The 54,640-nt window shown below is 72.2% G+C and carries 54 protein-coding genes and 1 pseudogene; 21 read left to right on the forward strand and 34 right to left on the reverse strand.

The features are described 5' to 3' along the window. The 5 genes from rsfS to lpxK form a co-directional block, all read left to right on the forward strand. A partial coding sequence (gene rsfS, locus ACVMLK_RS05395; RefSeq protein WP_457485826.1) for a ribosome silencing factor occupies positions 1-769 on the forward strand: 769 nt, incomplete at its 5' end. An 11-nt stretch (positions 770-780) separates the two neighbouring features. Then, a complete protein-coding gene (locus tag ACVMLK_RS05400) occupies positions 781-1,233 on the forward strand; it encodes a 23S rRNA (pseudouridine(1915)-N(3))-methyltransferase RlmH (RefSeq protein ID WP_457485848.1) in 453 nt (150 codons plus the stop codon). Between the two features lie 81 nt (positions 1,234-1,314). Further along, positions 1,315-2,031 carry a lysophospholipid acyltransferase family protein gene (locus tag ACVMLK_RS05405; RefSeq protein ID WP_198365762.1) on the forward strand — a complete coding sequence of 239 codons (717 nt, stop codon included), beginning with the start codon at positions 1,315-1,317 and terminating at the stop codon, positions 2,029-2,031. Between the two features lie 10 nt (positions 2,032-2,041). Further along, positions 2,042-3,364 carry a 3-deoxy-D-manno-octulosonic acid transferase gene (locus ACVMLK_RS05410; RefSeq protein WP_457485827.1) on the forward strand — a complete coding sequence of 441 codons (1,323 nt, stop codon included), beginning with the start codon at positions 2,042-2,044 and terminating at the stop codon, positions 3,362-3,364. 142 nt (positions 3,365-3,506) lie between these two features. Further along, positions 3,507-4,496 (forward strand): tetraacyldisaccharide 4'-kinase, encoded by a 990-nt coding sequence (gene lpxK / locus ACVMLK_RS05415; RefSeq protein WP_457485828.1) that lies wholly within the window; start codon positions 3,507-3,509, stop codon positions 4,494-4,496. A 118-nt stretch (positions 4,497-4,614) separates the two neighbouring features. Here lpxK and ACVMLK_RS05420 read toward each other — a convergent pair whose 3' ends face one another. From ACVMLK_RS05420 to ACVMLK_RS05480, 13 genes are all read right to left on the reverse strand, one after another. After that, positions 4,615-6,042, reverse strand: a complete 1,428-nt coding sequence (locus ACVMLK_RS05420; protein WP_457485829.1) for a M20 family metallopeptidase — start codon at positions 6,040-6,042, stop codon at positions 4,615-4,617. Between the two features lie 149 nt (positions 6,043-6,191). Continuing rightward, positions 6,192-7,322: a THUMP domain-containing class I SAM-dependent RNA methyltransferase gene (locus ACVMLK_RS05425; protein WP_457485830.1), complete on the reverse strand. Its 1,131-nt coding sequence runs from the start codon at positions 7,320-7,322 to the stop codon at positions 6,192-6,194. Between the two features lie 22 nt (positions 7,323-7,344). Further along, positions 7,345-8,832, reverse strand: a complete 1,488-nt coding sequence (locus tag ACVMLK_RS05430; RefSeq protein ID WP_457485831.1) for a carboxypeptidase M32 — start codon at positions 8,830-8,832, stop codon at positions 7,345-7,347. Then, positions 8,829-9,497: an SURF1 family protein gene (locus ACVMLK_RS05435; protein ID WP_457485832.1), complete on the reverse strand. Its 669-nt coding sequence runs from the start codon at positions 9,495-9,497 to the stop codon at positions 8,829-8,831. Before ACVMLK_RS05435 ends, ACVMLK_RS05430 begins: the two co-directional genes overlap by 4 nt. Positions 9,498-9,708: 211 nt before the next feature. Next, positions 9,709-10,560 (reverse strand): cytochrome c oxidase subunit 3, encoded by an 852-nt coding sequence (locus ACVMLK_RS05440; RefSeq protein WP_198365756.1) that lies wholly within the window; start codon positions 10,558-10,560, stop codon positions 9,709-9,711. Between the two features lie 117 nt (positions 10,561-10,677). Then, positions 10,678-11,307: a cytochrome c oxidase assembly protein gene (locus tag ACVMLK_RS05445; RefSeq protein ID WP_457485833.1), complete on the reverse strand. Its 630-nt coding sequence runs from the start codon at positions 11,305-11,307 to the stop codon at positions 10,678-10,680. Between the two features lie 13 nt (positions 11,308-11,320). Then, complete coding sequence (locus ACVMLK_RS05450; RefSeq protein ID WP_198366206.1) at positions 11,321-11,494, reverse strand: hypothetical protein; 174 nt, start codon at positions 11,492-11,494, stop codon at positions 11,321-11,323. Then, positions 11,491-12,426, reverse strand: coding sequence for a heme o synthase (locus ACVMLK_RS05455; protein WP_457485849.1), 936 nt, complete (start codon positions 12,424-12,426; stop codon positions 11,491-11,493). The genes ACVMLK_RS05450 and ACVMLK_RS05455 overlap by 4 nt, the downstream gene beginning before the upstream one ends. Before the next feature lie 48 nt (positions 12,427-12,474). Then, a complete protein-coding gene (gene ctaD / locus ACVMLK_RS05460) occupies positions 12,475-14,085 on the reverse strand; it encodes a cytochrome c oxidase subunit I (protein ID WP_198365753.1) in 1,611 nt (536 codons plus the stop codon). A 42-nt stretch (positions 14,086-14,127) separates the two neighbouring features. After that, positions 14,128-14,901 carry a cytochrome c oxidase subunit II gene (gene coxB, locus ACVMLK_RS05465; protein WP_457485834.1) on the reverse strand — a complete coding sequence of 258 codons (774 nt, stop codon included), beginning with the start codon at positions 14,899-14,901 and terminating at the stop codon, positions 14,128-14,130. 442 nt (positions 14,902-15,343) lie between these two features. Then, positions 15,344-16,093 (reverse strand): class I SAM-dependent methyltransferase, encoded by a 750-nt coding sequence (locus tag ACVMLK_RS05470; protein WP_198365751.1) that lies wholly within the window; start codon positions 16,091-16,093, stop codon positions 15,344-15,346. Positions 16,094-16,241: 148 nt separating this feature from the next. Beyond that, entirely contained in the window at positions 16,242-17,108 is an 867-nt protein-coding gene (locus ACVMLK_RS05475) for a DMT family transporter (protein WP_198365750.1), read from the reverse strand. Between the two features lie 60 nt (positions 17,109-17,168). Continuing rightward, positions 17,169-17,924, reverse strand: a complete 756-nt coding sequence (locus tag ACVMLK_RS05480) for an SIMPL domain-containing protein (protein ID WP_457485835.1) — start codon at positions 17,922-17,924, stop codon at positions 17,169-17,171. Positions 17,925-18,100: 176 nt separating this feature from the next. On the opposite strand from ACVMLK_RS05480, the gene ACVMLK_RS05485 reads away from it, so the two are divergent. Then, complete coding sequence (locus ACVMLK_RS05485; protein ID WP_198365748.1) at positions 18,101-19,015, forward strand: LysR family transcriptional regulator; 915 nt, start codon at positions 18,101-18,103, stop codon at positions 19,013-19,015. Positions 19,016-19,061: 46 nt separating this feature from the next. Then, the gene (locus ACVMLK_RS05490; RefSeq protein ID WP_198365747.1) at positions 19,062-19,973 is read left to right on the forward strand and encodes an EamA family transporter; all 912 of its coding nucleotides are present in this window, start codon (positions 19,062-19,064) and stop codon (positions 19,971-19,973) included. A 10-nt stretch (positions 19,974-19,983) separates the two neighbouring features. Here the strand turns inward: ACVMLK_RS05490 and ACVMLK_RS05495 are convergent, their stop codons facing one another. Both ACVMLK_RS05495 and ACVMLK_RS05500 read right to left on the reverse strand, forming a co-directional pair. After that, entirely contained in the window at positions 19,984-20,412 is a 429-nt protein-coding gene (locus ACVMLK_RS05495; protein WP_457485836.1) for a hypothetical protein, read from the reverse strand. 308 nt (positions 20,413-20,720) lie between these two features. Continuing rightward, the gene (locus tag ACVMLK_RS05500; RefSeq protein WP_457485837.1) at positions 20,721-21,272 is read right to left on the reverse strand and encodes a MerR family transcriptional regulator; all 552 of its coding nucleotides are present in this window, start codon (positions 21,270-21,272) and stop codon (positions 20,721-20,723) included. 106 nt (positions 21,273-21,378) lie between these two features. Between ACVMLK_RS05500 and ACVMLK_RS05505 the strand changes: the two genes are divergently transcribed. The 6 genes and pseudogenes from ACVMLK_RS05505 to phnE (ACVMLK_RS05530) all read left to right on the forward strand — a co-directional run. Further along, on the forward strand, positions 21,379-23,601 hold the full coding sequence (locus ACVMLK_RS05505; protein ID WP_457485838.1) for a heavy metal translocating P-type ATPase: 2,223 nt from the start codon (positions 21,379-21,381) through the stop codon (positions 23,599-23,601). Between the two features lie 157 nt (positions 23,602-23,758). After that, on the forward strand, positions 23,759-24,595 hold the full coding sequence (phnC, locus tag ACVMLK_RS05510; protein WP_198365744.1) for a phosphonate ABC transporter ATP-binding protein: 837 nt from the start codon (positions 23,759-23,761) through the stop codon (positions 24,593-24,595). A 55-nt stretch (positions 24,596-24,650) separates the two neighbouring features. Beyond that, positions 24,651-25,619: a phosphate/phosphite/phosphonate ABC transporter substrate-binding protein gene (phnD, locus tag ACVMLK_RS05515; RefSeq protein WP_457485839.1), complete on the forward strand. Its 969-nt coding sequence runs from the start codon at positions 24,651-24,653 to the stop codon at positions 25,617-25,619. A gap of 159 nt (positions 25,620-25,778) precedes the next feature. Next, entirely contained in the window at positions 25,779-26,765 is a 987-nt protein-coding gene (gene phnD / locus ACVMLK_RS05520) for a phosphate/phosphite/phosphonate ABC transporter substrate-binding protein (RefSeq protein WP_198365742.1), read from the forward strand. Position 26,766: 1 nt separating this feature from the next. Continuing rightward, positions 26,767-27,663 (forward strand): phosphonate ABC transporter, permease protein PhnE, encoded by an 897-nt coding sequence (gene phnE / locus ACVMLK_RS05525; RefSeq protein ID WP_457485840.1) that lies wholly within the window; start codon positions 26,767-26,769, stop codon positions 27,661-27,663. Between the two features lie 61 nt (positions 27,664-27,724). Then, positions 27,725-28,468, forward strand: a pseudogene (gene phnE, locus ACVMLK_RS05530) (phosphonate ABC transporter, permease protein PhnE); the annotation flags it as partial. Between the two features lie 195 nt (positions 28,469-28,663). Here the strand turns inward: phnE (ACVMLK_RS05530) and ACVMLK_RS05535 are convergent. The 8 genes from ACVMLK_RS05535 to ACVMLK_RS05570 form a co-directional block, all read right to left on the reverse strand. Then, positions 28,664-29,230 (reverse strand): GcrA family cell cycle regulator, encoded by a 567-nt coding sequence (locus ACVMLK_RS05535; protein WP_457485850.1) that lies wholly within the window; start codon positions 29,228-29,230, stop codon positions 28,664-28,666. 167 nt (positions 29,231-29,397) lie between these two features. Continuing rightward, positions 29,398-30,399 (reverse strand): acetamidase/formamidase family protein, encoded by a 1,002-nt coding sequence (locus ACVMLK_RS05540; RefSeq protein ID WP_198365738.1) that lies wholly within the window; start codon positions 30,397-30,399, stop codon positions 29,398-29,400. A gap of 74 nt (positions 30,400-30,473) precedes the next feature. Continuing rightward, positions 30,474-32,339, reverse strand: coding sequence for an ABC transporter ATP-binding protein (locus ACVMLK_RS05545; protein ID WP_198365737.1), 1,866 nt, complete (start codon positions 32,337-32,339; stop codon positions 30,474-30,476). A gap of 68 nt (positions 32,340-32,407) precedes the next feature. Further along, the gene (locus ACVMLK_RS05550) at positions 32,408-33,397 is read right to left on the reverse strand and encodes a magnesium transporter CorA family protein (RefSeq protein ID WP_198365736.1); all 990 of its coding nucleotides are present in this window, start codon (positions 33,395-33,397) and stop codon (positions 32,408-32,410) included. Between the two features lie 43 nt (positions 33,398-33,440). Continuing rightward, positions 33,441-34,178 (reverse strand): acireductone synthase, encoded by a 738-nt coding sequence (gene mtnC, locus ACVMLK_RS05555; RefSeq protein ID WP_422921879.1) that lies wholly within the window; start codon positions 34,176-34,178, stop codon positions 33,441-33,443. Between the two features lie 2 nt (positions 34,179-34,180). Beyond that, positions 34,181-34,720 (reverse strand): 1,2-dihydroxy-3-keto-5-methylthiopentene dioxygenase, encoded by a 540-nt coding sequence (locus tag ACVMLK_RS05560; protein ID WP_457485841.1) that lies wholly within the window; start codon positions 34,718-34,720, stop codon positions 34,181-34,183. Then, on the reverse strand, positions 34,717-35,349 hold the full coding sequence (locus ACVMLK_RS05565; RefSeq protein ID WP_457485842.1) for a methylthioribulose 1-phosphate dehydratase: 633 nt from the start codon (positions 35,347-35,349) through the stop codon (positions 34,717-34,719). Before ACVMLK_RS05565 ends, ACVMLK_RS05560 begins: the two co-directional genes overlap by 4 nt. A gap of 231 nt (positions 35,350-35,580) precedes the next feature. Then, positions 35,581-35,853 (reverse strand): twin-arginine translocase TatA/TatE family subunit, encoded by a 273-nt coding sequence (locus ACVMLK_RS05570; protein ID WP_198366172.1) that lies wholly within the window; start codon positions 35,851-35,853, stop codon positions 35,581-35,583. A gap of 355 nt (positions 35,854-36,208) precedes the next feature. Here ACVMLK_RS05570 and ACVMLK_RS05575 point away from each other — a divergent pair, with 355 nt between their 5' ends. After that, positions 36,209-37,198 carry a TerC family protein gene (locus ACVMLK_RS05575; RefSeq protein ID WP_198365732.1) on the forward strand — a complete coding sequence of 330 codons (990 nt, stop codon included), beginning with the start codon at positions 36,209-36,211 and terminating at the stop codon, positions 37,196-37,198. Positions 37,199-37,262: 64 nt separating this feature from the next. Here ACVMLK_RS05575 and ACVMLK_RS05580 read toward each other — a convergent pair whose 3' ends face one another. The 4 genes from ACVMLK_RS05580 to ACVMLK_RS05595 form a co-directional block, all read right to left on the reverse strand. Further along, positions 37,263-38,249, reverse strand: coding sequence for a Bug family tripartite tricarboxylate transporter substrate binding protein (locus tag ACVMLK_RS05580; RefSeq protein WP_232477008.1), 987 nt, complete (start codon positions 38,247-38,249; stop codon positions 37,263-37,265). Between the two features lie 131 nt (positions 38,250-38,380). Then, positions 38,381-38,899, reverse strand: a complete 519-nt coding sequence (locus ACVMLK_RS05585) for a CHAP domain-containing protein (RefSeq protein ID WP_198365731.1) — start codon at positions 38,897-38,899, stop codon at positions 38,381-38,383. A 47-nt stretch (positions 38,900-38,946) separates the two neighbouring features. Further along, the gene (locus tag ACVMLK_RS05590; protein ID WP_198365730.1) at positions 38,947-39,846 is read right to left on the reverse strand and encodes a hydroxymethylglutaryl-CoA lyase; all 900 of its coding nucleotides are present in this window, start codon (positions 39,844-39,846) and stop codon (positions 38,947-38,949) included. Next, on the reverse strand, positions 39,843-41,063 hold the full coding sequence (locus ACVMLK_RS05595; RefSeq protein WP_457485843.1) for a CaiB/BaiF CoA transferase family protein: 1,221 nt from the start codon (positions 41,061-41,063) through the stop codon (positions 39,843-39,845). The genes ACVMLK_RS05590 and ACVMLK_RS05595 overlap by 4 nt, the downstream gene beginning before the upstream one ends. A 408-nt stretch (positions 41,064-41,471) precedes the next feature. On the opposite strand from ACVMLK_RS05595, the gene ACVMLK_RS05600 reads away from it, so the two are divergent. Both ACVMLK_RS05600 and ACVMLK_RS05605 read left to right on the forward strand, forming a co-directional pair. Further along, positions 41,472-41,831, forward strand: coding sequence for a CidA/LrgA family protein (locus ACVMLK_RS05600; protein WP_370591957.1), 360 nt, complete (start codon positions 41,472-41,474; stop codon positions 41,829-41,831). After that, positions 41,831-42,550, forward strand: a complete 720-nt coding sequence (locus tag ACVMLK_RS05605; protein ID WP_198365727.1) for an LrgB family protein — start codon at positions 41,831-41,833, stop codon at positions 42,548-42,550. The genes ACVMLK_RS05600 and ACVMLK_RS05605 overlap by 1 nt, the downstream gene beginning before the upstream one ends. Positions 42,551-42,616: 66 nt before the next feature. Here ACVMLK_RS05605 and ACVMLK_RS05610 read toward each other — a convergent pair whose 3' ends face one another. Beyond that, positions 42,617-43,375 carry a superoxide dismutase gene (locus tag ACVMLK_RS05610; RefSeq protein ID WP_198365726.1) on the reverse strand — a complete coding sequence of 253 codons (759 nt, stop codon included), beginning with the start codon at positions 43,373-43,375 and terminating at the stop codon, positions 42,617-42,619. A gap of 104 nt (positions 43,376-43,479) precedes the next feature. Between ACVMLK_RS05610 and ACVMLK_RS05615 the strand changes: the two genes are divergently transcribed. Beyond that, positions 43,480-43,809, forward strand: a complete 330-nt coding sequence (locus tag ACVMLK_RS05615; RefSeq protein ID WP_198365725.1) for a DMT family transporter — start codon at positions 43,480-43,482, stop codon at positions 43,807-43,809. Positions 43,810-43,815: 6 nt separating this feature from the next. On the opposite strand, the gene ACVMLK_RS05620 is transcribed toward ACVMLK_RS05615, so the two are convergent. From ACVMLK_RS05620 to ACVMLK_RS05630, 3 genes are read right to left on the reverse strand one after another with little or no spacing between them, the layout of a single operon-like run. Next, positions 43,816-44,592, reverse strand: a complete 777-nt coding sequence (locus ACVMLK_RS05620) for an ABC transporter permease (protein WP_422921886.1) — start codon at positions 44,590-44,592, stop codon at positions 43,816-43,818. Then, positions 44,589-45,782, reverse strand: a complete 1,194-nt coding sequence (locus ACVMLK_RS05625) for an ABC transporter permease (RefSeq protein WP_422921887.1) — start codon at positions 45,780-45,782, stop codon at positions 44,589-44,591. The genes ACVMLK_RS05620 and ACVMLK_RS05625 overlap by 4 nt, the downstream gene beginning before the upstream one ends. 2 nt (positions 45,783-45,784) lie before the next feature. Next, the gene (locus ACVMLK_RS05630; protein WP_198365723.1) at positions 45,785-46,849 is read right to left on the reverse strand and encodes an ABC transporter substrate-binding protein; all 1,065 of its coding nucleotides are present in this window, start codon (positions 46,847-46,849) and stop codon (positions 45,785-45,787) included. Between the two features lie 295 nt (positions 46,850-47,144). Between ACVMLK_RS05630 and ACVMLK_RS05635 the strand changes: the two genes are divergently transcribed. The 4 genes from ACVMLK_RS05635 to ACVMLK_RS05650 all read left to right on the forward strand — a co-directional run bounded on the left by ACVMLK_RS05635 (position 47,145) and on the right by ACVMLK_RS05650 (position 51,485). Further along, on the forward strand, positions 47,145-48,134 hold the full coding sequence (locus ACVMLK_RS05635) for a TRAP transporter substrate-binding protein (RefSeq protein WP_198365722.1): 990 nt from the start codon (positions 47,145-47,147) through the stop codon (positions 48,132-48,134). 10 nt (positions 48,135-48,144) lie between these two features. After that, complete coding sequence (locus tag ACVMLK_RS05640; RefSeq protein ID WP_422921888.1) at positions 48,145-48,681, forward strand: TRAP transporter small permease; 537 nt, start codon at positions 48,145-48,147, stop codon at positions 48,679-48,681. A 9-nt stretch (positions 48,682-48,690) separates the two neighbouring features. Next, entirely contained in the window at positions 48,691-49,992 is a 1,302-nt protein-coding gene (locus ACVMLK_RS05645; RefSeq protein WP_422921889.1) for a TRAP transporter large permease, read from the forward strand. Positions 49,993-50,081: 89 nt separating this feature from the next. Then, positions 50,082-51,485 carry an aspartate aminotransferase family protein gene (locus ACVMLK_RS05650; protein WP_457485844.1) on the forward strand — a complete coding sequence of 468 codons (1,404 nt, stop codon included), beginning with the start codon at positions 50,082-50,084 and terminating at the stop codon, positions 51,483-51,485. A 44-nt stretch (positions 51,486-51,529) separates the two neighbouring features. Here ACVMLK_RS05650 and ACVMLK_RS05655 read toward each other — a convergent pair whose 3' ends face one another. The 3 genes from ACVMLK_RS05655 to ACVMLK_RS05665 all read right to left on the reverse strand — a co-directional run bounded on the left by ACVMLK_RS05655 (position 51,530) and on the right by ACVMLK_RS05665 (position 54,566). Continuing rightward, on the reverse strand, positions 51,530-52,477 hold the full coding sequence (locus ACVMLK_RS05655) for an alpha/beta hydrolase family protein (RefSeq protein ID WP_457485845.1): 948 nt from the start codon (positions 52,475-52,477) through the stop codon (positions 51,530-51,532). Further along, positions 52,468-53,229 carry a dienelactone hydrolase family protein gene (locus tag ACVMLK_RS05660; RefSeq protein WP_457485846.1) on the reverse strand — a complete coding sequence of 254 codons (762 nt, stop codon included), beginning with the start codon at positions 53,227-53,229 and terminating at the stop codon, positions 52,468-52,470. The genes ACVMLK_RS05655 and ACVMLK_RS05660 overlap by 10 nt, the downstream gene beginning before the upstream one ends. Before the next feature lie 242 nt (positions 53,230-53,471). Further along, positions 53,472-54,566, reverse strand: a complete 1,095-nt coding sequence (locus ACVMLK_RS05665) for an ABC transporter ATP-binding protein (RefSeq protein ID WP_198365717.1) — start codon at positions 54,564-54,566, stop codon at positions 53,472-53,474. Positions 54,567-54,640: the final 74 nt, after the last annotated feature.

Consider the following 54,640-nt stretch of genomic DNA (forward strand, 5'->3'; position numbering starts at 1 on the left):
CCCCAGCGCCGGAGGCAGCCCGGGCAAGGCCACCGCCCGGACGGCCCCGAAGGCGGCGCGCGGCACCGCCGCCAAGTCCGTGGCGGCGAAGACGCCGGCGCGCGCGACGGCCGTGACGGCGAAGCCCAAGGCCGCCACGGCGACCAAGGCCAAGCCTGCCGCGCCGGCCCGCAGGCCGAGCCGGCCCAAGGTGCCGCATCTCGACGTGATCGTGCAGAGCGCCGTGCGCAGCCTGGAGGATGACAAGGCCGAGGATGTGGTGGTGCTGGACGTGGCCAGCCGCGCCGCTTTCGCCGACCGGATCATCGTCGCCACCGGCCTCGCCGACCGGCAGATCCAGGCGATGGCCGCGCATCTGGAGAAGGCCCTGGCCGAGCACGGCATCCGCCGCATCCGCACCGAGACCTCGGCCGACTGGGTGCTGCTCGATGCCGGCGACCTCATCGTGCATCTCTTCAAGCCGGAGGCCCGCGCCAACTACCGGCTGGAGAAGATGTGGGGCCCGGACAGCCCGCCGCCCGACGACCTGGTGATGCCGGCCGGTGATGTCCCGCCGGAGCCGCCGCCCGCGGAGGACGACTTCATCCCCTCGCTCGAGGCCTTCGAGGATGAGGAGGACGAGGACGACGACGAGGATGACGAGGACGACGCCGACAGCCTCAACGGCCCCGGGGACCCGGTGGACGAGCCGGACGACGACGAGGACGATGAGGACGACGACGAGGAGGAGGACGAGTCCCCCGACGCCCCGGAGGAGGAGCCGCGCTGAGCCGCGCGCCGCTGCTCATCGCCGTCGGGCGGTTGCGGTCCGGGCCGGAGGCGGCGCTGTTCGAGCAGCACAACGCCCGCCTCCGGCCACCGCTGGCGGTGCGCGAGATCCCGGAGGCGCGCGGCTCGGCCGCCGAGGTGCGCCGCCGGGAGGGCGCCGCCCTGCTCGCCGCCCTGCCCGAGGGGGCGCTGGCGGTCGCGCTCGACCTCGGCGGGCCGGCGCCCGACAGCGAGGGGCTGGCGGCCTTGATCCAACGCTGGGAGGAGAGCGGCCGGGGCCTGGCCTTCCTCATCGGCGGGGCCGAGGGGCTGGACCCCGCCGTGCTGTCGCGGGCGGACCACCGGCTTTCCCTCGGTCCCCTGACCTGGCCGCATTTCCTGGTGCGCGGGCTGCTGGCCGAGCAGCTCTACCGCGCCCAGGCCATCCGCGCCGGCCACCCCTACCACCGCGCCTGGCGGCCCTGAGGCGGGGCCGGCCCGACGGGGCGGGGTTTCCGCATCCGCCGGAGCTATGCTAGGGGCGCATCCCGTGACCGGGCGCATTCCATGTTTCGCAGGCTGATCCGCCACCCCCGCACGCAGTCGGCCCTGGCCTGGCTGCTCAGCAGCTACCTCGCCCTGTGCTACCGCACGACGCGATGGAGCCTGATCGGCCATGCGGAGATCGCAAGGCATGCCGGTGAGGGCAGGCCGGTCATCATCACCTTCTGGCATGAACGCCTGCCGATGATGCCCATGCTCTGGACCGTCACGCATCGCCTCTTCCCCCAGGCGGAACACTGGCGGCCGCATGTGCTGGTGTCCCAGCACCGCGATGGCCGCTTCATCGGCGAGGTGGTGTCGCGCTTCGACCTCCGAATGGTGCATGGCTCGACCTCGCGCGGCGGGGCCGGGGGGCTGCGTGTCCTGCTGCGGGTGCTGCGCGAGGGCAGCCCGGTGGCCATCACGCCCGATGGCCCGCGCGGACCACGCCGCAAGGCGGCCGAGGGCGTGGCGCAGCTGGCCAGTCTCTCGGACGCGCCGGTGCTGCCCACCGCCGCCGCCGCCCGGCGCCATCGCCTGCTGCCGAGCTGGGACCGCATGATGCTGCCCCTGCCCTTCACCCGCGCGGTGCTGGTCTGCGGCCCCGCCATCCCGGTGGCGCGGGGCGAGGAGGCCGCGGCGCTGACGACGATCGAGGCGGCGCTGGATGACGCCTGCGACACCGCGGACCTCTGGGCCGCGGGGCGGCTGCCCCCCCACCTGGCGGCGATGCCGCTGTGACCGGCCGCCCATGAGCCTGGCCGGCCGCATCAGCCATGCCGTGGGCACCGGCCTCGCGCCGCTCCTGCCCTTCTGGCTGGAGCTGCGTGCCCGGCGTGGCAAGGAGATGCCGGAGCGGCTGGCGGAACGGCGGGGCGAGGCCGCGTCGCGCCCCGCCGGGCCGCTGCTGTGGCTCCATGCCGCCAGTGTCGGCGAATCGCTCTCCCTGCTGCCGCTGATGGACGCCCTGGTCGAGCGGCGGCCGGACCTCCACCTTCTCGTCACCACCGGCACCGTCACCGCCGCCACCCTGCTGATGCAGCGCCTGCCGCCCCTGCTGGCCGACCGGGTGCATCACCGCTTCGTGCCGCTCGATGTCCCGCGCTGGGTGGAGACCTTTCTCGACGGCTGGCGGCCGGACGGCGCCATCTTCGTCGAAAGCGAACTCTGGCCCAACCTGACCGCCGCCCTGGCGCGCCGCGGCATCCCCCTGGCGCTGGTGAATGCCCGCATCTCCGCCCGCTCCGCCCGCCTCTGGCACTGGGCGCCCGGGCTGATGCGCGACATGCTCGGGCGCTTCAGCCTGGTGGTGGCGCAGAGCGAAGGCGATGCCGAGCGGCTGCGGCGGCTGGGCGCGCCGGGCGCGGTCTACTGGGGCCAGCTCAAGGCCGCCGCCGAACCGCTGCCCGCCGATCCGGCCGAGCTGGCCCGGCTGCGTGCCATGACCGGCGACCGCCCGATCTTCCTCGCGGCCAGCACCCATGCGGGAGAGGAGGAGATCGTCTGCGCGGCGCACGCGGCCCTGCTTCCGCGCTTCCCCGACCTGCTGACCATCATCGTGCCGCGTCACACCGAGCGCGGGGCGGCCATCGCCGCCCTGGCCGCCGCCGCGGCCGCGCCACGCGGCGTCACCCGGCGCGCCGAGGGCGGCGACCCGGTGCCGGAGGCCGGCATCCATGTCGCCGATACGCTGGGCGAGCTGGGCCTGTTCTACCGCCTGGCCGATGTCGCCCTGGTCGGCGCCACGCTGGTCCCGAAGGGCGGCCACAACCCGCTGGAGCCGGCGCGGCTCGGCTGCCCGATCCTGCTCGGCCCGCACACGGAGAACGCCCTGGAGGCCGCCGAGGCGCTGCTGGACCGTGGCGGGGCGCTGCCGGTGGCCTCGGCGGCGGCGCTGGCACAAGCGGTTACAGACGTGCTATCCGATCCGGCGCGGGGTCACGCCATGGCCACCGCCGCCGCCGCCGTCGCCGCCCGGTCGGCCGGGCTTCCCGGCAGGCTCGCCACGGCGGTCCTCGGAATCATGCCCGCCCTGCGGGACGGCGTGGCGCGGCAGCGCGGGTATTGTTCTTGAGCGGGGCCGCGCCCTGCGGGCATCCTTGTCCGGAAGGCTGGGGCCCGGGAGGCTGGTTCCGCGAAGGCGTTCACGAGCATCGCACCGGCTGGCCAATCCTGGCCTCGCCGGATCTGCTCTAGAGAGGACAGGTCAGAGCCGGATGCGTGCCCCCGACTTCTGGAGCGGGGGCGGCTGGGGAATCGCGCCCCTGCTGCTCTCGCCGATCGCCGCGATCTACGCGACCGCCACCGCCCGCCGGGTCGCGCGGCGGGGCTGGAAGGCGCCGGTGCCGGTGATCTGCTGCGGCAATGCCACAGCGGGTGGCGCGGGCAAGACCACCGTGGCCCTGGATATCGGCCAGCGCCTGTCCAACCGTGGCGTGGCGACGCATTTCCTGACCCGCGGCTATGGCGGCCGGCTCAAGGGGCCGGTCCTGGTCGACACCAAGCAGCACGACAGCAAGGCCGTGGGCGACGAGGCCCTGCTGCTGGCGGCCACCCGCCCGACCTGGGTGGCGAGCGACCGCGAGGCCGGGGGCCGCGCCGCCGTCGATGCCGGGGCCCAGGCCATCATCATGGATGACGGGTTGCAGAATCCGGGGCTGGAGAAGGATCTCTCGCTTCTGGTCATCGACGGCCCCTACGGCTTCGGCAATGGCCGCATCATCCCCGCCGGGCCGCTGCGCGAGCCGGTCGCCGAGGCCGCCGGGCGCTGCCGCGCCGCGGTGCTGATCGGCGAGGACGAATCCGGCGCCCTGGCGCAGCTCCCGCCGGGCCTTCCGGTGCTGCGCGCCCGCCTGGTGCCCGGGCCGGAGGCGGAACTGCTGAAGGGCCAGCCGGTCTTCGCCTTCTGCGGCATCGCCAATCCACGCAAGTTCTTCACCTCGCTGCAGGAGGCGGGGGCGGTGATGGCGGGGCGCGTCTCCTATGCCGACCACTACCCCTTCGACGCCGGCGACCTGCGCGAGCTGCTCGGGCAGGCGGAGGCGCTGCGCGCCATTCCGGTGACCACGCGCAAGGACTACGTGCGCATCCCCCCCGCCTTCCGCAGCCGCGTCACGGTGCTCTCCGTGCGTCTGGACTGGGAGGACCCGCTGGGGATCGAGGCCCTGCTGGAACCCCTGGCGCAGCGGGTGCCCGTGCCCGCCTGAGGCCGGGATCCGCTCCAGAGCATTTTCCGTTCGCCCTGGCTCACGGCAAACGCTCTGGCCATTTGTTTTTGCGAGCATCTTCACCCGATCAGCTGCTTCCACCCGATCGGGATCCGCTCTAGCCGCCAGCGGCCATGTCGAAGGGCGGCGGCACCTCCTTCGGAATCGGGAAGACCTCGGGCATGCCGGCGGTGCGGGCGGCGTGGTCGGCCCTGGCGCGGGCCAGCAGGGCAGGATCGCTCAGCGCGTCCGCCGCGGTGCCGGCCATCACCTTGGCGACATGCTCCAGCCCCTTGTGCGCGGCGGGCGTCTTGCCCTGGGCGACGATCTGCCAGGAATGGCCCGGCGTGCCGATGGCATGGGTGGCGCCGCGCGCCTGCACCGTCGGCACCTTCCAGGACACCGTGCCGACATCGGTCGAGCCGACGCCGCTCGGCGCGGGGGCCGAGAGCGGCACCAGCCGCTCGGCCAGCACCTCGCCCGGAATCGGCGCCAGGCCAACGCGGCGATAGGCGCTGTCGATCTCGGCCGGGGTCAGCGTCGCCTGGATCGCGTGGGCGAAGGCCTTGTCCGCCGCATCGAAGCGCGGCGGCCCGAGGCGGAGGAAGTTCTCCTCCATCGCCTGCTCCAGCGGATCGTTGCCGACCAGCTCGGCATCGGCGCTGAGCACGCGGTCGGTGACGGAGGTCTCGGTCATCAGCGCGGCACCCTGCGCCACCTTGCGCACCCGCTCCTGCAGCGCCAGCACCTCGGCCATGGTGAGCGAGCGGATCAGGTAGCGCACCCGCGCCCTGCCCTGCACCACATTGGGCGCGATGCCACCGGCATCCTGCAGGGCATAGTGGATGCGCGCATGGCTCGGCATGTGCTCGCGCATGTAGTTGACGCCGACATTCATCAGCTCGACGGCATCAAGCGCGCTGCGGCCCAGATGCGGCGCGGCGGCGGCGTGGCTGGAGCGGCCGGTGAAGCTGAAGTCCATCTCCAGGCAGGCCAGCGAATGCGGCTTGTTGACGCCGGAGAAGGCCGCCGGGTGCCAGCAGATGGCGATGTCGACGTCGTCGAAGGCGCCGTCGCGCACCATGAAGCCCTTGGCCGAGCCGCCCTCCTCGGCCGGGCAGCCGTAGTAGCGCACGCGGCCCTGGATGCCCCTGGCGGCCAGCCAGTCCTTCACCGCGGCGGCGGCCAGCAGGGAGGCCGAGCCCAGCAGGTTGTGGCCGCAGCCATGGCCATGCCCGTTGGGCTCGACCGGCCGGTGCTCGGCCACGCCGGCCTCCTGGCTGAGGCCGGGCAGCGCATCGTACTCGCCCAGGATGGCGACCACCGGCCCGCCCTCCCCGGCCTCGCCCATCACGGCGGTGGGAATGCCGGCGACGCCCCGCGTCACGCGGAAGCCCTCGGCCTCCAGCGCCTCGGCATGGGCAGCGGCGGAGCGGTGCTCGGCGTAGTTCAGCTCCGGCATGCCCCAGACGCGGTCGCTGAGCTCGAAGAAGCGCTCGCGCTTCTCCTCCACCCGGCGCCAGATCTCCTCGCTGTTGCTGCGCATGACCGCCTGCTCCATCGGACTGTCCTGCTGGGGGCTCAGCGCATCCTCGCCCGCCGTGCAAGGCCGGAAGGCGTGAATTCCCAGCCTGCCCGGCGATTCGGGCCCTGGCCCGCTTCGGGAGGGCGGCCGCCATCACCCCGGAGCGGTTTTCAGGGCAGCGCCGCAGTCCGGTAGAGGGTGACGCGCAGCCCGCCATGCGGCACCGGCGGATCCGTCGGCAGGAAGGGCAGGCCGGTGGCATGGGCCAGCCGTGGCTCGGCGGCGACCAGGCCGACGCGCCAGCCGGAGAAGTGGGCCGCCAGCACCTGACCGAGCGCGCGATAGAGCGGCAGGAGCTTCTCCCGCTCGCCGAGACGGGTGCCGTAGGGCGGGTTCACGATGACCAGGCCGGACATTCCCTGGGGCGTCCCCTCGGGTGGCCGGACCTCGCTGATCGTCGCCTGCCGGAACACCGTCCGCGCCGCCAGGCCGGCGCGCTCGGCATTGGCCCGGCTCATGGCGATGGCGCCCGCGTCCCGGTCGCTGCCATGGCAGAGCACCGCCTGCGGGCGCTCGCTCCGCACCACCGCGCGCATGCGGGCCCAGGCCTCCGCATCGAAGGTGGCGAGCTTCTCGAAGGCGAAGGCACGGTTCCGGCCGGGGTTGAGCCGGGCCACGATCTCCGCGGCTTCGAGGACGAAGGTGCCGGAGCCGCACATCGGGTCGAGCAGCGGCTCGGTGCCGTCATAGCCGCAGCGGCGCAGGAACAGCGAGGCCATGGTCTCGCGGATCGGCGCCGCGTTCACGGCTTCCTTGTAGCCGCGCTTGTGCAGCGGCGCGCCGGAGGTGTCGACGCTGAGGGTGCAGGTGTCGTTCTCCAGCCGCGCCCGGACCAGGATCTCCGCCTCGGGCGATTCCGGCGCGCCCAGGGTCTCGCGGATGGCGGTGGCGATGCGCTCCGCCGCCGCGCCGCTGTGATAGATGCGCGAGCCGGCGCAGCTCGCCTCCACCCGGAACGGCACGTCCGGCCGCAGGATATCGGCCCAGGGCACGCGGCGCGCCCGGTCATCGAGCTGGGCGAGGTGCACGGCGCGGAAGGCGGCGATGCGGGCCAGGACGCGCCCGGCGCCGCGGAGCCAGAGATTGGCGCGCCAGACCTCCGGCCAGCCGCCCTGGAACACGACCCCGCCGGGGACCGGCCGGGGGCGGCGGAAGCCCTTGCCGCGCACCTCGTCGCACAGCACGTCCTCCAGGCCTGGCGGCGCGGCCAGGAAGATCTCGAAACCGGTGTCTGTGGTCATCGCGCGCGCAGGCCAGCCTTCCTCAAAGATACCGCTCGGTCAGATGCGCCGTGAAGTCCGAAGGGTCCAGCGGCTTGCCCGTCGCCGCCCGCAGCAGGTCCTGGAAGCCGAGCCGGGACCCCTGGGCATGCACCCTCTCCCGCAGCCAGCCGGTCAGCGGCGACAGGTCGCCCTCCGCCAGGGCGGCATCCAGATCGGGCAGGCCAGCGCGCGCGGCGCGCATCAGCTGGGCCGCCGCCATGGCGCCCAGCGTGTAGGAAGGGAAGTAGCCGAAGGCCCCGTCATGCCAGTGGATGTCCTGCAGGCAGCCACGCGCGTCGTCCGGCGGGGTCAGGCCGAGCAGGGCGGCGAAGCCGTCGTTCCAGGCGCCGGGCAGATCGGCCACGGCGAGATCGCCGCCGATCAGCGCCCGCTCCAGCCGGAAGCGCAGGATGACATGGGCGGGATAGGTCAGCTCGTCGGCATCGACGCGGATGAAGCCGCGCTCCACCCGGCGCCAGAGGCCGGACAGGTTCTCCGCGGCATAGGGCGCCGCCGGGCCGCCGAAGGCCGCCTGCAGCCGGGGGCCGATGAAGCGGAGGAAGGCGTCCGAGCGGCAGGCCTGCATCTCGATGATCAGGCTCTGCGATTCATGCGCCGCCATCCCCGCCGCCTCGCCCACGGGCTGCCGCGCCCAGGCCGGCGGCAGGCCGCGCTCGTAGAGCGCATGGCCGGTCTCGTGCAGCACGCCAAGCAGGGCGCTAGCGAAATTCGCCTCGTCATAGCGGGTGGTGATGCGGACATCGGTGGGCGTGCCGCCGCAGAAGGGATGCAGGCTGCGGTCGAGCCGGGCATGCGCGAAGTCGAGCCCGGCGCGCCCGGCCATCTCGCGGCAGAGGGCCTCCTGCGCCGCCGCGGGGAACGGGCCCTCGGGCCGCAGGGCCGCGGGCCGGCGCGCCTGCCGCTCCTCGGCGCGCGGCAGGGCCTCGGCGAGGAAGCCCTCATAGGCGGCAAAGACCGGCTCCACATCGGCCGCCGTGATGCCGCGCTGGTAGCCCTCCATCAGCGCGTCATAGGGCGCGAGGCCGGTGACGGCGGCCAGCGCCGCCGCCGTCTCCCGCTGCAGCCGCACCACCTCCTCCAGGAAGGGCCGGACGCGGGCGAAATCCGAGGCGGCCCGGGCCTCGCGCCAGACCGTCTCGCAGGCGGCATTGGCGCGGCTGCTGGCCTCCACCAGGGCGGTCGGCAGGGCGGTGGCGCGGGACTGGGCCTGGCGCATCAGGGCCAGGTTGGCGGCGTCCCACTCGCCCTCCGCCTCTGCCTGGGCCAGATCATCGGCCAGGGCCGGCGCCGTCAGCAGCTCGTGCGCCAGCCCGGCCAGGGTGGCGAGCTGCTCGCCCCGCGCGGCGGCGCCCCCGGGCGGCATCACCGCGGCCGCGTCCCAGTGCAGCATGGCCTGCGCCTCGCCGATCAGGGCGATGCGGGCGAAGCGGTCCTTCAGCCCGGCGTAGGCGGTGGTGGCATGGCTCATGCGACGGGTTCCTTCAGGCGGGCGCGGGCCCAGGCGATGAACACGCCCACCAGGGCCAGCGCCAGCCCGTACCAGGTGACGACATAGCCGAGATGGTTGTTCGGCGGCTGCGGGAGGTGCCGCGCCGGCTGCGGCAGAGCGCGCGAGGGCGGGCCCGACGGTGCGAGGGCGACCAGGGCGAAAGGCGGCATCTCCGGCAGGCCCAGGGCGGGACCGATGACCGAGAGGTCGAGCGTGTAGAAGCGCCGCGCCGCCGGATCGTCGGTGGCGCTCAGCGCGCCGCGCGGCTCGCTGGGGCGCAGATAGCCCTCGATCCGCACCTCGCCCCCGGGGCGGTCGACCGGCCGGTCGCGCTCGAGCGGCACCCAGCCGCGATTGACCAGCACCGGAGGTCCCTCGGCGCGCAGCAGGGGGGTCAGCAACTGCGCACCCAGCACGGCGTCCCGCACCTCCAGCCCCAGCAAGGCCTCGCGCTCATGCAGGAAGCGGCCGGTGACATGGAACCGGGCCCAGGGCTCGGGGTCGGCGGTCAGCGGCCGCGCCGGGCCGGCCTGGGCAGCGGCGAAGCGGGCCAGCAGTTCGGTCTTCCAGTACATCCGCTGCACCTGCCAGGTGCCGAGGCCGATCAGCAGGGCCAGGACCGGCAGGGTGACAAGGATGGGCACCACAAGGCGGCGCCAGCGCCCGCCGCTCATCGGGCGCCCCCGGACAGGGCCCCGGGCGAGGCCCCCGGGCGAGGCCGGGCGGGATCATGCGAAGAACAGGCCATGGCATCCATGAAAAAGGCCGGGCCGCGACTGGCGCGCCCGGCCGGAAGGGCCCCACCCGGCCGCCCCGCCCGGAGGCTCCGGAGCGCGGCGGCGGGCCGATGGCGGATCAGTGCTGGGCGATGACGCCGGCGCCCGCCACGTAGATGCAGACGAAGAGGAACAGCCAGACCACGTCCACGAAGTGCCAGTACCAGGCAGCCGCCTCGAAGCCGAAATGGCGCTGCGGCGAGAAATGGCCCTTCCAGGCGCGGAACCAGCAGACCGCCAGGAAGATGGTGCCGACGATGACATGGAAGCCATGGAAGCCGGTGGCCAGGAAGAAGACCGAGGGATAGATGCCGCCGCCATGGAAGGCGAAGGGCGCCTCGGCATATTCCACCGCCTGGAAGAAGCTGAAGGAGATGCCCAGCAGCACGGTCAGGCCCAGGCCCTGCAACAGGCCCTTGCGGTCGTTCTCCAGCAGGGCGTGGTGCGCCCAGGTGACGGTGCAGCCGGAGAGCAGCAGGATCAGCGTGTTCAGCAGCGGCAGGCCGAAGGGATCGAAGGTGTGGATGCCCTCGGGCGGCCAGATCGCCTTGGCGGCCCCGGAGACATGCTCCGGATAGAGCGCGAAGTGGAACCAGGCCCAGAAGAAGGCGACGAAGAACATCACCTCGGAGGCGATGAACAGCATCATGCCGTAGCGCATGCCGAGCCGCACGACGGGCGTGTGGATGCCCGGCGTGCGGGCCTCCCGCACCACGTCGCGGAACCAGAAGAACATCGAGGTCAGGGTGCCGAGCAGCCCCAGGAAGAAGGCCCAGCGCACGCCATGCTGCGCCCAGAGGATGATGCCGAAGAGCAGCAGCCCGGCGGAGAAGGAGGAGACCAGCGGCCAGGGGCTGGGATCGACCAGGTGGTAGGGATGCTTGTTGGGAGGCGGGACTTCCGCGTCCAGGGTCGTGTTGCTGCTGGCCATGGTGCTTCCTGGGACTCGACTCAGGGGATTCGCGGAACGCCGCCCGCCGGGAGGGGCTGGCGGCGCCCGGTCAAACTCGTCGCATCAATCCTCAAAACGGCTTGCGGATCAAGTGCGTCACCGGGTCAGCGTGGGGCGCGCGGGGTCTGCCTCGCTCCATTTCCCGGCATGGGGCCCCGCCTTGGCCAGGGCGCCGGCGCGCTCCGCATCGGCCAGGGTGCGGAAGAAGGTGTAGCTGAGGGTGATCGTGCCGATGTCCCGCGTGTTGGGGTCCTCGGCGATCTTCGGATCGACCCAGAAGGAGATCGGCATCTCCACCTGCTGTCCGCCCTGCAGGGTCTGCTCGTCGAAGCAGAAGCAGTGGACCTTGTGGAAGTACGGCCCCGCCACCTCGGGGGTGACGTTGTAGGTCGAGATGCCGGTGCTCGGGCCCGCGGCCTGGCTGCGGGCGGTGTAGAAGGCGATGCCCTCCTCGCCCGGCCGCACGCGCATCGCGGTCTGGCCGGGCTGGAACTGCCACGGCAGGCCCGGATGGGTGGTGGCGTTGAAGCGGACGGTGATGCTCCGCCCGTCCGCGGCCCCCGGCGCCGCCGCGCTGTTGATGACCGGCGTGCCGCCATAGCCGGTGACGGCGCAGAACAGGGTGTAGAGCGGCACGGCGGCGAAGGAGAGGCCCAGCATGCCGCCGACGATGGCGGCGGCGCCAAGCGCGACCCGGCGGTTGCGGCGGGCGAGATCGGGGGTCATGCGCGCCCTTCCCTCATTCGGTGATCGACATGCGGGCCATGGCGATGAAATAGAACAACGCCACCAGCCCCAGCAACACGGCCAGAATCGCCCAGTTGCGCCCGCGCCGGCGGCGGATGAAGGCCTGCTTCTCCTCCTCCGTCATGCCGGCCGGGCCGCCCCGCGAGGCCTTCGGGGGAGCGCTCACGGGCCGAAGACCAGCTTGTCCGCCGCCAGGGCGGCGAAGAGCATGAACAGGTAGATGATGGAGAAGCGGAAGGCGGCGCGCGCCGGGGCGTCGTTGGTCAGGCTGCGGCCGGCCTCGTCCTGCGCGTCGCGCCGCACCCGCCACATCGCCTCCAGGAAGAAGGCGCCCAGCACCAGCGCGGCGGCGCCATAGGCCAGGCCGGCCATGCCGAGCAGCGTGGGCAGCAGGCCGAGGGGCGCCAGCGCCAGGGAGTAGAGCCAGATCTGCCGCCGCGTCTCCCGTGCCCCGGCCACCACCGGCAGCATCGGCACGCCGGCGCGCTGGTAGTCGCCACTGGCATAGAGCGAGAGGGCCCAGAAATGCGGCGGGGTCCAGACGAAGATGATCGCGAACATCACCAGCGCCTCGAGCGAGACCTGGCCGGTCACGGCGGCCCAGCCGATCACCGGCGGGAAGGCGCCCGCGGCGCCACCGATGACGATGTTCTGCGGCGTCCGCCGCTTCAGCCACATGGTGTAGACGAAGACGTAGAAGCCGATCGAGCCGGCCAGCACGGCGCCGGCGGTGAGGTTCACCGCCAGCCCCATCAGCAGCACCGAGGCGAGCGCCAGGACGATGCCGAAGGTCAGCGCCGCCTCGGGCCGGATGCGGCCGGCGGGGATCGGCCGGCGCGCCGTGCGCCGCATCACGGCGTCGATGTCGCGGTCGAACCACATGTTGATGGCGCCGGCGGCGCCGGCCGCGACGGCGATGCAGAGGATGGCGGTGGCGGCCAGCACGGGATGGAGCCCGCCCGGCGCCACGATGATGCCGACCAGCCCGGTGAAGACCACCAGCGACATGACGCGCGGCTTGAGCAGCGCCAGCCAGTCGCCGACCTCGCTCAGGTCAAGCTCGGCGGATGCGCCGAGGGGGGCCGAAGCCCCCCCCATACGGATCTCGGAATCGATCGCAGTCTCACTCATCAGCCGTATCGAACCTCAGCGGATGCGGGGCAGTTCATCGAAGGTGTGGAAGGGCGGCGGGGAGGAGACCTGCCATTCCAGCGTCGTGGCGCCCTCGCCCCAGGGATTGGCGGCGGCCACTTCCTTGCTGGTGAAGGTGCGCCAGCAGACATAGATGAAGACCAGGAAGGATGCCACCGAGATATAGGAGCCGAGGCTGGCGATCAGGTTCCAGCCGGCGAAGGCGTCCGGATAATCCGGGTAGCGGCGCGGCATGCCCTGGGCGCCCAGGAAGTGCATCGGGAAGAAGGTCAGGTTCACGCCGATGAAGGTCAGCCAGAAATGGATCTGGCCCCACTTCTCCGGGTACTGCTTCCCGCTCATCTTGCCGATCCAGTAGTAGAAGCCGGCATAGATGCCGAAGACGGCGCCGAGCGACAGCACGTAGTGGAAGTGCGCGATCACGTAGTAGGTGTTGTGCAGGATCGTGTCCACGCCGGCATTGGCCAGCTTCACGCCGGTCACGCCACCCATGGTGAACAGGAAGATGAAGCCGATGGCGAAGAGCATCGGCGTCTTGAAGGAGATGGAACCGCCCCACATGGTGGCGATCCAGGAGAAGATCTTGATGCCCGTGGGCACGGCGATGACCATGGTCGCGGCCATGAAATAGGCCCGCGTGTCCACCGAGATGCCGGAGGTGAACATGTGGTGCGCCCAGACCACGAAGCCGACCACGCCGATCGCCACCATGGCATAGGCCATGCCGAGATAGCCGAAGATCGGCTTGCGGCTGAAGGTGGAGAGCACGTGGGAGATGATGCCGAAGGCCGGCAGGATCATGATGTAGACTTCGGGATGGCCGAAGAACCAGAACAGGTGCTGGAACAGCACCGGGTCGCCGCCGCCGGCGGGGTCGAAGAAGGCCGTGCCGAAGTTGCGGTCCGTGATCAGCATGGTGATGGCGCCGCCCAGCACCGGCACCGAGAGCAGCAGCAGGAAGGCGGTGACCAGCATCGACCAGACGAAGAGCGGCATCTTGTGCAGCGTCATGCCCGGGGCGCGCATGTTGAACACGGTGGTGATGAAGTTCGCCGCGCCCAGGATCGAGCTGGCGCCCGCCAGGTGCAGGCCGAACAGCGCCATGTCCGGGCCCATGCCGGCCTGGTAGGTGCTGTTGGACAGCGGCGGATAGAGCGTCCAGCCCGTGCCGGCGCCGCCGACGAAGAGGCTGCCCACCGTCAGCAGCAGGGCCGGGACCAGCAGCCAGAAGGAGATGTTGTTCAGCCGCGGGAAGGCCATGTCCGGCGCGCCGATCATGATCGGCAGGAAGTAGTTGCCGAAGCCTCCGATCAGCGCGGGCATGACGACATAGAACACCATCACCACGCCATGCGCGGTGACGGCGACGTTCCAGGCCTGGCCGCTGGCGAAGATCTGCATGCCCGGGGATTGCAGCTCGATCCGCATCAGCAGCGACAGGCCGATGCCGACAAAGGCCGCAGCCACCGCGAAGATCAGGTAGAGGATCCCGATGTCCTTGTGGTTGGTGCTGAAGAACCAGCGCGCCACGAAGCCGGGCGTGTGGTCGTGGTGGCCGTGATCCCCGTGGCCATGGGTGTCGTGCGTGTGTGACGCGGTCGCCATCTCTTGTCCGTCCCGCTCTCGAACCGTCTCGTGAACGCCGCCTTAGCGGCGCAGCTCCGCAACCAGGGCCTGGCCATCCGCCGGCGCGCCCGCATCGGCCGCGAAGCGCTGCTTGGCGCCGGCGACCCAGGCATCGAACTCCGCCTGCGGCACCGCCTTCACCACGATCGGCATGAACCAGTGGTTCTCGCCGCAGATCTGGTTGCACTGGCCATAGAAGGTGCCGACCTTGTCGGCCCGCATCCAGGTTTCCATGGTGCGGCCCGGGATCGTGTACTTCTGCACGCCGAGGCTCGGCACGAAGAAGCTGTGGATCACGTCCTGGCCGCTGGTGAGGATGCGGATGTTCTTGCCCACCGGCACGACCAGAGGCTCGTCCACCTCCAGCAGGCGCCGCTGGCCCGGCTTCAGGTCGGCCGTCTGCACCGGATAGCTGTCATAGGCGAAGTTGTCGTGGTCCGGGTAGGCGTAGTGCCAGTACCACTGCCGGCCGGTCACGCTGATGGTCAGCTCGGCGTCCCGCGTCCGGTCCTGGTAGTAGATCAGCCGGAAGGACGGAATGGCGATGACGATCAGGATCAGCACCGGCACGACCGTCCAGGCCACCTCCAGCAGGGTATGGTGGCTGGTGCGGGAGGGCACCGGGTTGGCCGAGGCGCGGAAGCGCCAGACCACGTAGGCCAGCAGCGCGCCCACGAAGATCGTGATGGCGACGATGATCCAGAGCACCAGCACGTTGAAGTCGTGGATGGCGTCCTTTAGCGGCCCACCGGCGCGCTGCAGGTCGATGCCCCAGGGCACCGGGGCCCCGATCATCGTATCCGGCGCCACAGTCGCCCCGGGCGCGGTGGCAGCCGGTGCCTGGGCCAGGGCAGGCGCCCCCTGCAGCAAGGAGACAGCCGCCACCCCGAAGGTGGCGGCGAAGCCCGCGAAGCGCGAAACGATCGACCGCCGCATTCCCTATCCCGTCCGCTCTCATCCCTATGCGCCCGCTCTCGTCGGACGCCGGCGCGCAGCGCGCCGAATCGAAGCCGGACCGCACCGCACGGTCCACCCTCCCCTTACCCCACAACCGCAGGGCAGGCATACCGCCGGACCATAGTCGCGCCTCCCCACCATGCACAAGGGAGGGCGGGGCGATGAGCCGGCCAGCGCCGCCGTCGCGGCCCCGTGCCGCGCCTTGAATCCGCCATCTGGAAAAGAGGGAAGCCCGGACCTGCCGCCCGGCCGCGCCCGGGAGCGGGGGGGGCGCCGCCGCTCAGGCCGCGGCGAGCTTGGCGGGATCGGTCAGCGTCGCCGTGGCCGGCTCGGCGTTGCGCAGATGCACCAAGGTGAACAGGCCCGCCGGCGGGCAGGGCTGAATCGCCTCGACCTGGACCGCGTCGCGGTCGAACAGGTCACTGAAGGCGAAGTCGGGGTGCCAGCCAAGCACACGGGAGAGCGGCGCCATGGTGCGCTCGACCCACCAGCGGGGCCCGCCCTCGGCGGCGAAATGGTTGACGAAAAGCAGGTGGCCGCCCGGCCGCACCACACGCTGCATCTCCGCGAAGAGGCGCTTCGCGTCCGGCACGACGCTGGCGGTGAACATGGCCACGGCGATATCGAAGGCCCCGTTCTCGAAGGCCATCGACTCGGCATCCATCTCGAGCAGCCCCTCGACATGCGAGAGGCCCTCCTGCGCGACGCGCTCGCGGGCCTTCAGCAGCATGTCGCGCGAGAGGTCGATGCCCACCACGCGCTTCTCGGGCTTGTAGCGCGGCAGGGCGAGGCCGGTGCCGACACCCACCTCCAGCACGCGCGTGCCGGGAAGGCGGTTGACGGCGGCGACGGCCCTGCGGCGGCCATAGGAGGAGACACCGCCGAACACCGCGTCATAGACCCCCGCCCAGCGGCGATAGGCCTCCCTGACGGAGTTGGCGTCCAGCGCCGCCCGGGGATGATCCCGCAGAACTGCGTCATTCGAGGCGTGAACCGCTGGGTTTCGCGGTGATTCAAGTGTCGTGGCCATTCCCTGTCCTCGCGCCCGACCTCCGCTAGCCCCTCATGACTGCCGGCGCAAGCGCAAGAGTTTCCCCAGACCAGCAACGCCAGGTCACGCCGGGCGGTTGCGCCGCCCCCCATGTCCACTCGTGGGATCCACTCGCGGGCGGCGGATCCTAGCGCCGGCTTTGCGGCAGCGCCACCAATAGCCCGCCCAGCGTGATCACGGCGGCGCCCAGCAGGGTGAAGCGGTCGGGATGGTCGCCGAAGACCAGCATCGAGGCCAGCACGGCCCAGATCAGCTGGGTATAGGTCATCGGGGCCAGCAGGCTGGCCGGGGCGCGGGCGAAGGCGAGCACCAGCAGGGCATGCCCGGCGGCGCCGAAGACGCCCAGGGCCGCGAGGCCGAGCCAGCCCCAGCCCCCCGCCGGCCAGTGCCAGACGAAGGGCTGCGCCAGGGCGCTGGCCAGCGCGGCGGCGATGCCGGTATGCAGGATGGTGGTGCGCGGATCGTCGATGCTGGCCAGCTTGCGGGTCAGGATCTGGTAGACGGCGTAGAGCGCCGCCGTGCCGAGGGGCAGCAGGATCGCCCAGTGCGGCAGCGGCCCGCCGGTCAGGAAGGGCGGCCGCAGCGCCACCGCCACGCCCAGCAGGCCGATGCCGACACCGAGCCAGCGCCGCCGGCCGACCGTCTCCCCCAGCCACAGCGCGGCCAGCGCCACGGTCAGCAGGGGCGAGGCGAAGTTCACCGCCGTGGCATCGGCCAGCGACACCCGCGCCAGGGCCAGCGAGAAGAGGAAGTTGGCCGAGGCCAGGCAGAGGCTCCGCAGCGCCTGCAGCCCCGGTGCCCGCGAGCGCCAGGGCAGCGGCCCGCCGAACAGCCGCATGGCCAGGGCCACGAAGACGAGATGAAAGGCGAAACGCGCGAAAATGAGCTGCGGCACGGCGAAATGCGCGGTCATCAACTTGATGGTCGTGTCCAGCGCCACGAAGAAGGCGATGGCCACGATCTGCAGCGCGAGTCCCGTCAGGATGGGTGACATTCCCGGCCATCATGGCATCGGGAGACGGTCCTGTCAGTCCGGCGCCGTCCGGCACCGGCTTCAGGGACGCAGGATGAATTCGGCGACCGCGGTGGAGGAGACGATCACATCTTCCGGCGCCGTCACCGGGGCCGGCGCGCCCTGGCCGCGCGCCGCCATGGCCATGGCCATCGGGCGCGGCACCGGCGAATCCGGCGCGTCGAGCCGCAGGTTGCGGATGCCGGCGACGCGCAGGCCGAGCTGCGCCGCCACCGCCTCGGCCCGCTGGCGCAGCGCCTCGATCGCCCTCCGGCCGGCCTCCTGCCGCGCCGCGGTCTGCTGCGCGCGGGAGAGTTGCCAGCCCAGCTGGGACATCGCCAGGCCCTGCCCCTGCAGCACCCCGGCCAGTTCCAGCAGGGCGGGGGCATCGCCGCCGCGCAGGTTCAGGGCCTGGGAGGCGGTCCAGTTGCGGTTCTCCTCGTTGCGGCTGGTCCAGTAGCCGCCGGTGGTGGCGCGCACGCCGGCCACCGTCCGCGACTGCGCCAGCGCCTTCTCCATCAGCGTGTTGACCTGCGCCTGCACGGCGGCGGCGCTGGCGCCGCGCGCCTCGGCCCGCAGCGTCGCCCGCACCTCGTCCGGCGCGCGGCCGAGCTCGGCGGTCTCGGAGAGGACCAGCACCGTCTCCGCCGCGCCGGCGCTCTCCGCGCCAGGGTTAGGGCCGGGGCTGGAGCCGGAGCCGGGCGGCGGCACCGTGGCGCCCCCCTGCGCCAGGGCGGGGCCGGCGGCCAGCAGGCCGCACAGCAGCAGGAGGCCGGGACGAAAAATCGGGCGGGTCATGCTGGCGTCTCCCTGGTCATGCGCAAGCCGCCGGTATCGCTTTGGCGGGCGCCCCTGGAAAGCCCCTCTTCCCCCTGGCCCGGCGAAGCTCTGGTCAAGCCCGCGTGTCTGCTCTAGCCCCTGCCCCGGGACGAACATCACGACAGGACGGGCCGCGCCGGCCCCGGAGACGCCCGATGAACCCCGCCGACCGCCTGCCGGACCTGAACCTGCTGCGTCTTTTCGTGGCGCTGGTGGAGGAGCGGCATGTCACCCGCGCCGGGGAGCGGCTCTTCCTCTCGCAGCCGGCCGCCTCGGGCGGGCTGAAGCGGCTGCGCGAGATCTTCCAGGACCCGCTGCTGGTGCGGGAGGGGCAGGAGCTGCGCCTGACCAGCCGCGCCCAGGACCTTCACGCCGTGATCGCGCCGCGGCTCGCCGCCCTGACGGCCGGCATCGCCGCGGCCACGCCCTTCGAGCCCTCGCGCGATGCCCGCAGCTTCCGCATCGGCTGCTCCGACGCCGTGGGCTTCGCCATCCTCCCGCCGCTGATGGCCCGGCTGCGGCAGGAGGCGCCTTTCTGCGGGCTGGCGATCCGCATCGGCGACTTCCGCACCCTGCCCGGCTGGCTCGCGCATGGCGAGATCGACCTGGCCCTCGGCTATCTGGGCGACGAGTTGCCGGCCAATGCGCGCATCCGCGTGCTGCGCCATTCCGGCTGGCTCATCCTGCGCGATCCCGCCACCCCCTCCGTCGCCGGGATCGACGCCTACTGCGCCCGCCCGCACGTGCTGGTCACGCCACGCGGCGACATGAGCGGCTTCGTCGACGCGGTGCTGCGCCAGCAGGGCCGCAGCCGGCGCGTGGTGCTGAGCATCAGCTCCTTCGGCCTCCTCTCCGCCGCCCTGCCCGGCACCGACCTGGTGACCACGGTGCCGGACTTCGTCGGCCAGCGGCTGGCGGCGCGCGCCGGCCTGGCCACGGAAGTGCCGCCCGTGGCGCCCGACATCATCGCCAATTCCATCGCCTGGAGCGATTCGCAGGACCGCGACCCGGCCGAACGCTGGTTCCGCCAGCTGGTCATCGAGACCTTCGAGGGCACCTTCCCCCGCTGATCCCGCTCTCGGCCGGTCCCGCGCCGGCCCCTTCCTGGAACGCCGCATGCCGCTCTGGATCGCCGTCACCCTCTCCGCCGCCCTTCTGCAGACCTGGCGCACCGCGCTCCAGCAGAAGCTGCGCGGCCAGCTTTCCGTGAACGGCGCGGGCGTGGTCCGCTACCTCTACGGCGTGCCGGTCGGGCTGCTCCTGCTGCTGGCCTATGCGGCGGCGACCGGCGCGCTCGGTGCCCTGCCGGCGCCGACCCTGACCTTCCTGGCCTTCGCGGCGCTGGGCGGGCTGACGCAGATCCTCGGCACCAACCTGCTGATCCTCTCCTTCGGCGCGCGCGGCTTCGCCGTCGGCACCGCCTATGCCAAGACCGAGGCGGTGCAGGGCGCGATCCTGGCCCTGGTGCTGCTCGGCGAGCACCTCTCCGCCCTGTCCTGGCTCGGCATCGCCATCGGCGTGGGGGGCGTGCTCTATCTCTCCCTCGCGGGTCGGGAGATGTCGCCGCGCGGGCTGCTGCAGGCGACGCTGCAGCCGGCGGCGCTCTACGGGCTGGGCGCCGGCACCGGCTTCGCCCTCACCGCCGTGCTGATCAAGGCCGCCAATCAGGAGCTGGCGCATCCCGACCCGATCCTGCGCGCGCTGGTCACGCTGGTGGTGGCCAACATCCTGCAGACCGTCATGCAGGGCGGCTGGCTGGCGCTGAAGGAGCCGGAGCAGTTCCGCGCCGTCTTCCGCACCTGGCGCGACAGCCTGCCGGTCGGCGCGCTCTCGGCCTGCGGCTCGGCCTGCTGGTTCGCCGGCTTCGCCCTCGCTCCCGTGGCCATGGTGCGTGCCCTGGGCCAGACCGAGATCCTCTTCACCCTGCTGTTCAGCCGCTTCTATCTGAAGGAGACGCTGAAGCGCGCCGAGGTGATCGGCGCGATGACGGTGGTGGCCGGGGTGGTGCTGGTGCTGCTGGGGCGGTGAGGCCGCCGCCTCAGAAGGGCAGCGGCCGCCGGTCCGGCGCCACCCAGCCGCGCCGCGCGGCGACCGAGAACAGCCGCTCCCGCGTCCAGTAGGCCAGCGGCCAGTCCCTGTCGCCGAGCTCCGAGGCCAGCAGCGCGCGCAGCAGGGCGGCGAGCGGCAGGCCCGGCCGGGCGGCGCGGAAGGCCAGGGCGGCGCGCAGCGAGGCCTGGGTGATGGTCTCGTGGTATCCACCACTGTCACCGTTCGCCACGCCGCAGGCCAGGTTGTAGGCCCGGATCAGCTCCGGCATGTCGCGCGCCGGGCAACGCTCGAGGATCCAGAGGGCGGCGGCGAAGTGCGCCGCGTGGGTCCACTCCGCCCGGGGCAGGCTGCGGTCCAGCAGGCCGCGGCCGATCCGGTCGATCGCGGCCTCGCCGAGCTCAGGATGGCGGAGGGTCATGGCGGGCTCCTGGAAGGTCAGGGGCCGGCGGGGGCGCCGGGCGGCGCATGGGGAAACCCCGCCGGTGCGTGGCGGGGCTGAACGGCGCGGGAGGCCGGGATGGAAGGCGGAGGCTCAGGCCCCCGCCAGCGCTCCTCCGGCATTCCACGCGCGCGCCAGGGCCGCCGGAGAGCGGCCCTGTCGTTGCGCGAGGAGGAGGAAGCGGGACAGCATGGCTGAAGCCTAGCCAGTCCTCGCGCCGTGCCGCAACGATATTCCCCCCTCACCCGCCACGGATGACATCACGGCGAAGGCGGATCGCCGCCCCGCTAGGCCGGCCTCTCCCCTCTCCCATCCGCCGGGTCGGCGGCCTCCCTCCCATGCGCCGGGTCGGCGGCCTCCCTCCCATGCGCCGGGTCGGCGGCCTCCCTCCCATGCGCCGGGTCGGCGCAATGCCCATGCTCGAAGTCGGCCAGCGTCTCGAGGATGCGGCAGTCGGCGGCCGGGCCGCCGGCGCAGGAGGCCGCCATCTGCGTCAGCTCCGCCCGCAGCGCGGCGAGGCGTCGCAGCCGCGAGTCGATCTCCTCGATCTGCGCCAGGGCCAGCGCATGCGCCTCCCTGCAGGCGTCGCGCGGCCGCCCCGCCAGGCCCAGCAGGCCGCGGACGGCCGGCATGCCGAAGCCCAGTTCCCGCGCGTGGCGGATGAAGCCCAGGCGGCGCAGATGATCGTCGCCATAGACGCGATGCCCGCCCTCGCTGCGCGCCGGCGCCGGCAGGAGGCCCTCCTGCTCGTACCAGCGGATGGTGGTCGCCTTCACCCCGGTCCGCCGCGCCAGATCGCCGATGGACCAGCGTGGCGCCGCCCGCCGCACCTCCTGCATGCTCCGCCTCTCCTCAGGCCCGGACCGATCCTCCGGCCGCGGGGGTCTTGAACCTCCAGTCGCTGGAGGTCCCACATCTGGGCAGGGCCTTCTGGAAGGACAAGCGATGGCATCGACGGGCAGGGCCGCGTGGCGGGTGGAGGGGATGGATTGCGCCGGCTGCGTCGCCAAGGTGAAGCGGGCGGTGGAACGCCTGCCCGGGGTCTCGGCGGTCGAGGTCAACCTGATGACCGAGCGGCTCTCCGCCGAGCTGGAGCCGCGGGCCAGCCCCGAGGGCGTGCGGCGGCAGGTCGAGGCGCTCGGCTATCGCGTCTCGCCCCTGCCCGGCGATGCCGCGCCACCGGCGGCGCATCCCGAACATGACCACGGCCATGACCACGCCGGCCATCACCACGGGCATGACCACGCCGGACATGACCATGGGCATGGACACCATCACGACGATCCCGCCGATGCCAACCGCCCCTGGTACGCCACCGGCAAGGCCCGGCTGGTCTTCCTGCTCGGCGCGCTGGTGGCCGGCGCCTGGATCGCCGCGCATCTCCTGCCCGGACTGGCCGGCCCGCTCTATCTCGCCGCCACCCTCGTCGCGCTGATCCCCTTCGGCCGCCGCGCCCTGGCGCTCGCCCGCGCCGGCAGCCCCTTCAGCATCGAGACGCTGATGGTCACCGCCGCCCTCGGGGCCAGCGTGATCGGCGCGGCGGCGGAGGCGGCGATGGTGGTCTTCCTCTTCGCCCTGGGCGAGCTGCTGGAGGGTGTCGCCGCCGGCCGCGCCCGCGCCGGCATCCAGGCGCTGGTCGCGCTGATGCCGCGCGAGGCCCGGCGCGAGGCGGCCGGCGGCGCCGTCGCCACCGTCCCCGCCGCCGGCCTCGCCCCGGGTGACATCGTCCTGGTGCGCCCCGGCGAGCGCATTCCCTGCGACGCCACCATCCTCGAGGGCCGGGCGGCGCTGGACGAAAGCCCGGTGACCGGCGAATCCATCCCCGTGACGCGCGGCCCGGGCGACGCGGTGGTGGCCGGCGCCATCAGCACCGACGGCGCGCTGCGCCTCCGCGTCACCCACGCGGCCGGCGAGAGCACCCTGTCCCGCATCGCCGCCATGGTGGCCGAGGCCAGCGCCAGCCGGGGCCGCACCCAGCGCTTCATCGAGCGCTTCAGCGCCTGGTGGACGCCCGGCGCCATGGCGGTCTCGGCCCTCGTCATCCTGGCGCCGCCGCTGCTGGCCGGCGGCGACTGGGCCACCTGGCTCTACCGGGGCCTCGCCCTGCTGCTGGTGGCCTGTCCCTGCGCCCTGGTCATCTCGGTGCCCGCCGCCATGGCCTCCGGCCTCTCCGCCGGGGCACGGCGCGGGCTGCTGGTCAAGGGCGGCGAGGCGCTGGAGGCGATCGGCGGCGCCCGCACCGTCGCCTTCGACAAGACCGGGACGCTGACCGAGGGGCAGCCGCGCGTCACTGCCCTGCGGCCGGCGGAGGGGGTGGCGGAGGCGGAGCTGCTGCGCCTCGCGGCGGCGGTGGAGAGCGGCTCGGCGCATCCGCTGGCCCGCGCCGTCCTGGCCGAGGCCGCGGCGCGCGGCCTGGTCCCGTCGCCGGCGCGCGAGGCCCGGGCGATCCCCGGCCAGGCCGTGACCGCCGTGGTCGAGGGCCGGCGCCTCGGCCTTGGCAGCCCGGCCTGGGCCGGAGCCGCCATCCTCTCCGCCACTTCCTCCCCCTGGGCCGAGGCCACGCTCCGGCTGGAGGAGGAGGGCCAGACGGTGACGGTGCTGATGGAGGAGGCGCGCGTGCTCGGCCTGATCGCGCTGCGCGACGAGCCGCGGCCGGATGCCGCGGAGGGCCTCGCCGCGCTGCGCCGCCAGGGCCTCGAGGCGGTGATGCTGACGGGCGACAATCCGCGCATCGGCGCCGCCATCGGCGCGGCGCTCGGCGTGGCCGTGCGGGCCGGGCTGCGGCCGGAGGACAAGCTGCGCGAGATCGCCACGCGGCGCGCGGCCGGGCCGGTGCTGATGGTGGGGGACGGCATCAACGACGCCCCGGCGCTCGCCGCCGCCACCGTGGGCATCGCCATGGGCGGCGGCACCGACGTGGCGCTGGAGGCCGCCGATGCGGCGCTGCTGCGCGGCCGCGTCTCGGGCGTCGCCGAGCTGGTGGCGCTGTCCCGCGCGACGCTGGCCAATGTGCGGCAGAACGTGGCGCTCGCGGTGGGCCTGAAGCTGGTCTTCCTGCTGACCACCGTGACCGGCGCGACCGGGCTCTGGGCGGCGATCCTGGCGGATACCGGCGCCACCGTCCTGGTGACGCTCAACGCCCTGCGGCTGCTGCGCTGGCGGCCCTAGAGCATTTGTTTTCGCGGGCATCTTCACCCGATCCGGCGATTCCGCCCGATCGGGATCTGCCCTGGCCGCGGGGGATTCGACATGCGGATGTCATTCCCTTGTCATTCCGCTGTCACGGGTGCCCTCTATACGCCGCCGCATTGCGATAGGGCGACGGATGCTTCAGCTGGAAAACCTCTCGCGCCGCTTCGGCGCCACGGCGGCGGTGCAGGATGTGAGCCTGACGATTCCGGCTGGTCAGATGGTCGGCGTCATCGGCCGCTCGGGCGCCGGCAAGTCCACCCTGCTGCGCATGATCAACCGGCTGACCGAACCCTCCAGCGGCCGCATCCTGCATGACGGCGCCGATGTCACGGCGTTGCGCGGCCAGGCGCTGCGCGACTGGCGCACCCGCTGCGGCATGATCTTCCAGCAGTTCAACCTCGTGCAGCGGCTCGACGTGCTGACCAACGTCCTGGTGGGCCGGCTCAACCACCATCCCGGCCTGCTCGGCACGCTGACCACCCTGTTCAAGCATTTCCCGGCCGAGGAGCGCGCCATGGCGCTCGCCGCGCTGGATCGCTTCGATCTGGCTGACCAGGCGCTGCAGCGCGCCGACACCCTCTCGGGCGGCCAGCAGCAGCGCGTCGCCATCGCGCGCGTGCTGATGCAGGAGCCGCGCCTGATCCTGGCCGACGAGCCGGTGGCCAGCCTGGATCCGCGCAATTCCCGCACCGTCATGGAGGCCCTGCGCGACGTGAACCGGCGCGACGGCATCACCGTGCTCTGCAACCTGCACCACCTCGAGATTGCCCGCGACTATTGCGACCGGATCATCGCCATGCAGGCCGGCCGGGTGATGTTCGACGGGCCGCCCGCCGGCCTCACCGCCGCGAAGCTGCGGGAGATCTACGGCGTGTCCGAGGCCGAGTTCGATGAGCAGAGCCTGATGGAGCCGGCACGCAGGCCGGCGCACGGGCCTGAAACCAGCCAGGCGGCCGCCTTCACCGCCTGAGAGATCCGCGCCGCCTTCCCGCCGGGAAGGCCGGACGCCCCCAAGGAGACCGATGATGATCACGCGTCGCACGCTGGCCGGCCTCGTGGCCGGCACTGCCCTGCTGCCCGCTGCCCTGCGCGCCCAGCAGGCGCCCGTCGCCATGCCCGCCACCGGCGAGCGCCCCTGGGCGAAGGAGGTCCCGCAGATCCGCATCGGCCTGCTCGGCGGCGAGAACGAATCCGACCGCCTGGGCCGCTTCGATGCCTATCGCAAGCTGATCGAGGACACCTTCAAGGTGCCGACCCGCCTCTTCCCGGCGGCCGATTATGCCGGCGTGATGCAGGCCTTCTCGGCCGGGCAGATCGAGGCCTCCTCCATGGGCGCCTCCGGCTATGCCGGCGTCTGGCTCGACACCAATGGCGCGGTGGAGCCGCTGGTGGTGCCGCTGGAGAGCGACGGCTCCTCCTCCTACATCTCGGTGATGGTGACGCGGAAGGATTCCGGCATCACCTCGCTCGAACAGATGAAGGGCCGGTCGCTGGCCTGGGCCGATCCGAACTCGACCTCCGGCTACCTCATCCCGCGGTCGGAGTTGCGCAACGGCGGCATCGACATCAACAGCTTCTTCTCCCGCACCGGCTTCGCCGGCGGGCATGAGCAGGGTGTCGTCGCGGTGCTGCAGAAGCAGTACGACGCCTGCTGCACCTGGGCCTCGGGCATCGGCGACCAGAGCAAGGGCTTCTCCCGCGGCAACCTCCAGGCGATGGTGGAGAAGGGCATGCTGAACATGGCCGACCTCAACCTGATCTGGAAGTCGCGCCCGATCCCGAACGGCCCGCTGGTGGTGCGCAAGGCCCTGCCGGCCGCCTTCAGGGAGGACTTCACCAACTTCCACCTGGCGCTGCCCGACAGCCACCCGAAGATCTACGCCGACATCGAGCGCGGCGGCGGCAAGGGCTATGTCCGCGTCACGCACGAGATGTTCGCGCCGATCGTCCAGCTGCGCCGCGACGAGGCCGCCGAGCGCCGCCGCCGGAGCTGATCCCGCGCGGGGCCGCCGGCCCCTCGCCTCCCCGCGGGGGGCGGGGGGGCCGCGCGGTCCGCGCGCGCCCGCCCGGACGCCATCTGACCTACAACCATCCGCTCGGGCGCCCTTCCGATCCTTCCTCCATCCTCCGGGGCGCCGCAGCGGAGCCGAGACATGCAGCCCAGCCGACGCCACCTCACCGCCCTCGCCGCCGCCGCGCTGCTGGCCTCGCCCCGCTCCGCGCGGGCGCAGCGGAGGAGCGCGGATGGCGATGTCGCCTTCCCCGCCCCCGGCCGCCGGCCCTGGGCCGGGCAGGTGCCACGCCTCGGCATCGCGCTGATGGGCGGCGAGAACGAGGTGGACCGCCTGGCGCGCTTCGACGGCTACCGCGCGCTGATGGAGGCGACCTTCGGCGTGCCGGTGCGGGTCTATCCCTCGGGCGACTATGCCGGTGTCATGCAGGCCTTCGCGGCGGGACAGGTGGAGATCGCCTCGCTCGGCGCCTCCGCCTATGCCGGCGCCTGGCTCGACACGAAGGGCGGCGTCGAGCCGCTGGTGGTGCCGGAGCAGGAGGACGGCTCCATTGGCTATCTCGCCGTGATGGTGGCGCGGGCCGATGCCGGCATCCAGGACCTCGCCGGCATGCGGGGCCGCTCGCTCGCCTGGGCCGATCCGAATTCCGCCAGCGGCTACCTGCTGCCGCGCGCCGCGCTGCGCCGCCAGGGCATCGATATCGACCGCTATTTCTCCCGCACCGGCTTCGCCGGCGGGCACGAGCAGGCCGTCGTCGCCGTGCTGCAGAAGCAGTATGACGCCTGCTGCACCTGGGCCTCGGGCCAGGGCGACGCGGCGCGCGGCTTCACCCGCGGCAATCTCCGCGCCATGGTGGACAAGGGCATGCTCGACATGCGCGACGTCCGCCTCATCTGGCGCTCCGAGCCGATCGCCACCGGGCCGATCACCGTCCGCGCCGACCTGCCGGACGCGCTGAAGCGCGACCTGCTGCAATTCTTCCTCGCCCTGCCCCGCGCGCATCCCGAGATCTACCGCCAGATCAGCCGTGGCGAGGGCACCGGCTACCGCGAGGCGCGGCACGCCGACTACCAGCTCTTCATCGACCTCAGACAGGAGGAGGCGGCGGCCCGGCGCCGCCGCGGATAGCATGCACGCCATCGCCGCTCATCTGCCGGCGGTGCGACGCGGGGAGGAGGCCTATCGTGACCTCCGCCGCCAGCGCCGCGTCCGGACCGCCCTCGGCCTCGCCCTTCTCCTCGCCGGCCTGCTGGCGGCGGGCTGGATGAGCGAGTTCCATCCCGCCACCCTGCTCGCCGGCCTGCCGCGCATCGGCGAGTATTTCGGCCGCATCCTGCCCACGCTGCGCTGGGACGCGCTGTTCTCCGGCGTGGAGACGGAGGGCAGCCTGGCCTTCTGGTTCTACCGCCTCGACACCTGGGCGCTGCTGCTGCTGCAGACGGCGCAGATGGCGGCCCTGGCGACGCTCTCCGGCGCCGCGGTGGCGCTGCTGCTGGCCTTCCCGGCGGCGCGCAACATCGCGCCCAACGCCTGGGCGCACCAGATCACCCGGCGCGGGCTGGAGGCGACGCGCACCATCCCCGAGATCGTCTACGCGTTGATCTTCGTCTGGGCCTTCGGCGTCGGGCCCCTGGCCGGCATCCTGGCGATCGCCATCCACACCGCCGGCGCACTGGGCAAGCTGTTCTCGGAGGTGATCGAGAACACCGAGATGCAGGCCTGGGACGGGCTGCGCGCCTCCGGCGCCAACTGGGCCCAGGCCTGCCGCTACGCCGTGCTGCCGCAGGTCGCGCCGAACCTCGTCAGCTACGCGCTGCTGCGCTTCGAGATCAATGTGCGCGGCGCCAGCGTCATCGGCTTCGTCGGCGCCGGCGGCATCGGGCAGGAGCTCTATCAGGTGATCGCCTTCAACTACTACGAGGAGATCAGCGCCATCGTGCTGCTCATCGTCCTCACCGTCATGCTGATCGACCTGGTCTCCGAGCGGCTCCGCCACCACCTCATCGATACCGCGGGAGAGCGCTGAGATGTCCGCCTCGATCGCCGACTGGAAACGCAGCCACCCCCGCGCCTTCGGGCCGACGCCGATGGGCCGGACGCTGCGCTGGGCGGGCGGCGCCGCCTTCCTGGCCTGGCTCGCCTGGAGCCTCTGGCTGTTCGACATCACGCCCGCGCGGCTGTGGAACGGCCTGTCCGGCCTCTTCACCATCCTGCGGCTGATGGTGCCGCCGAGCCCCGGCGAGCTCTGGCTCGACATCCTGAAGGGCATGGCGGAAAGCGTCGCCATGGCCTTCCTCGGCACCGTCCTGGCCGCGCTGGTCGCCGTGCCGCTCGGCTTCCTCGGCGCGCGCAACGTCATCACCGTGACCCTGCTGCGCTTCTCGCTGCGCCGTGTCTTCGACGGCATCCGCGGCGTCGATCAGCTGATCTGGGCGCTGGCCTATGTGCGCGCCGTGGGCCTCGGCCCGCTGGCCGGCGTGCTGGCCATCTTCACCAGCGACCTCGCCGTGCTGGCCAAGCTCTACGCCGAGGCGATCGAGAATGCCGAGAAGCGGCAGAGCGAGGGCGTCATCGCCGCCGGCGGCGGGCGGCTGCATGCCCTGCGCTATGGCGTGCTGCCGCAGGTGCTGCCGGTGATGCTGGCGCAGGCGCTCTACTTCTTCGAGAGCAACACCCGCTCGGCGGCCATCCTCGGCGTGGTCGGCGCCGGCGGCATCGGCCTGCAGATCGCCGAGCGCATTAAGGTGCGGCACTGGGACGAGGTGGCCTTCATCATCATCCTGATGGTGCTGACCGTCGCCGCCATCGATGCGCTCTCCGGCATGGTGCGGCGCCGGCTGATCGGCCGGCGCGGGGCGGGCGGGGGGGGGGCCCCCCCAGCGAGGCGCCCCCCGGCTGGGGGCGGCGCGGGCGGCGCGCCCGGCGCGAGGCGGCGGTGGGCTGAGCCCGCCCGCCCCGGAACGGCGAAGGGCCCGGGAGGACGGCTCCCGGGCCCTTCGCGCATCCTCTCCCAGGGTGGGCTCGCGTCAGGCGGCATCCTCACGGCGGTCGCGCGCCTTCACATAGGCGACGGCGGCATGCTCGGGGCAATAGGGCTTCCCGGGGATGGCCTCGGCCGTGCAGAAGCGGAACTCCGGCGTGCCCGGCTCGCCGATGGGCCAGCAGCAGCTGCGGCCGCCGCTGCGCTGGAAGGGCCGCACGACCGCGGTGGCGGGAGCCGGCACCGCGCGGCGCGGCGGGGCGGCACGGGGCACCGCCAGTTCCGGTGCGGCCACCAGCGGGCGGGTGGCCGGGGCCAGGGTGGTCGTCGCCATGAGAGGCGTGGGAGCGGGGGGCGGCGCGGGCGGCGGCGGCGCGGGCCTTTCGGCCACGGCCGGCTGCACCGGCGCGGCCGCGACAACCTGGGAGCGCGCCGGGGAGGCTTCCGTCGCCTCGCGGCGGATCGGGCTCGGGCGCGCCGGCAGGTTCAGGCGATGCGCCTTGCCGACCACGGCATTCTTGGAGATCCCCATCCGCCGGCCGATCTCGGCCGTCGAATGGCCCTCCGCCCAAAGGGCGCGCAAGGCATCGATCGCTTCCGCTGTCCAGTCCATTACCGGCCTCCTACTACCAGATACGGTAGTGAAACCCAGGGGGGCGGCACAAGATGCGGATTGGCGAACGACTCCGAAAACTTGTGGAAAACCACGCGCGCAAGTGAAAAGGCGCCAATCCCGACGATGTTATCCCGTCGCCGGCGCCAGAAATCGCGCCCGCACGATCAGAACAGGAGGCCTTTGCGCAGAAGTCCATGCACGCCTTTCTCCCCATTTACTGTCTGAGTGACGTGAAAATCGACAGCCAGGGAGCAAAATTGATACGCATCGGCCGCACTTAGGCGACTGCGGGAGGTAATGAAGGCGATCATCTCGCGCAAGGCCTGCTTCATCGCCAGATCCAGATCCTCATGGATGCCCATGCTGATGAAATGCGTCGGCGTCTCGGCGCGCGGGAAGCCCAGGACCGGGGCCCGCTGCCCGCCCCCCTTCAGCAGGGAGAGCCGGAAATGCCCCGTCAGGCACATCTCCAGGGCCGTCACGCAGACCTCGCCATCGCCCTGCACGCCGTGGCCGTCACCGGCGCTGAACAGCGCGCCCGGGCGGTGCACCGGCAGGTAGAGGGTGCTGCCCGCCACCAGTTCCTTGTTGTCCAGGTTGCCGCCATGCGCGCGCGGCTCCTTGGTCGAGATCTGCCCCCATTCGCCCGGCGGCGCCACGCCCATGACGCCGAAGAAGGGCGAGAGCGGCAGGGTCAGGCCGCCCTGCCCCGCGGCATCCGGCTCGGGCCCGAAGGGAAGGCGGCAGGTCATCGCGGCGCGGTCCACCGGGATGTGCACCAGGCGGCGATAGGGGAAGTCCTCCGGCAGGGTGCCGACCAGCGGCCGGAAGTGGTTGTAGCCCCAGTCCGCGCCCAGCTCGATCGCCTCGATGTCGATACGCAGGCAATCGCCCGGCTCGGCGCCCTCCACCGCCACCGGCCCGGTGACGAGGTGCGGACCGAGGCGCGGCAGGCGGCCCTCCGCCACCGCCGCGTGGATCGCCCGCAGCGCCGGCGGGATCTCCAGGCCGCTCCGCGCGGGCGGCATCACCTCGGCCGGGCCGGAGACGCATTGCATGACGACCAGATCGCCCGAGGCGACGGTCAGCACCGGCGCGAAGGCGGCATCGAAGGCGCCGAAGCGGACCGTCTCCGGACTGGCGTCGAGATGATGGGTGGCGGGCATGGCGGGGCTCCTCTGCGGCACCGCAGCTTCCGGGCGGGCCGCCTCGCGGTCAACCGGCCTCGGGCCCGTAAAGACTACCCCTCCAGGAAGCCGCCCGACTGGCGCTTCCACAGCCGGGCATAGGCACCGTCCCGGGCCAGCAGTTCGTCGTGGCTGCCCTGCTCGACCACGCGCCCCTCCTCCAGCACCACCAGCCTGTCCATGCTGGCCAGCGTGGACAGGCGATGGGCGATGGCGATCACCGTCTTGCCCGCCATGAGCCGCGCCAGCTGGCCCTGGATCGCCGCCTCCACCTCGGAATCGAGGGCGCTGGTGGCCTCGTCCAGCACCAGGATCGGCGCATCCTTGAGCAGCACGCGGGCGATGGCCACGCGCTGCCGCTGCCCGCCCGAGAGCTTCACGCCGCGCTCGCCGGCATGCGCGTCGTAGCCGCTGCGGCCCCGCCAGTCGCGCAGGTCGCGGATGAAGCCGTCCGCCTCGGCCAGGCGCGCCGCGGCCTCCACCTCGGCCTGGCTGGCGCGCGGCCGGCCGTAGCGGATGTTGTCGCGGATCGAGCGGTGCAGCAGGGCGGTGTCCTGCGTCACCACGCCGATGGCGCCGCGCAGGCTCTCCTGCGTGACGCCGGCGATGTCCTGCCCGTCGATCAGGATGCGCCCGCCCTCGGGCGCGAAGAAGCGCAGCAGCAGATTGATCGCCGTCGTCTTGCCGGCGCCGGAATGCCCGACCAGCCCGACCCGCTCGCCGGCCCGCACCGTCAGATCGAAGTCGCGCAGCACGCCGCGCGTGCCGCCATAGGCGAAGCGCACATGCTCGAAGCGGATCTCGCCCCGCGCCACCACGAGCGGCCGCGCATCGGGCGCGTCGGCGGCGGTGGGCGGCACCGCGATGCTGCCGCTCGCCTCCTGCACCACGCCCAGGTTCTCGAAGATGCCGGCGACGTTGAAGGCGACCCAGCCGGAGATATTGGCGATCTGCCAGGCCATGGGCAGCGCCGCCGCCACCAGCCCCACGGTGATGACGCCGCGGTCCCACAGCGTCAGCGCGATCGCCGCCATGGCCACCAGCATGGCGGCGTTCAGGCTGGAGAGCAGCAGGCCGTTCAGGGTGATCAGCCGCATCTGGCGCTGGAAGGCGGCGTTCAGCCCGAGCACGCCCTCGCGCACGAAGGCGTCCTCGTCCTCGGCGCGGGCGAAGAGCTTCAGGGTCAGGATATTGGTGTAGCTGTCGACGATGCGGCCGGTGAGCAGGCTGCGCTGCTCGGAGGCCGCCCTGGCGCGGTCGCGCAGGCGCGGCACGATGAAGCGCAGCAGGGCGCAATAGGCGGCGAACCAGACCAGGATCGGCAGCGCCAGCCAGAGGTCGGCGGTGGCCAGGTAGATCACCGCGCCGGTCCCGTAGACCAGGATGTACCAGACCGCGTTGACCGACTGCACCACGCTCTCCCGCAGCGCCGGCCCGGCCTGCATGACGCGGTTGGCGATGCGGCCGGCGAAATCCTCCTGGAAGAAGGCCCAGCCCTGGCGCACCACGTGCCAGTGGCTCTGCCAGCGGATCATGCTGGTGACGCCGGCATTGATCGCCATCTGCCCGACCAGGTTCTGCGCCAGGATGGCCAGCGGCCGGCCGATCAGCAGCACGGCCGCCATGCCGAGCAGCGCGGGCCAGCTTTCCGCGAAGAGCCGCCCCGGCTCGTGCTCCGCCAGAAGGCCCACGACGCGGCCGATGAAGACCGGGATCAGCGCGTCGAGCAGCGCCACCGCCAGGCCGGCCCCGAAGAGAAGGGCGAAGAGCAGACGCGCCTGGCGGACGAAGTACCAGTAGAAGCCGAGCAGCCCGGGCGGCGGCGGCGCCTCCGGCACCGGCGTGCCGAGCCAGCGGCTGGCGGGCGCCCCGGGAGGCGCCACGGGGTCGATGAAGCGCTCGAAGGGATTCGCGACCATGCAGCGAGGCAGGACCGGGCCGCCCCTCCTGTCAAGCCGGCGGAGGATGACGCTTCGGCGACGCCGCGTCAGAGCCAGCCCTTGCGCTTGAAGTAGAACACCGGCAGCAGCGCGCTGATGATCATGATCAGCAGGGCCAGCGGATAGCCGAAGGCCAGCTTCAGCTCGGGCATCTCGGCGAAGTTCATGCCGTAGATGCTGGCGACCAGCGTCGGCGGCATCAGCGCCACGCTGGCCACGGTGAAGGTCTTGATGATGCCGTTCTGGTCGATGTTGATGATGCCGAGCACCGCATCGAGCAGGAAGTTGGCCTTGTTGTTCTGGAAGCCGGCGTGCTCGATCAGCGAGCGGACGTCGCGCATCAGCGTCTTGATGCCGACCCGGTTCTCCTTGCGCACGGCCGAGGATTTCTCGGCGCCGACGAAGGTCAGGATGCGCGAGAGGCCGAGCAGGGTCTCGTTGGCGCGGCTGGTGACCTCGCCCACCTGGCCGAGCGCGATCAGCACGTCCTTCAGCACCGCGTCGCGCGCCTTGACCTTCACGCGCTGCGCGCTGTTGGCATTGCGGAAGGCGGCCTTGCTGGCCCGGTCCATGTCGGCGCCGATCCGCTCCAGCACATCGGCCAGGCGGTCGACCACCTGCTCGAACAGATGGATCATCACGCTGTCCGGGCTGGCCAGCAGCGCCGGCGCGCGCAGCACCCGGTTGGCGAACAAGGTGAAGGCCTTGGGCGTGGCATAGCGCACGGTGACCAGATTGCTCTCCGCCAGCACGAAGCTGATGGCGGTCGAGCCATATTCCCCCTCGTCCACGCCATAGAGGAAGTTGGCGGTGAGGAAGAGGGCCTCCCCCTCCTTGTAGAGGCGCGAGGAGCTCTCGATCTCCTGCATCTCCTCACGCGTCGGGATCTCGAGGTCGAGGGCGGCCTGCACGGCCTGCTCCTCCTCCGGCGTCGGCGAGAGCAGGTCGATCCAGACCGCGGCGCGCAACGCCGCCGGCTCCGGAATGCCCTCGCGCCGCACGGCGCGTCCCTCCAGCACGGTGTAGATGGTCATCATGCCGGGGAAGGCTCCCGCCCGAGGGCTTGCTGAAGGGCTGCGGTCAGGCGGCTTCGCCGGTCAGGTGGCGCGGCACCGGCAGGCCGAAAAGGCCGGCGACGCCGGGGAAGTCGGGCGCCTCGGCGTGGCGGCCGCTGGGCCGGGTGCCGTCCCGCGGCCGCACCAGCTGGCAGGTGGCGAAACCCGCCGTCGCCGCCGCGTCCAGTTCCTCGGCCACATCCGAGAGGAACAGGATCTCGCCCGGCGGCATCTGCAACCGCTGGGCGATGGCGGCGTAGCTCGCGGCCTCCCGCTTGCCCCCCACGGCGGTGTCGAACAGGCCGTTGAGCAGCGGCATCAGATCGCCGGCGACGGAATGGGCGAAGAGCAGCTTCTGCGCCGCCACCGATCCGGAGGAATAGACGTTGAGCAGGATGCCCGCCCGCGCCCAGGCCCGCAGGCAGGGCGCCACATCCGGCCAGAGATGGCCCTGGATCTCGCCGTCCAGGTAGCCTTGCCGCCAGATCATCCCCTGCAGCGTCTTGAGCGGGGCGACCTTGGCGTCCTCGGCCATCCAGCGGCGCAGCGCGGCGCGCACCGGCTCGCCCGGCGCGGCGGCCCGGGCGGCGGCGGCGAGCGCGGCCGCCACCTCCGGCTCGCCCTCCTGCGCGTCCAGGAAGGCGTCGAGCCGGGCCTCGGCATAGGGGAACAGCGTCTCCTTGACGAAGGCGATGGCGCTGGTGGTGCCCTCGATATCGGTCAGGACGGCCGAGACCGGGCCATGTGGCAGGACGGCGGTCATGCTCAACCGGTCACGGCGGGAAAGCGCTCGGCGATGTCGGCGCCGGTGTAGTGGGGCGTCCAGCCGGTGGTGTCGGTGAAGATCCGCAGCGCCGTGACATGCGGCTCGGTGCCGGCGTCGAACCAGTGCCGGGTGTTGGCCGGCACGCTGATCAGGTCGCCCCGGGTGCAATGGGCGTCATAGACCTTGCCGTCGACATGCATGATGAAGTTGCCGCTGCCCTCGTGGAAGAAGCGGACCTCGTCCTCGGTGTGGATATGCTCCGAGAGGAACTTGCTGCGCAGCGCCTCCTTCTGCGGATGGTCGGTGGTGAGCCGGATGACATCCGCCGTGCCCGCGCCGGTGCCGGCCATGAGGGCGTCGAGCTGCGGGCGATAGGCCTCCAGCACGGCCTCGGCCGAGGCGCCCTCCGGCAGCGGCGCCACCTCCCAGCGCTCGAAGCGGACGTGGATCGGGGCCAGTGCCGCCGCGATCTCGGCCGGATCGCTGGAGCGCAGGAGCTCGGCGCTGGTCTCGGCATCCTTGATGGTCAACAGGCTCATCGGACCCTCCGGGCTTGCAGTTCGCACTCAAGCATGAATTCGAGCGCCTCCAGCCGCGCCAGAGCCGCCTCCATGCCGTCCGCCCATACATAGACGCCGTGCCCGCGGATCAAATAGCCCGGCGGAATGGCGGCGGCGATTCCCGAGAGGCGATCCCACCGCGCCTCCACCGCCCGCTGCAGCCGCGCGATGTCCTGGTCGTTGTCCAGGACCGGCAGCTCGACCGCGGCGTCATGGGTGGAGAGGCCGGGGAAGGCCTTCAGCAGTTCGTAGCCCTCCAGCCGGATCGCCGCTCCGGCCTGGCGCGACAGCACCGTGGCGGCGATGGAATGGCCGTGCAGCGCGGCCCCGGCCTCGGGAAAGCGGCGGTAGAGGCCGCAATGCAGCAGGGTCTCGGCCGAGGGCCGGAGCGTCGGGTCCTCCGCGGCGCCATCCAGGCCGACCACCATGACCGCGTCCGGCGTGAGGAAGCCCTTGTGGAAGCCCGAGCGCGTCACCGCGACCCGCTCCCCCTCCAGCCGGACGGAGAGATTGCCGGCCGTGGCGGGCACCCAGTTGCGGCTGTCCATGCGCCGGCCGGCGCGGAGGATATCCTGGACGACGCTCTCGGAAGGGGCGGAGACGGGCATCGGGCATGGGCTCCCGGAGTCGGCTGCGATCGGGATCGGGCACGGCGCCGCATACAGCGGCGAAGCCTGCCGGAGGATGGCGGAGGAATGACGTTTTCGGGATATCCGGCGCCTTCCGGACAGGCGGCAGGCGGCCGGAAAAGCCCAAGGGCCAGGCCGGAGGGCATCCGTGCCTGGCCCCGCGATCGGGCCTCGTGCCGCCGGTGGGGGCGGGCCGCCCCCGCCCCGGGATCAGGCGGCGGGGTGCGAGGAGTTGGAGGTGTTCGGCTCGGTGCTGGTGTTGCGCGCCTGGTTCACACCGGGGCCCGAGAGGTTGCCGGCCGGCCGGGAGGGCGCATCGGCGGCCATGGAGGCATCCTTGTCGTCATCCTCCTTCATGTTCTGCTTGAAGGACTTGATGCCCTTCGCGAGGTCGCCCATCAGACCGCTGATCTTGCCGCCGCCGAACAGCAGCAGGATGACGAGCAGCACAACGAGCCAGTGCCAGATGCTGAAGGAACCCATAGCCACGCCTCGATCCATTTGGGCGGCCACCGACCTGAAGGGATGCTCCCCGCCGGCCTGACCGCGTCTCCTCAGTGTCCGACAGTAGTGTCGGCACCGGCCTCACGCAAACCGGGAGATGGCGTGATTCGCGCCGGGAAACAACTGCGGAAACAAATCAGGCTTGCCTTGAGGTGAATTTTCCTTCATCCATGGAGACGGATCCGGGCCCCTCTGGCGACCTGGCGGCGAACAGCCGCCTTCGCGATGTCGGATCGACTTCTCGCGCAATCGGGCCCGGACGCGCATCTTCCCTTGTGACCGCGGATAATCTGCGGCCGCCGGACGGGCCCCCTTTCCTGAGGAGCCGTCCCACGTGGAAGCTTCAATCTGGTTCTGGGTGATCTTCAACGCCGCCGTGCTCGGGCTTCTGGCGCTCGACCTCGGCCTGTTCGCCCGCAAGGACGCCAATGGCGACCCCGCCCCGGTGCCGGTCCGCACCGCCCTGATCAAGTCGGCCGCCTATATCGGGCTGGCCCTGCTGTTCTTCGGCTGGCTCTGGATGAGCTATGGCGCGACGCCGGAGGAGCGCAGCACCAAGGCGCTGGAATTCCTCACCGGCTATGTCATCGAGTGGTCGCTCTCGGTCGATAACATCTTCGTCTTCGTCCTGCTCTTCGCCAAGTTCGGCGTGCCGCCGGCCTATCAGCACCGGGTGCTGTTCTGGGGCATCCTGGGCGCGCTGGTGATGCGCGGCGTGATGATCCTGGTGGGCACCGCGCTGATGCGCGAGTTCGACTGGATCATGGTGCTCTTCGGCCTGTTCCTGATCTGGAGCGGCTGGAAGATGCTGCGCGCGGCCGATGAGGAGCCCGATCCCACGGAGAGCCCGGTCCTCGCCTGGCTGCGCCGCCGCCTGCCGGTGACGGAAGGCTTCCGCGGCAAGGCCTTCACCGTGCGCGAGGGCGGCAAGCTGATGGTCACGCCGCTGCTGCTGGTGCTGATCCTGGTCGAGCTGACGGACCTGCTCTTCGCCCTCGACAGCATCCCGGCGATCTTCGCCGTCTCGACCGACCCCTTCATCGTCTACACGGCCAATGTCTTCGCCATCCTCGGCCTGCGCGCCATGTACTTCGCGCTGGCCGGCGTCATCCACCGCTTCCACTACCTCAAGCACGGGCTGTCGATCGTGCTGATGATCGTCGGCGCCAAGATGCTGGCCAACTGGTTCGCCGGCGGCAAGGCGGTGCCGGTGGAATATGCCCTGATGGCGACGGCGGGCATCATCGCCGGCTCGGTGGCGCTGTCGCTGTGGAAGACCCGCGGCCAGAAGGCCCCGGAATACCCGGCCGAGCGCACGCACTGAGCGGCCCGCGGGAGGGGGTCCGCCCCCTCCCCGACGGGCGCCCCGATGGGCGCCCGGAGCGGCTTCAGCCCTCCAGGCTCAGGCCGAGATCGCGGATCAGCCCGCCCCAGCGGGCCGCCTCCGCGGCGACATAGGCGGCCGCCTCCTCCGGCGTCCCCGCCACCACCTCGAAGGCGGCCGCCTCCATGACCTGCCGGGCCCGCTCGGTGGAGAGGGCGCGGCGGGCCTCCCGCGCCAGCAGCGCGACCCGCTCGGCCGGCGTCCCCGTCGGCGCGATCATCACCTGCCATCCGTAGGAGACCGCGCCGTCCAGCCCGAGCTCGACCAGCGTCGGCACCTCGGGAAGCTGCGGCATGCGCGCCTCGGTCGTCACCGCCAAAGCGCGGGCGGTGCCCTCGCGGAGCTGCGGCAGGATGGCCGCCGCGGTCACCACCATGGCGCTGATGCGCCCGGCCGTCAGGTCGAGCACGGCGGGCGGGAAGCCGCGATAGGGCACGTGCTCCAGCGTCAGGCCGAGCCGGCCCTTGATGTCCTCCATGGCCAGATGCCCGCCCGAACCGGCGCCGACCGAGCCGAAGGTGAGCTTTCCGGGATTGGCCCTGGCATGGGCGACGAAGCCGGCGAAATCCGTCACCGGGAGATCCCGGTTCACCGCCAGGACCTGGCCGCCCCGCACCAGCAGCGAGATCATCGCCAGGTCCTTCTGCGGGTCGTAGGGCAGGCCGCGGTAGAGCGCGGGCGCGGTGGAGAGCGGGCCGTTGATCGAGAGCCCGAGGGTCAGCCCGTCCGTCGCCTTGGCGACCGTGTCGGTGCCGATATTGCCGCCCGCGCCGGCCTTGTTCTCCACCACCACCGGCTGCCCCAGCACATCGGCTAGGTGCTGCGCCACCAGCCGGCCCGTCAGGTCCGGCGAGGAGCCGCCGGGAAAGGGGACGATGAAGCGCACCGGCCGGTCGGGCCAGCCGGACTGCGCCCGCGCCATCGGGAATGAGGCCAGCGAGGCGGCCGAGGCGGCGGTGCCCAGGGCGAGGAGGGAACGGCGGCGCGGCATGGGAATGATCTCTCCGGTGGAACGGTCGTCGCACCGCTTGCAGCATGGTCCCGCCCCAGCGTCCAGCCGGATCGGCGCGGGGCGCCCCTGCGCGGGCCGCCGCCCTCCCCCATCACCCTGGGGCCCGCGCCTCAGCGCGCCGCCCAGGCGCCGGCGGGATGGATGAAGCCGGCGGCGGGATAGCTGGTGACGCCGTAGCCGTCGGCCGGCGGATACCAGACCCGGACCAGGGACCAGTCATTCGCCGCCGAGACGTCGCGCACCGGTTGGTCGCGCATGATGCGGCCCTTCAGCCGGCCGCTGGCCCAGTTGGCGTGGTCCACCCGGATCTCCCGCGCCGAGAGGACGCGGCTGACCACCGCCAGATGCCCGTCCCGCAGCCGGGCCGAGCGGTCGATCACCAGGATGCTGCCCGGCCGCGGGGCCCGGCCGCGCCCGTAGCGCCCTGCGGCCGCCCCCCACCACTCCCAGGCATCGCCGCGCAGGTCGATGCCGGAGCGCGCCCGGGCATAGGGCACGCAGGTGACCGGCTCGCGCAGCGCCGCCGCGCCCAGCACCGGGCCGGAAGGGGAACCGCCGCAGGCCATGAGCAGGAGAGGCAGGATGAGCGGCCAGAGCCGGCGGAGGCCGGGACGGCGCCTGTCAGCCATCGCGCGGGCCGCCTACCGCCACCCCTGGCCCGCCGCGGGGCGCCGCGTCACGCCGCCCGCGCCGCCGGCACGCCGCGCATCCGCCCGCCCGGCGTGCCACCGGGCACGGCGGCGCAGAGATCGGCCGCGACGAGCAGCCTCGTCCAGTCGATGCCGGTCGCGACGCCCATCCGGTGGAACATCCAGACGAGGTCCTCCGTCGCGGTGTTGCCGGTCGCGCCGGGGGCGAAGGGGCAGCCGCCCAGGCCGCCGGCGGCACCGTCGAAGACCCGGCAGCCGGCCTCGAAGGCGGCCAGCGCATTGGCGACGCCCAGGCCATAGGTGTCGTGGCCGTGGTAGGCGAGCGGGTTGCCGTGCCGCGCCAGCGCCTGCCGGAAGACCTCCGCCACCTGATCGGGCGCGGCGTTTCCGGTGGTGTCGGCGATGCCGATCTCCATCCCCGGATCGAGCGCGGCGGCGCGCCCGACCATCTCCAGCGCCGCCGCCTGCGGCACCACCCCCTCGAAGGGGCAGTGGAAGGCGCAGGAGAGGTTGAAGCGCATCGCGACACCCGCCGCCGCGCCCTCGCGCACCAGCTCCGAGAGCTCGGCCAGGCTCTCGGCCCGGCTGCGGTTCAGGTTGGCCTTGTTGTGCGCCTCGGTGACGGACATGAAGAAGCCGAGCCGGTCGGCGCCCGCCGCCATGGCCAGGTCGAAGCCCTTGCGGTTCGGCACCAGCACGGTGCATTCGAGGCCGGGCAGCGCCTTGGCCGCCTTCAGCACCTCCGCCGTGTCGGCCATCTGCGGCACGTGCCGGGGGCTGACGAAGCTGCCCACCTCCATGCGCCGCAGCCCGGCCGCGTGCAGCGCGCGGACCATCTCGATCTTGCGTTCGGTCGGCACGAAGGGGCCGATGGATTGCAGCCCGTCGCGCGGAGCGACCTCGCTGATGGTGACGCTGTCCGTCATGCCTGCTGCTCCTCCCCGAGCCAGTCCTGGAAAACCTGTTCGTTGTGCGCCCCGGCGGCCGGTCCCGTCCAGCGCACCATCTCGCGCGGGGTGACGCCGTCGAAGCGGAAGGGCGCCGCCGGGTGCAGCACGGGGCCGAGCAGCGGGTCATCGACCGGCATCACCGAATCGCGGGCGAGGAAATGCGGGTCCTCGGCGATGTCGCGGATATCGAAGAGGCGCGAGCAGGGCACGTCCACCGCCTCCAGCCGCTCCTGCGCCTCGCGGGCGGGCAGGGTGCGGGTCCAGTCGGCGATGGCGGCGTCCAGCTCCGCCGCATGGGCGCAACGCCCGCCATTGTCGGCCATGCGCGGATCGTCGGCGAGATCCGGCCGGCCGATGGCGGCCATCAGCCGGCGGAAGATGAAGTCCGAATTGCCGGCGACGCAGAGCCACTTGCCGTCGGCGCAGGGATAGGTGTTGGTCGGCGCCGCGGTCGGGATGGCGGCGCCCGCCGGTTGCCGGATCTTCCCGGTCAGCCCGTATTCCGGAAGGATGCCCTCGCTCAGGCTGAAGACGCTGTCGACCAGGTTGATGTCGATGGTGCGCCCGCCGCCCCCCTCGCCCGCATCCCGCCCCCAGCAGGCCGAGACCACGGCCATGGCGGCATACATCCCGGCCAGGTCGTCGCTGATCGAGAGGCCGCAGCGCGGCGGCGGCAGCTCGGTCTGGCCGGGATTGGCGGTGAGGTGCCGCAGACCCCCCATGGCCTCCCCGATGGCGCCGAAGGCGGGCTTGTCGCGATAGGGCCCGTCCTGCCCGTAGCCGGAGACGCGGGCGATGACGAGGCGCGGGTTGGCCTCCCGCAGGCGGTCGGGGCCGAGGCCGATGCGCTCCAGGTAGCCGGGGCGGAAGTTCTCCACCAGCGCGTCCGCGCGGGCGGCGAGCTTCAGCAGCCGCGCCTGGTCGCGCGGGTTCTTGAGGTCGAGGGTGACGGAGAGCTTGTTGCGGCCATGGATGCTGAACCAGACCGGATGCCCGTTGTGCCGGCTGCCCCAGCCGCGGATGGGGTCGCCCTCGGGCGGCTCCACCTTCACCACCTCGGCGCCCATGTCGGCCAGCAGGCGGGTGGCGAAGGGCCCCGCGATGTAGTGCCCGAGTTCCAGCACCTTTAGTCCCGTGAGCGGCAGCCCCGTGAGTGGCAGCCGCGTTGCTGGCGGCCTGGCCGGCGATGTCATGACCTTGCTCTCCTCCCGATCCTGTCCCGCCGGAGGGTTGGCGAGACGGCGCCGTCCGGCAAGGGGGCGCGGCCAATTTCCCGCCGCGTCTTAAGGGAATGGCAGGCTGTTCCCGCCATGATGGCGCCAGGGCCGCCCCCCGGCCCTGTCCTCCTCCCCGGTGCCACACTCTCCCTGGCACCACGCCGTGCCCCCTCCCCGGCACGGCCACCTTCACGGCAGGCCCCCCGGAGCCTGCCGTTTTTCTTGACGCCGCCCCGCGCAAAGCGGGGATGGCGTTCCAGGCGGGCGGGGAGGAAGTCTAGGCGCAGTGCATCATCAACCGGGGAGCCTGCCCGTGCCTGTCCAGCCTGCCGTCCTGCGCCCGCCTGCCGTCCTGCGATGGAGTGCCGCGCCATGATCGGCGGCATGACCATCCTCCTCCTCTGCCAGTTGCTCGGCGAGTTGCTGGCCCGCGCGCTGCACCTGCCCGTCCCCGGCCCGGTCCTCGGCATGGCCCTGCTCTTCGCCGGGTTGCTGCTGCGCGACCGCTGGTCCCCCGGCGCCGGCGGCACCGATCCCGGCGCGCCCGGTCTCGGCGGCACGGCGGATGCGGTGCTGCGCCATCTCGGCCTGCTCTTCGTGCCCGCCGGGGTCGGCATCGTGGTCTTCCTGCCGCAGCTGGCGCGGGACTGGGCGCCGCTGGCCCTGGCGATCCTGGCCGGCACGCTGATCGGCATCGCCGTCACCGGGCTGCTGGCCCAGCTTCTGATGCGGCGGCTCGGCTGATGGTCGACCTTACCGAGATCTGGGTCTATCTGGCGCGCGATCCGCTGGCGGCGCTGACCGCCACCCTCCTCGCCTGGCTGGCCGGGCTGCGCCTCGCCGCGCTGTGCCGCTGGCATCCGGTGGCCAATCCGGTGCTGCTGGCCGTCATCCTGCTCGCCGGTCTGCTGCTCGCCGCCGGGGTGGATTACCGCGCCTATTTCCAGGGCGCGCAGTTCGTGCACTTCCTGCTTGGGCCCGCCACCGTGGCGCTGGCCGTGCCGCTCTACCGGCAATGGCACCATGTTCGCAGCTCCGCCCTCGCCGCGCTGCTGGCGATCGCCTGCGGCGGACTGGCCGCCGCCTTCTCCGGCGTGGCCTTCGCGCTGCTGCTGCGGGCCGCGCCGGAGGTGACCGCCAGCCTGGCGCCCCGCTCCGTCACCATGCCGGTGGCCATGGGCATCGCCGAGCAGATCGGTGGCCTGCCGGGGCTGACGGCGGCGGTGGTGCTGGGCTCGGGCGTGACCGGGGCGACGCTTGGCCCGGCGATGCTGAACCTTGCCCGGGTGCGGGACTGGCGCGCCCGGGGCCTGGCCATGGGCACCGCCGCGCACGGCATCGGCACGGCGCGCGCGATCTCGGTGAACGCCACCGCCGGGGCCTTCAGCGGCATGGCCATGGGGCTGAACGCGCTGATCAGCGCGCTCCTGCTGCCCTTGCTCTGGCGCTTCTTCCTCGGCTGAGGCGTTCCATCGGAAAAGGCGCCGACCACCCGGCCGGGGCCGATCCCGCCCGGTTCCCGCTCCGGCCTAGATCGCCAGCGTGCCGGCCTTGGCGGCGGCGTAGCGCTGCCCGACCTTGGCCCAGTCCACCACGTTCCACCACGCCGCCAGATATTCGGGCCGGCGGTTGTTGTACTTCAGGTAGTAGGCGTGCTCCCAGACGTCGTTGCCCATCAGCACCCGCTGGCCGTCCATCAGCGGCGTGTCCTGGTTCGGGCGCGAGGTCAGGGCCAGCTTGCCCTCGCGGTCGACGGTGACGAAGACCCAGCCCGAGCCGAACACGCGTCCGCCGGCGGCGTTGAAATCGGTCTTCATCTTGTCGAGGCCGCCCAGGTCGCGGTCGATCGCCTGGGCCAGCTCGCCGGAGGGCGTGCCGCCGCCGGGGCCCATGATCTGCCAGAACATGGCGTGGTTGGCATGGCCGCCACCATTGTTGCGCAGCGCCGTGCGCACCGCCTCGGGCGCCTCGGGAAGCTTGGTGAGCAGCTCCTCCAGCTTCATGCCGGCGAGCTGGCCATGGTCCTTCAGCGCGTTGTTCAGATTGGTCACATAGGCCGCGTGATGCTTGCCGTGATGAAGCTCCATGGTGGCGGCGTCGATATGCGGCTCCAGCGCATTGGCGGCATAGGGCAGCGCCGGCAGGGAATAGGGGCCGGAGGCCGGCGGGGTCGCGGCCTGGGCGAAGAGGCGCCGCGGGGCGGCCAGGGTGCCGGCGGCCAGCAGGGCGGCGCCCAGCGCCAGGGCGCCCCGACGGTTCGGTCCGAGACTCGGAGGTGCGAGGGTCATGGTGCTTCTCCCAGGGATGACAGGGCCGTAACTCGCCGCCGCCGGAGGGGATGCACCCGCCTCCGCAACTTGACCGCCCCGGGTGGCGCCGGCAGGAGCGGGGCATGCAGCACCTGTATCTGGGCCTCGCCATCCTGCTCGAGGTCATCGCCACCTCCGCCCTCAACGCCTCGCGCGGCTTCACCCGGCCGTGGCCCTCGGTGGTGGTGGTGCTGGGCTATGCCGGCGCCTTCTGGTTCCTGGCGCAGGCCCTGACGCGCGGCCTGCCGATGGGCATCGCCTATGCCCTCTGGTCCGGCATCGGCATCGTGCTGATCGCGCTGGTCGGCTGGATCGGCTTCGGGCAGCGGCTGGACGCCGCGGCCCTCGCCGGGATCGGGCTCATCCTGGCCGGGGTGCTGGTCATCAACCTGCTCTCCGGCACCGGGCATTGAGCGCGCCTACCGCTTGCGGCGCAGCAGCGTGACCGCCAGCAGCAGCAGGGCCGAGAGCAGCACCATCACCATGGCCGCCGCCATGATGGTCAGGCTGATGGAATCGTTCAGCCCGGAGAACATCTGCCGCGGCAGGGTGCGCTGCGCCGGACCGGCGAGAAAGAGCGTCACCACCACCTCGTCGAGCGAGGTGGCGAAGGCGAAGATGGCGCCGGCCGCCACGCCGGGCATGATCTGCGGCAGGCAGACGCGCAGGAAGGCCCGCAGCGGCGAGGCGCCGCAGGCGGCGGCGGCGCGGAGCTGCACCGCGTCGAACTGCTGCAGCGCGGCCAGCACGGTGACGAGGACGAAGGGCGCGCCCAGCGCGGCGTGACCCAGCACCAGGCCGAGGAAGCTGTTGGTCAGGCCCAGCGGCCCGAAGGCCAGCAGCAGCGCCACGGCGACGATGACCACCGGCACCACCATCGGCGCCAGCAGCACCGCCATCACCAGGCGCTGGCCGGGGAAGTTGCCGCGCCAGAGGCCGAAGGCGGCCAGGGTGCCGAGCACGCCCGCGAGCAGCGCCGCCACCGTGCCGAGGCGCAGGCTGTTCCACAGCGCCGGCAGCCAGAAGCCGGAGGTCCAGAAATCGGCGTACCAGCGGAAGGACAGGCCGGGCAGCGGATAGTAGAGGAAGGACCCGGCCGAGAAGGAGAGCGGCAGGATCAGCAGCACCGGCGCCAGCAGGAAGACCAGCGCCAGCAGGCCGAAGATCCAGAGCGCGAGGCGTGAGGTCGCCATCATGCGGGACGCATCCGCGAGAAGCCGATCAGCTTCCCATAGACCGCCAGGATGACGGCGACGGCGAGCAGGATCAGGCAGGAGAGCGCCGCCGCCATGCCCCAGTTGACGGTGCGCGAGGCATAGAAGGCGACGAAATAGGGCAGCATCTGGTCATTGGCCCCGCCGAGCAGCGCCGGGGTCACGTAGAAGCCCAGCGCCTGGATGAAGACCAGCAGGCAGCCCGCCCCCACCCCCGGCAGGGAGAGCGGCAGCGAGACCCGCAGGAAGGCCCGCAGGGGCGAGGCGCCGAGCGAGCGCGCGGCGCGGGGCAGGCGCCAGTCCAGCGCCTTCAGGCTGGCATAGATCGGCAGCACCATGAACGGCAGCAGGATATGCACCATGGCCAGCAGCACCGAGCCCCGGTTGAACAGCAGCGGCAGCGGCTCCGAGGTCAGCCGCAGCGCCTGCAGCGCGGCGTTCAGCACGCCCTCGCGCTGCAGCAGCACCATCCAGGCGGCGGTGCGGACGATCAGGCTGGTCCAGAAGGGCAGCAGCACGCCGGCCAGCAGCCAGGGCACCAGGCGCGGCGGCGCCGTCGCGATCAGCCAGGCCAGCGGATAGCCGATGGCGAGGCAGAGCAGCGTCGCCAGGGCGCCGATCCAGAGGGTGCGCCACAGGATGCCGCGGAAGATCGCCTGGTCCGGCGGCGCGGCGGCGATGTGGCCCGCCGCGTCCCGCTTCAGATCGAGCACGGCGAGCAGATTGAAGTCCGAAACCGGCCCGCCGGCGCGGCGGATCGCGGCCCAGGGCTCGGGCGTGGCCCAGTCCTCGCTGATGCCGGCGAGGGCCTCGCGCGGGGCGCCCTCAAGCTCCTGCGCGACACGGCGCGCCGTCATCGGCAGCAGGCTGCGGAAGCCCGGCCAGTCGGCGTTCAGCCGGGCCGAGGCGCGGGCGATCTCGCCGCCCCCCGCCGCCCGGTCGCGCTCGCGCGCCTCGCGCAGATCCTCGATCACGGCGGCGAAGGCGTCGTCGCCGGGCAGCCCCGCCCCGTCCCAGCCGGCGAGGGCGGAGACGGTGCGCGGCAGCACGGGCGCGACATCGCTCTCCTGCACGGCGCGCAGGAGAAAAGCGCCGATTGGCAGGATGAAGACCGCCAGGAGGAACAGCAGCAGCGGCGCGACCAGCGCCGCCGCCTTCCAGCGCGCGGACAAGGTCAGCGCGACAGCCAGTTGTTGAAGCGCTGGCTCAGCTTGTCGAGATTGTCGAGCCAGAACCGGTCACTGATCTCGAGCGCGCTGGCGGCATTCGCCGGCGCCGTCGGCAGGTTGGCCAGCACCTCCGGGGAGACCAGCTCGTTGGCGCCCTTCACCGTCGGGCCATAGGCGATGCGCGGCGGCAGCTCGGCCGCGACCCGGGGCTCGCCGACGAACTTCAGGAAGGCCTGGGCCCGCGATTTGTTCGGGCTGTCCTTCATGATGACCCAGGAATCCAGGGTGTAGAGATTCTGCGCCCAGGCGATGCCGAAATTGCGGCCGTCATTCTGGTTGGCGGCGGTGATGCGGCCGTTGTACGCGTTGGTCATGGCGACCTCGCCGCTGGCCAGCAGCTGCGCCGGCTGGCTGCCGCGCTCCCACCAGACGATGTCCTGCTTGATCGAATCCAGCTTGCGGAAGGCGCGGTCCACCCCGGCATTGGTGCCGAGCAGCTTGTAGACCTCGCCCGGCGCCACGCCATCGGCCAGGAGGGCGATCTCCAGCGTGGTCTTGGGGCCGCGCCGCAGCCCGCGCTTGCCGGGGAACAGCTTCGTGTCGAAGAACTCGGCCCAGCTCTTGGGCCCCTCGGCGGTGCGCGCCCGGTCATAGGCGAGGACGAAGGAATAGAGGATGTTGCCGACGCCGCATTCGCTGACCGCCTGCGGGATGTAGCGGTCCCGGCCGCCGATGGCGGCGAAGTCCATCTTCTCGAACAGCCCTTCCTCGCAGCCGATCAGGAGCTCCTCGCTCTCCACCTGAACGAGGTCCCAGTTGTTGGCGCCGGACTGGATCTTGGCGCGCAGCACACCGACACCGCCGTCCCAGGTCTCCTCCAGGAGGCGCGCGCCGCTCTGCTGCTGGAAGGGGCGGAAGAAGATCTCCCGCTGCGCGTCCTGATAGGCGCCGCCCCAGGAGACGATGGTCAGGTCGCGCCCCTGCGCCAGGGCCGGGCCGGTCGACAGGGCCGGGAAAAGCGCCAGGCCCGCGGCGAACAGCCCGATGGCGCCCAGATGTCTCCGCAACATTCTTTGGACCCTTCCTGATGGGGGCGGCCGGCGCGGCGCCGGCCTGCCCGGAGTCGAGCCTAGAGCAGATCGCCGGCCCTGTTGAGAGGGTGCGGAGCGGCAGGCTCCCGGCGCTGCCCGTCCCGCCGCGCCGGTTGGCCGCCGGGCGGGCAATCCCTCCCGGAAATGGCGCTTCGGTGGGCGCCGCCGGCCTGGCGGCGGTGGAATACCGCCGCATCGCCCCTTGCCTGCCGCGCGCCGGCGGTCGGATAGTTTCCCGCCGCATCCTGGCCCAATGACCACGGGAGACCACAGCATGACGACCACGCGCCGCAGCCTCCTGCTGGCCGCCACCGGCGCCGCGATGGCCGGCCTGGCCCCGCGCGGGGCGTCCGCCCAGGCCAAATGGCAGTTCGCCACGGCCTACCCGGACACCAACTTCCACACCCGCAACATCCGCCAGTTCGTGGAGGAGGTGCAGAAGGCCACCGGCGGCGCGTTGCAAGTCCAGTTGCACACCAACGGGTCGCTGCTGCCCATGCCGCAGATCAAGCGTGGCGTGCAGCAGGGTCAGGTGCAGCTCGGCGAGATCCTGATCTCCGCCTATGGCAACGAGGACCCCTTCTTCGAGGTGGACGGCATTCCGCTGCTGGCGCCGAGCTTCGAGGCGGCGCGCAAGCTGCGCAACCTGGCGCGCCCCTATATCGAGGCGCGCTTCAGGCGCAGCGGCCTGGTGCCGCTCTACGCCGTGCCCTGGCCGCCGGGCGGCTTCTACAGCAACCAGTCGCTGCCGAGCCTGGATGCGCTGAAGGGCAGCCGCTTCCGCGCCTTCAACGCGATGACGAACCGCTTCGCGGCCCTGCTGCAGGCGACGCCGACCCTGGTGCAGTCGGCGGAGGTGGCGCAGGCCTTCGCCACCGGCGTCATCAACGCCCAGGTGACCAGCGCCGCCACCGGCGTGGACACGCAGGCCTGGGACTACGCGCGCGTCTTCACGCCGGTGAACTTCACCTACACGCAGAACCACGTCTTTATCGGCCGGCGCGCCTTCGAGGCCCTGCCGGCCGCGCAGCAGAAGGCGATCCAGGACGCCGCCGCGGCCGCCGAGGAGCGTGGCTTCGCGATGTCGAAGGAGGCGACGCAGATCGCGCAGGACACGCTGGAGAAGCGGGGCCTGAAGGTCGAGCAGCCGACGCCGGCGCTGATCGAGGGGCTGCAGAAGATCAGCGCCGTCATGACCGACGAATGGGTCTCCCGCACCGGCGAGGACGGCCAGAAGCTGATCGCCGCCTATCGCGCCGGCTGAGGCGGCAGAGATGCTGCGACAGGCGCTCGATGCGCTCTACCGGATGGCGGCGGCGCTCGCCGCCCTCTCCCTCCTCGGCATCTTCCTGGTGATGATGGCGCAGGTCATCCTGCGCGGCCTGGCGATCCAGTTCCCGGGCGCCGACGACATCAGCGCCTATCTCTGCGTCTCCACGACCTTCTTCGCCCTGGCCCATACCTTCCGCAGGGGCGAGTTGATCCGCGTCGGGCTGTTGCTCGACCGGCTGTCGCCGCCCCGCCGCCGCGTCGCCGAGGGCGTGGCGCTGGCGCTGGCGGCAGCCGGCTGCGCCTATGCCTTCTACTGGACGCTGGATGATGTGCTCTTCTCCTACGAGATCGAGGACCTCGCCCAGGGTGCGCTGCCGGTGCCGCTCTGGATCCCGAAGCTCGCCATGCCGGCCGGAGCGGCGCTGCTGCTGGTCGCGGTGCTGGACGAACTCGTGACCGTGCTGCGCGGCAACACGCCCGCCTACGTCGTCGCCGCGATGGAACGCGCCGCGCGCGGCGACTTCTCGGCCGAGGTCTGAGGACACCCCATGGATCTTCTGGAACTTTCGGGCCTGCTTCTGCTGCTGCTCGGCCTTCTGCTGGCCGGCGGGCTCTGGATCGGCATGGCGCTGGCGGTGGTGGGCTTCGTCGCCGTCTGGTTCGTGCACCCGCAGCCCGGCACCTACCTCGCCAGCGCCTTCTGGGAATCGACCGGCTCCTGGACGCTGGCGGCGCTGCCGATGTTCGTCTGGATGGGCGAGATCCTGTTCCGCACCCGGCTGTCGGAGGAGCTGTTCAACGGCCTCTCGCCCTGGGTGCGGCGCATCCCGGGACGACTGCTGCACGTCAACATCCTGGCCTGCGGCATCTTCGGCTCGGTCTCCGGCTCCTCCGCCGCGACCTGTGCCACCGTCTCCAAGATCGCCCTGCCGGAGCTGAAGAAGCGCGGCTATGACGAGGATGTGGCGATCGGCAGTCTCGCCACCTCGGGCACGCTGGGCATCATGATCCCGCCCTCGATCATCATGGTGGTCTATGCCGTGGCGGCCGAGGTCTCGATCGTGCGCGTCTTTCTCGCCGGCTGCCTGCCCGGCCTTCTCGTGATGGTGCTGTTCAGCGCCTATATCGCCGTCTGGGCGCTGCTCAACCCGTCGAAGCAGCCGCCCAAGGGACCGTCCATGCCGCTGCGGGAGAAGCTGCGCCAGTCGGCCCAGCTCATCCCCTGCGCCCTGCTGATCGTCGCCGTCATCGGCTCGATGTTCGTCGGCTGGGCGACGGCGACGGAGGCCGCCGCCTTCGGCGTGCTCGGCTCGCTGGTCCTGGCGGCGGTGACGCGCTGCCTGACCTGGGAGAGCTTCATCGAGAGCCTGTCGGGCGCGACGCGCCTCTCCTGCATGATCATGTTCATCCTGGCCGGCGCCGCCTATCTCACCAAGGCCATGGCGCTGACCGGCATCCCCGCCGCGCTGGCCGAGGCCGTGGCTGCGATGGACCTCGGCCCCTATGGCCTGATCCTGATGCTCACCGCCGTCTATGTGGTGCTGGGCACGGCGCTCGACGGCGTCTCGATGATCGTGCTCACCACCTCCATCGTCGTGCCGATGGTGCAGCATGCCGGCTTCGACCTGATCTGGTTCGGCATCTTCATCGTGCTGCTGGTGGAGATCGCCGAGATCACCCCGCCGGTCGGCTTCAACCTCTTCGTCATGCAGACCATGACGGGACGCGAGCAGACCGAGGTGGCCTGGGCCTCCCTGCCCTTCTTCCTGATGCTGGTGCTGACGGTGGTGCTGGTGACGGTCTTCCCCGTCATCGTCACCTGGCTGCCGGACGTGCTGCTGAGCCGCTGAGCGACGGGGGGGGGGAGCGGATGGCCCCCCCGTCGCCAGGGCGGAAGAACTGGCCTAGCCTGCCGTGGAAGCGCAGGAGAGACCCCCGCATGACCCCGCCCGACACCCATGGCGCCAATTCCGCGGCCGCGCGGGATATCGCCTCGCTGCTGCACCCGATGACCAATCACAGGGCGCATCGCGAGCAGGGCCCGCTGATCATCACCGGCGGCGAGGGCATCCGCATCCGTGACGAGTCCGGCCGGGAGTATCTGGAGGCGGTGGCCGGGCTCTGGTGCGCCTCGCTCGGCTTCTCCAACGAGCGCCTGCTGCGCGCCGCCACCGAGCAGATGCGCAGGCTGCCCTGGTATCACAGCTTCACCGGCCGCTCGAACATGCCGGATATCGAACTGGCCGAGGCGCTGCTGGCGCGCGCGCCGGTGCCGATGAGCAAGGTGTTCTTCGCCAATTCCGGCTCGGAGGCGAACGACACCGCGATCAAGATGGTCTGGTATGTCAACACCGTGCTGGGCCGGCCGCAGAAGCGCAAGATCATCGCCCGGCAGCGCGCCTATCACGGCATCACCGCCGCCGCCGCCAGCCTGACCGGCCTGCCGGCCAACCACAGGCTGTTCGGCCTGCCGCTGCCGGGCTTCCTGCATGTCGGCACGCCACACCACTACCACTTCGCCGAGCCCGGCGAGAGCGAGGCCGATTTCGCGAGCCGCCTCGCCGCCGAGCTGGACGCGCTGATCGAGGCGGAGGGGCCGGAGACCGTCGGCGCCTTCTTCGCCGAGCCGGTGATGGGCGCGGGCGGCTGCATCGTGCCGCCCGAGACCTATTTCGAGAAGATCCAGGCGGTACTCCGCAAGCATGACGTGCTGCTGGTGGCCGATGAGGTGATCTGCGGCTTCGGCCGCACCGGGCGCTACTGGGGCAGCCAGAGCTTCGGCCTGCGGCCGGACATCCTGACCTGCGCCAAGGCGCTCTCGGCCTCCTTCCTGCCGATCTCGGCGGTGATGGTAAACGAGCGCGTCTATGAGGCCCTGGCCGAGGGCAGCGACCAGGTCGGCACCTGGGGCCATGGCTTCACCTATTCCGGCCACCCGGTCGCCGCCGCGGTCGCGCTGGAGACGCTGCGCATCTATGACGAGGAGAACCTCATCGAGCACGCCGCCACGATGGGCGCGCTGATGCAGCGCGGCCTGCGCGAGCGCTTCGCCGGCCATCCGCTGGTCGGCGAGGTGCGCGGCGTCGGCCTCGTGGCGGCGGTCGAATTCGCCGCCGACAAGGCCGCGAAGCGCAGCTTCGACCCCGCGCTGAAGGTGGGTCCGCGCCTGGTGCGGATGGCCGAGGAGGAGGGGCTGATCCTGCGCGCGCTGATGAACGACTCCATCGCCTTCTCGCCGCCCCTGGTCATCGCCGCCGCCGAGGTGGAGGAGATGCTGGAGCGCTTCGGCCGCGCCGTGGAGCGGCTGACGGCGGAGCTGCGGCGGGAGGGGCTGGCGGGCTGAGAGGGCGGCGCCGCGCCCGATGCCCCGTCGCGCGCGGTCGCGCCTCAGGGCGCCCGGAAGCCCATGGTCCGGTCCGGCCAGGGATCGACACCGTGGCGCAGCCAGGTCAGGGTGTCCGGCCAGAAGTCGGCGGCATGCCGGTCGTGGAAAAGGCTGAAATGGCCGATGGCGGTCCGGCCGTAGCCGGCGGGGTCCAGCACCGCCAGCCGCCGGGCGGCGCCCGTATAGTAGCCGAGCGCGCGGCACACCGCCGGCACCGTGCCGAGTTCGTCATCCGTCACGGCGATGGCGAGGATCGGTGCCTGCACAGCGGCCATGCGGGCCAGGATGTCGCGGCGCTCCGCGCGCGGGTGGCTCCGCGTGAAGCAGGGGCCGCGGAAGCTCCACTCCTGCGCCACGCCGGCCGGCAGGTCCTCCAGCCACCCGAGGCGGCGGCCGGGGAAGTAGCCGCAGAGCGCCGTCGCGATGGGCATGGCGACGTGCCATTTGAGCAGAAGCCGCAGGCGGCGCTCCGGCGCGTAATCGCCCCACCAGGCATACTGCGCCCCCACCGTCAGCATGCGGCCGATCATCGCCGCATTCGGGGCGAGGCCCGGCAGGAAGCCACCGATGCTGTGGCCCACCACCATCGGGCGGGGGCAGCCGGTCGCCTCGTGCAGGAAGCGCAGGGCGGCGGCGAAATCCTGCATCCCCCAGTCGCGCCAGCGGTAGCCGCAGCCCTTGAGGCGCTCCGGCCGCGACAGGCCGATGCCACGATAGTCATAGGTCAGGACATCGAAGCCGTGCCCGGCCAGGAACCGGGCGTAGCGGTGATAGTAGCGGGCCAGGACGCCGGTCGCCGCGTTGACGAGGATGGCGCCGCCCTCTCCGGCGTCGGCGGCGCGCCAGAGATGCCCGCGCAGCCCGACCCTGTCCTCGCAGGCGAATTCGGCAGGCTCCGGCCGCAGCGCCACCGCCTGCGCCCCGGGCCGGTCATGCGCGTTCAGGGACATGCGGCGGCGGCCACCGCGCCACGCGCACCCAGCGCGTCGGACAGCCAGACGGCCACCATCCGCGCCGAGCACTGCGCCATGTAGGTCCATGGCGCCGCCGGCACACGGCCCTCGCCGCCGGGCGCGGGCAGCAGCGTGCCGCCCTCCCCCAGCGGCGCCGGACGATCCCAGGCATAGCCCGCCCCACGAAGGCTGACATGCCGCAGCCGCCCCCGGTCGGGCAGGCCCTGCACCAGCCGCGCGCAGGCCTCGGTGCCGTTCTCCGTGTCCAGGCTTCCATGCATCAGCAACAGGCCCGCCGAGGCATCAGCCGGTGCGCCGGCCTGTCCCTGCGCCACCAGGTCCCGGCAGCCCGGATAGAGAATGGCCCGGGCGACGAAGCGGGGGATGGTGTCCGATCCAGGCCGCGCCAGCCAGGCGGCGCGGCCCCCCGCCCCGAACCCCAGCAGGGCGACCCTGTCCGGGTCGATGGCGGGGTGCTGGGCGGCGAGGTCCGCCGCCTGAGAGACCGCCTCGGGCACCCTGTCGCGGCGCCGGGCCTGCCCGGGGCCATCGGTGACGATGAAGGGGTCGAGATCGAGAACCGCGACGCCCCGCGCCAGCAGCAGGGCGGTGATGCGGTCCGCCCGGCCGTCGGGACCGAGCGAATCCGAAACCGCCACGACCAGCGGAAAAGGCGCGCGGTGCGGATCGCCGGGGAGAAACAGCGTCAGCGTCGGCTCGCCCGGCCGGGCGGCGGGCATGGCCGCCAACAGGCGGGGTTCCGGCCCCCTATTCCCGGCGCGATCCTCGGCGCGCGCGGGCGGCGCGCCGATCGGGGCCAAGGACAGGGCAGCCAGTATCAGCCATCCGAACATGATCCCGCGCCCTCCATGCCAGGGGATATCCCCCTGACCATCGCGCGCGCATCACCGCGTCACAATTCGACTCCGCGGAAGCGAGCCTTCGCCGCGCCCGAAGGGAGCCGGCCAGGACCCCGGGCGGGGGGGCGTGGTCAGGCCGCGAAGGCGTGGGCGTGTGCGGCGTCCCAGGCCACCGCCGCCGTCTCCCCGGGCTCGGGCAGCCGGGCGCCGCCGACGACGCGCTTGGCCAGGATCTCCCCGCCGCCGCTGCCCAGCGAGAGGCGCAGCCGGACATGGTCGCCCTGGAAGATCGCCTCCAGCAGCCGCGCCGGCAGGGCATCCCCGCCCAGATCCTCGGCGTCCACCGGCGCCACCGCCACCCGCTCCGGCCGCACCGCGACGACGCAGCGGCTGCCGGGCGCCTCGCAGTCCACCGGCCGCGCCAGCACCTCGGCGCCGCAATCCAGCGCCACCCGCACGGCGCCCTCCTGCCGCGCCAGCACACGGCCGGGCAGGCGGTTGTTCTCGCCGACGAAGCCGGCGACGAAGGCATTGGCCGGCTCCTCGTAGATGCGGCGCGGGCTGGCCAGCTGGCGGATCTCGCCGCCCTCGAAGACGGCGATGCGGTCCGACAGCGTCAGCGCCTCCTGCTGGTCGTGCGTGACATACATCATGGTGACGCCGAGCCGCTGGTGGATGCCGCGGATCTCGTACTGCATCTCCTCGCGCAGCGCCTTGTCGAGCGCGCCCAGCGGCTCGTCCAGCAGCACGATGGGCGGTTCGAAGACCATGGCGCGGGCCAGCGCGATGCGCTGCTGCTGGCCGCCCGAGAGCTGCGCCGGGCGGCGGTCCCCGAATCCCTCCAGCCGCACCATGGCCAGTGCGCGCTTCACCCGCTCGGCCCGCTCCGGCCGCGGCACGCCGCGCACCTCGAGCGGGAAGGCGACATTCTCCGCCACCGACATGTGCGGGAACAGCGCGTAGGACTGGAACACCACGCCGATGCCGCGCCGGTGCGGCGGCAGCCGGGCGATGTCGCGCCCCTCCAGCAGGATGCGGCCCTCGCTGGGCAGCTCGAAGCCGGCCAGCATCATCAGCGTGGTGGTCTTGCCGGAGCCGGAGGGGCCGAGCAGCGTCAGCAGCTCGCCCTTCGCCACCTCCAGGTCCAGATGCCGCACCGCATAGCCCGAGGCGGCCGGCCCATAGGCCTTGCGCACGCCCTCGAAGCGAACCAGCGCCTCCGCCATTCCCCAATTCCCCCGACCAGGCTTCCCCGTCCTGCATCGCGGGGCGGGGGGCGGGTTGTCAACTGCCGCCCCGG

The sequence above is a fragment of the Teichococcus aerofrigidensis genome (assembly GCF_054073225.1).

Bases quoted from the DNA above. Each gene is read 5' to 3' on its own strand.
- ACVMLK_RS05405 (WP_198365762.1), top strand. From the start codon at position 1,315: ATGTTTCGCAGGCTGATCCGCCACCCCCGCACGCAGTCGGCCCTGGCC.
- ACVMLK_RS05410 (WP_457485827.1), top strand. From the start codon at position 2,042: ATGAGCCTGGCCGGCCGCATCAGCCATGCCGTGGGCACCGGCCTCGCG.
- lpxK (WP_457485828.1), top strand. From the start codon at position 3,507: ATGCGTGCCCCCGACTTCTGGAGCGGGGGCGGCTGGGGAATCGCGCCC.
- ACVMLK_RS05420 (WP_457485829.1), bottom strand. From the start codon at position 6,042: ATGCGCAGCAACAGCGAGGAGATCTGGCGCCGGGTGGAGGAGAAGCGC.
- ACVMLK_RS05425 (WP_457485830.1), bottom strand. From the start codon at position 7,322: ATGACCACAGACACCGGTTTCGAGATCTTCCTGGCCGCGCCGCCAGGC.
- ACVMLK_RS05430 (WP_457485831.1), bottom strand. From the start codon at position 8,832: ATGAGCCATGCCACCACCGCCTACGCCGGGCTGAAGGACCGCTTCGCC.
- ACVMLK_RS05440 (WP_198365756.1), bottom strand. From the start codon at position 10,560: ATGGCCAGCAGCAACACGACCCTGGACGCGGAAGTCCCGCCTCCCAAC.
- ACVMLK_RS05445 (WP_457485833.1), bottom strand. From the start codon at position 11,307: ATGACCCCCGATCTCGCCCGCCGCAACCGCCGGGTCGCGCTTGGCGCC.
- ACVMLK_RS05455 (WP_457485849.1), bottom strand. From the start codon at position 12,426: ATGGGGGGGGCTTCGGCCCCCCTCGGCGCATCCGCCGAGCTTGACCTG.
- ctaD (WP_198365753.1), bottom strand. From the start codon at position 14,085: ATGGCGACCGCGTCACACACGCACGACACCCATGGCCACGGGGATCAC.
- coxB (WP_457485834.1), bottom strand. From the start codon at position 14,901: ATGATCGGGGCCCCGGTGCCCTGGGGCATCGACCTGCAGCGCGCCGGT.
- ACVMLK_RS05470 (WP_198365751.1), bottom strand. From the start codon at position 16,093: ATGGCCACGACACTTGAATCACCGCGAAACCCAGCGGTTCACGCCTCG.
- ACVMLK_RS05475 (WP_198365750.1), bottom strand. From the start codon at position 17,108: ATGTCACCCATCCTGACGGGACTCGCGCTGCAGATCGTGGCCATCGCC.
- ACVMLK_RS05480 (WP_457485835.1), bottom strand. From the start codon at position 17,924: ATGACCCGCCCGATTTTTCGTCCCGGCCTCCTGCTGCTGTGCGGCCTG.
- ACVMLK_RS05485 (WP_198365748.1), top strand. From the start codon at position 18,101: ATGAACCCCGCCGACCGCCTGCCGGACCTGAACCTGCTGCGTCTTTTC.
- ACVMLK_RS05490 (WP_198365747.1), top strand. From the start codon at position 19,062: ATGCCGCTCTGGATCGCCGTCACCCTCTCCGCCGCCCTTCTGCAGACC.
- ACVMLK_RS05495 (WP_457485836.1), bottom strand. From the start codon at position 20,412: ATGACCCTCCGCCATCCTGAGCTCGGCGAGGCCGCGATCGACCGGATC.
- ACVMLK_RS05500 (WP_457485837.1), bottom strand. From the start codon at position 21,272: ATGCAGGAGGTGCGGCGGGCGGCGCCACGCTGGTCCATCGGCGATCTG.
- ACVMLK_RS05505 (WP_457485838.1), top strand. From the start codon at position 21,379: ATGGCATCGACGGGCAGGGCCGCGTGGCGGGTGGAGGGGATGGATTGC.
- phnC (WP_198365744.1), top strand. From the start codon at position 23,759: ATGCTTCAGCTGGAAAACCTCTCGCGCCGCTTCGGCGCCACGGCGGCG.
- phnD (WP_457485839.1), top strand. From the start codon at position 24,651: ATGATCACGCGTCGCACGCTGGCCGGCCTCGTGGCCGGCACTGCCCTG.
- phnD (WP_198365742.1), top strand. From the start codon at position 25,779: ATGCAGCCCAGCCGACGCCACCTCACCGCCCTCGCCGCCGCCGCGCTG.
- phnE (WP_457485840.1), top strand. From the start codon at position 26,767: ATGCACGCCATCGCCGCTCATCTGCCGGCGGTGCGACGCGGGGAGGAG.
- ACVMLK_RS05535 (WP_457485850.1), bottom strand. From the start codon at position 29,230: ATGGACTGGACAGCGGAAGCGATCGATGCCTTGCGCGCCCTTTGGGCG.
- ACVMLK_RS05540 (WP_198365738.1), bottom strand. From the start codon at position 30,399: ATGCCCGCCACCCATCATCTCGACGCCAGTCCGGAGACGGTCCGCTTC.
- ACVMLK_RS05545 (WP_198365737.1), bottom strand. From the start codon at position 32,339: ATGGTCGCGAATCCCTTCGAGCGCTTCATCGACCCCGTGGCGCCTCCC.
- ACVMLK_RS05550 (WP_198365736.1), bottom strand. From the start codon at position 33,397: ATGATGACCATCTACACCGTGCTGGAGGGACGCGCCGTGCGGCGCGAG.
- mtnC (WP_422921879.1), bottom strand. From the start codon at position 34,178: ATGACCGCCGTCCTGCCACATGGCCCGGTCTCGGCCGTCCTGACCGAT.
- ACVMLK_RS05560 (WP_457485841.1), bottom strand. From the start codon at position 34,720: ATGAGCCTGTTGACCATCAAGGATGCCGAGACCAGCGCCGAGCTCCTG.
- ACVMLK_RS05565 (WP_457485842.1), bottom strand. From the start codon at position 35,349: ATGCCCGTCTCCGCCCCTTCCGAGAGCGTCGTCCAGGATATCCTCCGC.
- ACVMLK_RS05570 (WP_198366172.1), bottom strand. From the start codon at position 35,853: ATGGGTTCCTTCAGCATCTGGCACTGGCTCGTTGTGCTGCTCGTCATC.
- ACVMLK_RS05580 (WP_232477008.1), bottom strand. From the start codon at position 38,249: ATGCCGCGCCGCCGTTCCCTCCTCGCCCTGGGCACCGCCGCCTCGGCC.
- ACVMLK_RS05585 (WP_198365731.1), bottom strand. From the start codon at position 38,899: ATGGCTGACAGGCGCCGTCCCGGCCTCCGCCGGCTCTGGCCGCTCATC.
- ACVMLK_RS05590 (WP_198365730.1), bottom strand. From the start codon at position 39,846: ATGACGGACAGCGTCACCATCAGCGAGGTCGCTCCGCGCGACGGGCTG.
- ACVMLK_RS05595 (WP_457485843.1), bottom strand. From the start codon at position 41,063: ATGACATCGCCGGCCAGGCCGCCAGCAACGCGGCTGCCACTCACGGGG.
- ACVMLK_RS05600 (WP_370591957.1), top strand. From the start codon at position 41,472: ATGACCATCCTCCTCCTCTGCCAGTTGCTCGGCGAGTTGCTGGCCCGC.
- ACVMLK_RS05605 (WP_198365727.1), top strand. From the start codon at position 41,831: ATGGTCGACCTTACCGAGATCTGGGTCTATCTGGCGCGCGATCCGCTG.
- ACVMLK_RS05610 (WP_198365726.1), bottom strand. From the start codon at position 43,375: ATGACCCTCGCACCTCCGAGTCTCGGACCGAACCGTCGGGGCGCCCTG.
- ACVMLK_RS05615 (WP_198365725.1), top strand. From the start codon at position 43,480: ATGCAGCACCTGTATCTGGGCCTCGCCATCCTGCTCGAGGTCATCGCC.
- ACVMLK_RS05620 (WP_422921886.1), bottom strand. From the start codon at position 44,592: ATGATGGCGACCTCACGCCTCGCGCTCTGGATCTTCGGCCTGCTGGCG.
- ACVMLK_RS05630 (WP_198365723.1), bottom strand. From the start codon at position 46,849: ATGTTGCGGAGACATCTGGGCGCCATCGGGCTGTTCGCCGCGGGCCTG.
- ACVMLK_RS05635 (WP_198365722.1), top strand. From the start codon at position 47,145: ATGACGACCACGCGCCGCAGCCTCCTGCTGGCCGCCACCGGCGCCGCG.
- ACVMLK_RS05640 (WP_422921888.1), top strand. From the start codon at position 48,145: ATGCTGCGACAGGCGCTCGATGCGCTCTACCGGATGGCGGCGGCGCTC.
- ACVMLK_RS05645 (WP_422921889.1), top strand. From the start codon at position 48,691: ATGGATCTTCTGGAACTTTCGGGCCTGCTTCTGCTGCTGCTCGGCCTT.
- ACVMLK_RS05650 (WP_457485844.1), top strand. From the start codon at position 50,082: ATGACCCCGCCCGACACCCATGGCGCCAATTCCGCGGCCGCGCGGGAT.
- ACVMLK_RS05655 (WP_457485845.1), bottom strand. From the start codon at position 52,477: ATGTCCCTGAACGCGCATGACCGGCCCGGGGCGCAGGCGGTGGCGCTG.
- ACVMLK_RS05665 (WP_198365717.1), bottom strand. From the start codon at position 54,566: ATGGCGGAGGCGCTGGTTCGCTTCGAGGGCGTGCGCAAGGCCTATGGG.